Source organism: Streptomyces sp. NPDC059909 (assembly GCF_042730885.1).
GTDB lineage: Bacteria > Actinomycetota > Actinomycetes > Streptomycetales > Streptomycetaceae > Streptomyces.
In genome coordinates this window covers 2714-58535 of sequence record NZ_JBHWKX010000039.1, presented here as the reverse complement: position 1 = coordinate 58535, position 55822 = coordinate 2714, and the positions used below count along the sequence as shown (strand labels likewise).

Sequence of the window (55822 nt, the reverse complement as noted above, 5' to 3'; positions counted from 1 at the left end):
CGTCGCAAGGCACCGCAGGGCTTCGAGCCCGGCACACGGTTCGCTCTCGGACCCGCCCTCGCGACTCCCTCGTCCCCGACGTTAGGTACTGCCTTGTCTCGCTCGCTCATCAACCGCTTCGCCGCCCGCAACAAGTCCGTTGTCGCCGGCACCGCCGTGGTCCTCGGTGCGGCCGGTGCGGTGCTGGGGACGACCTCGACGGCCTCGGCCGCCACGTCCTCCCCGCAGGAGATCGCGAAGCAGATGATGCCTGCCGCCCAGTTCCAGTGCTTCGACAACATCGTGAAGCACGAGTCCAACTGGGACCACACGGCGACCAACGCCTCCTCCGGCGCCTACGGCCTGGTCCAGGCCCTGCCGGGCGGCAAGATGGCCTCTGCCGGCGCCGACTGGAAGACCAACCCGAAGACCCAGATCAAGTGGGGTCTGCAGTACATGAACGAGCGCTACGGCAGCCCGTGTGGCGCCTGGAACTTCTGGCAGGCCAACCACTGGTACTGAGCCGCAGGCAGGCAACGCAGCACCCCGAGGGCACACAAGGCCCCGAAGCGGACTCCGCTTCGGGGCCTTGCGCCGTGTACGGGGCCGGCTCCCCCACCGCACCCGACCCCGTCCGCCGCCCTGGCCCTCCCCTACCGCATCGAGCCAGCCAACGATCGAATTGATCGGAACCGATCGAATTGATTGCGGCGTTACAGTGACGTGCACGGACTTACTCTCCGTGTTTTCCGTCCGGCCATCGCGAGCAGGGGGAGCCCATGCGGCTGCACGTCGACCAGCGCCACGAGCGGGTGCTCGAACTCGTCCGGGAGCGCGGCAGCCTCCGGGTCGCCGAGCTCGCGGCCGAACTCGGTGTCTCCGCCGTGACGTTGCGCCGCGACGTGGAGACGCTGGCCGCCCAGGGCAAGGTACGGCGCATGCACGGCGCGGTCGTCCGGCCGGGCGGCGCCCCCGCAGAGGACCGTGCGGGCGTGCCCGGCGCGGGGGCGCCGTGATCGGAATGATCGTTCCCACCGCCCCGACAGCCGCCGTCCCGGAAGGCACCGGCGTGGACGACGCCCTGCTCGCCCCGGCCCCGCGCCGTCCGCACACCCTGCTCGCCATGGGCGCCGAGGCCCACGCCCATCTGCTCGCCGAGGGCGCGCTCGACCGGCTGCCGCACGTCGCGGACGTGGACGTCACCGAGCACGTCGGCGACTTCGAGGACGTCGCCGACGCCGACCTCGCCACCGTCGAGGTGCTCTTCACGCACTGGGGTGCCCCGGTGCTCACGGCGGAGGCGCTGGACCGGATGCCGCGGCTGCGAGCCGTCGTCCATGCGGCGGGATCGGTCAAGCACCATGTCACCGAGGCCGTCTGGGAGCGCGGGATCGCGGTCTCCACCGCCGCGGCGGCCAACGCGCTGCCGGTCGCCGAATTCACCCTGGCCGCGATCCTGTTCGCCAACAAGCGGGTGCTGGCAAGTGCCAGGCACTACCGGGAGGTACGCGCGGACGTGCCCGTGCTTCCGTACCTCGCGGGCCACGGCAACTACCACCGGACCGTCGGCATCGTCGGCGCCTCGCGCATCGGACGCCGTGTCCTGGAGCTGCTGCGGCCGCTGGACCTGGACGTCCTGCTGCACGACCCGTACCTGGACGCGGCCGAGGCCGCCCGGCTCGGGGCCGAGCTCGTCGGGCTCGACGAGCTCGTTCGGCGCAGCCATGTGGTGTCCGTCCATGCGCCCCAGCTCCCCGAGACCCGGCACATGTTCGACGCCCGGCGCATCGCGCTGCTGCGGGACGGCGCCACCCTCGTCAACACCGCACGAGGCTCCCTCGTCGACACCGACGCCCTCACCGAGGAGCTGGTCGGCGGCCGGATCCACGCCGTCCTCGACGTCACGGAGCCCGAGGTGCTGCCCGCCGACTCCCCGCTGTACGCGCTGCCCAACGTGCTGCTCACACCGCACATCGCCGGCTCGCTCGGCAACGAGCTGGGCCGCATGGCGGACTGGGCGATCGACGAGGTCGAGCGGTACGCCAAGGACCTGCCCTTCGCCCACGCGGTCGGCGCGGACGAACTCACCCGCTCCGCCTGAGGGGACGCCCGCATGACGGACCGCACGACGGACCGCCCGGCGGACCGCCCGGCGGACGGCACGACGGACTCGCCGCAGGCCGCGCACGTCGACTGATCGGAGAAGGCCCCTCCATCCCGGCCACATGGGCCGGGCGGAGGGGCCCCGACGTCTCTGAGCCCAGGCGGACCCGGACCTGGTGGGTGGCGCCGTAACTGCCGCTGAGGTCACCGAAGGTGAGCGTGAGCGAGGAGCCCGGCCGGGCCGCGGTGGCCGTGGCCGCCTTGCTGACCACGGAGGTGACGCGCCGCTGCCGGACGAGGGTCGGACCGCCTTGTGTGCGACAGCGGGCCTCGGCGTCGCCTCAGAGCCGCTGGATGATCGTCCCCGTCGCCAGCGCCCCGCCCGCGCACATCGTCACCAGCGCGAACTCCTTGTCCCTGCGCTCCAGCTCGTGCAGCGCCGTCGTGATGAGCCGCGCTCCCGTCGCCCCCACCGGATGACCGAGCGCGATGGCCCCGCCGTTGACGTTGACCTTCTCCAGGTCCTGCTCGAAGACCTGGGCCCAGCTCAGCACCACCGAGGCGAACGCCTCGTTGATCTCGACGAGATCGATGTCCCGGAGCGACATCCCCGCTTTCCCCAGCACCGCCCGCGTCGCGTCGATCGGCCCGTCCAGGTGGTAGTGCGGGTCCGCCCCGACGAGCGCCTGCGCGACGATGCGGGCCCGCGGCTTCAGCTTCAGCGCCCGCGCCATCCGCTTCGACGCCCACATGATCGCCGCGGCCCCGTCCGAGATCTGCGACGAGTTGCCGGCCGTGTGGACCGCGGTGGGCATGACCGGCTTCAGCCTGGCCAGCGCCTCCATCGACGTGTCCCGCAGCCCCTCGTCACGGTCGACGAGCCGCCACATGCCCTGCCCGGCGTGCTGCTCCTCCTCCGTCGTGGGCACCTGGACGGCGAAGGTCTCCCGTTTGAAGCGCTCCTCGTACCAGGCGACGGCGGCCCGCTCCTGCGACAGCAGCCCGAGCGAGTCGACCCGCTCCCGCGTCAGTCCGCGATGGCGCGCTATGCGCTCGGCGGCCTCGAACTGGTTCGGGAGATCGACGTTCCACTCGTCCGGCCACGGCTTGCCCGGCCCGTGCTTGGACCCGCTGCCCAGCGGTACGCGCGACATGGACTCGACCCCGCAGCTGATGCCCACGTCGATGACGCCGGCCGCGATCATGTTCGCGGTCATATGGCTCGCCTGCTGCGACGAACCGCACTGGCAGTCCACCGTCGTCGCGGCGGTCTCGTACGGAAGCCCCATCGCGAGCCAGGCGTTGCGCGCGGGGTTCATGGACTGCTCGCCGGCGTGGGTCACGGTGCCGCCGACGACCTGTTCGACGCAGTCGGCATGGATGCCGGTGCGGCCGAGGAGTTCACGGTAGGTCTCGCCCAGCAGATAGGCGGGATGCAGATTGGCGAGCGCGCCGCCGCGCTTGCCGATGGGTGTGCGTACGGCTTCGACGATGACGGGTTCCGCGGCCATGAGCTCGTCCTCTCTTCGCACAGCCGGCGTACATCGACGGGGCGTCCCGGCGCCCCGCGCGGCGTACGGCGAAGAACTAGTACGCGTTCTAGTTCTCTCAGCAGTCTTATGAGGCTTACCCCCGGTACGCAAGGGTCGTGCACGCACCTTGCGCGCACCTTGCACGCAACAGATCCCGCCATGACCCTTGCCAGTTGTAGAACCCGTTACTACCTTGCGGGCAATTCTGATGGGCCGTCAGACAATGGAGTTGCCCCATGCCCTGTCCAGCGCTGCCCGAAGGGTTCGACGCCACCGACCCCGACCTCCTCCAGAGCCGCATACCCTTCCCGGAGTTCGCTCAGCTGCGGCAGACCGCGCCGGTCTGGTGGTGCCCGCAGCCCCGCGGCGTCGCCGGCTTCGACGACGAGGGCTACTGGGTCGTCACACGGCACGCGGACGTCAAGTACGTCTCCACGCACCCGGAGGTGTACTCGTCCTACGAGAACACGGCCGTCATCCGCTTCAACGAGCACATCAGCCGCGACCAGATCGAGGTCCAGCGCCTGATCATGCTCAACATGGACCCGCCCGAGCACACCCGCGTCCGCGGGATCGTCCAGCGCGGCTTCACCCCGCGGGCGATCCGCGGCCTCGAGGCCGCACTCCGCGACCGCGCCCGGAAGATCGTCGCTGAGGCCAAGGGGAGCGCGGCCGCCGACGGCAGCTTCGACTTCGTCACGAAGATCGCGGTGGAGCTGCCGCTCCAGGCGATAGCCGAGCTCATCGGCATCCCCCAGCAGGACCGGGCCCGGATCTTCGACTGGTCGAACAAGATGGTCGCGTACGACGACCCCGAGTACGCCATCACCGAGGAGATCGGCGCCGAGGCAGCCATGGAGCTCATCGGCTACTCCATGAACATGGCCGCCGACCGCAAGCAGTGCCCGGCGAAGGACATCGTCTCGCAGCTCGTCGCGGCGGAAGGCGAAGGCAACCTGTCCTCCGACGAGTTCGGCTTCTTCGTGCTGCTGCTCGCGGTCGCGGGCAACGAGACGACCCGCAACGCCATCAGCCACGGCATGCACGCGTTCCTCACCCACCCCGAGCAGTGGGAACTCTACAAGCGGGAGCGCCCGGCGACGGCCGCCGAGGAGATCGTGCGGTGGGCGACGCCCGTCGTCTCGTTCCAGCGCACGGCGACGCAGGACACCGAGCTGGGCGGCCAGAAGATCAAGAAGGGTGACCGGATCGGGCTGTTCTACTCCTCGGCCAACAACGACCCCGAGGTCTTCGACCGGCCCGAGCTCTTCGACATCACCCGCGACCCCAACCCCCACCTCGGCTTCGGCGGCGGAGGCCCCCACTTCTGCCTCGGCAAGTCCCTCGCCATCCAGGAGATCGACCTCATCTTCAACGCCGTCGCCGACGCCCTCCCGGACCTGCGGCTCGCGGGCGACCCGCGCAGGCTGCGGGCGGCCTGGCTCAACGGCATCAAGGAACTCCAGGTCGCCGTGGGCACCTGAGATCCGGGCGCACCCGAGAGCCGGGCGCCGCACCCGGCCCATGGGAGGCGGGGGCCATCCCCCCTACGCCCCGCCCCCGTCTCCCGCCGGAGCCCCCGAAACGGAAGTCCACGGCGGTATTCCGTTGTATTCTTCGCGCATGGCCGACACCACAATAAAGATCACCGAAGAAGTGCGCGACCGAGTCCGCGCCCTCGCCGAGGAGCGTGGCCTCAGCACCCGCGCGTACATCGAGCGGTTGATCACAGCGCTCCCAACGGCTGACGAGCGCGCTGAGCGCACCACCAGAGCGATCGCCTACGTGCGGGCCAATTTCGGCGTGGACCTCAGCGAGAGCGATCTGCGCGAGGGAGAGGAGTGGCGCGAGGCAATCGTGACCGGGCAGGTGGGCAGCCGCAGGTGATCATCCTTGACCACACCGCGGTCCTCGCCCTGTGCCGTGGTCATCGACTGCTGTCCCGTATTGCCGTCGTCGAAGTCGACGATCCGGTACGGCGTGCCCATATCCCGTCACTCTGCCTGGTAGCCGCAGGTCTGGAGCTGCCAGGCGTCGCCGCCCACGTGGGAGCGCTGCCCGGTTTGGAGTTCCTGCCACTCGACTTCGCGGGGGCCTCGACCGTCGAGGAGGTTGTCGCCGCCGGCGTCGAGTGGCCGTATGCGCACGCGGTCTACGCCGCCGTCTCGAGCGCGGTCGAGGGCCAGGTGCTGACGGCGACGCCGGAGGCCTACGACGGTACTGGCGTGTGGGTCGTCGACATCGGCAAGCCCTGACCCACTCCCGGCGGCCCTCGCCGAGCACAAACGCCGCGCCGCCTCACCCTCCTCGACGGTCCGGCGCACGGCTCGTCGAGGAGCAGGATCCCGCTCTCCCGGGAGCCGCGGTCATGGCAGCTGAACCGTGCCGTCCCGTCAACACGCGGTGTCGCTGATCACGACGCGCGCCACCCGGTCACGCGCGGCGGCCAGTTCGGCGGCGATCGCATGGGCCCTCTCCTCGTCGTACCGGACCGCCGCCTGCCACTGCTCGCCCTCGCTCACGCGCCGCCGTCGCAGGTGCGTCGGCGGATGCGTCGCGTCGGCGGAGTGCCCGCGCAGGACGCTGACGCGTCGCAGCCGCTCATACTCCCGCTCCGACACGGACTCCACGCGTGCGGCGAGCCGCTCCCACAGCCCCTGCTCCGTCTCGCGTCGCGTCCCCGCGCCGCCTTTGGTCTGCGCGATGACGGATTCGCGCTGCAGTGCGACCTCGACCGAGTCGAGGACGAGCATCCGGTCCATCAGCTCGGCTGCCGCATCGGTGGATCCCACGCGGGCAGAGGCCTCGTCGGCCAGGTACTCGGCGCGCTGGGTGGAACGCAGGGTCAGTTGGTCGAGGAGGTGGAGAAGCCCGTACACCGCCCATCTCGGTGGGGTCATCACCCAGTTGGTGATGCGCTCCACCAGGTCGGGCTCGGGCACAGGGGCCAGGAAGTAATGCCACAGCGCGAGAGAGTGCAGGGCGTTCCAGATGACGGCGGTTCGGCGGGTGTCGCCGTTGGCGAAATGCCCGAGCTCATGGCCGAGGAGCGCGATGCGCTGCTGCGGGGTCAGGATCTCCCAGTACCCGAGGCCGATGTGCAGCATGCGTCGCTGCCGTATGCCGTACGTGGTGACGGACGCGTTGGCGTCGGCGGCGACCACGACGGCGTCCACCCCGGTGGTCCCTGCCACGGCCGCGACCTCGTCGATCAGCGCGAACAGCTGTGGTGCCTCGGCCCGGCGCAGGACGGGAGTGTCGTCGGGCAGTCTCCCGAAACGGGGCCTCAGGACGACCGCGAAGCCGAGCAGCAGGCCACCGATGACGGGCAGCGCGCCCTGGCCCCAGCCGAGCACGACGAGCAGCAGCCCTGCCACCACCAGGGCCACCGTCACCCCGTGGACGAGAAGCGCGAGCACGTAGGCGAGAACACCCGCGAGATCGCGCCGTGGGCCCAGCGCGCCCTCGGCGAAGAGCCGCTCCCCGTGCCGCTGCGCGAGCCGGCGGCGCAGCACCTCGATCCGGCCCGGTTCGGGATCCGGCTCACCTGGATCCACGTTCCAGTCACATGCGGAGCACCAGGTGACGAACCGCGTCGCCTCGACCGGCACATCCGCACCGCACTCCGGGCATGTCCGCGTCTGCGGCCCTGTCCCTGCCTGCGTCTGTCTCTGTCCCGCTGTCTGCGTCTGTCCGACGGCAGCGCGCTGCGCTCCCATGACCCCTCCGCACCCCTCGGCGCACCCGCGCCGAGGCTGCACCGTACTACGGGGCGGAGCGCCGCTGACCAGGGCCGTCAGCGCATCAGCGCATCAGCCCAGCGAGTCGACGAAGACGCTGAAGACGGCCGGGGTTAGCCGGAGCTGCGGGCCGTCGGGGACCTTGGAGTCGCGGACGGCGACGAGGTGGGGGGCTTCGGCGATCTCGACGCAATCGCCGCCCTGGTCGCTGCTGTAGCTGGACTTACGCCAGGCGGCGCCGCCGAGGGGGGCGCATTCGACACAGGAGCCGCCCGTATCGCCGCTGTAGCTGGACTTACGCCACAGGGCGCCGGTCAGATGCGAGTTGCTGCCCATAGCGTTCCTCCATCACATGCCGGATCAGTTCCGCCGAGTCCTTGACGGACAGGGCCGCGGCCTGCAGATGATCGTAACGGAGCGAACGAGACTCCACAGCGTCAGGATTGGCGGTTGAGTGCCCCGTCTCGTAGTCCTCGTTGTAGACGATGGCCGGGTCGCTGGCGAAGCGGAAGAGGTCGAACGACCCCATCAGCCCCGCATGCACTCCCGCCGTGAACGGCAGCACCTGGATGTTCACGCGCGGGTTCCTCTCGTACGACAACAAACGGAGCAGTTGACTCCGCGTGACCTCCCGGCCGCCGATCTCCTGGTAGAGCACCGCCTCGCCGAACACCGCCCAGAACACCGGCGGCTTCGCCTTCTCCAGGATGCGCTGGCGTGCCAGACGTGCGGTGGTGCGGTTCTCCAGGTCGCTGTCGTCCACTGCGGCGAGCACGGCCTTCGCGTACTCCTCCGTCTGCAACAGTCCGTGCACCAACTGCGGCTGAAACACGTAGATCTGGGTCGCCCGCGCCTCCAACTCGGCCACCTGTTGGAACCACGCGGGCAGTTGGCTGCGCAGCACCAGCCCCACGAGCCGGGACAGCAGTCCACCCGTCCCCAGCGCCGCGTCGGCCCGCTCGCTGAACGCCTCCGTCGGCAGCTTCCGCGCCGTCTCGATCTGCCCGACCAGCGACCCCGTGTAGTTGATGATCGCGCCCAGCTGCTTCTGGGTGAGCCCGGCGGCTTCGCGGTAGCGACGGAGCTCGTAGCCGTAGTAGTCGAGCGGCGAGGCGCTCGGGTCCAGGACGTTGATGTGGGTCACGCCGCTATCCCCTCTTACGCAACTCCGTCCACTCCAGGACGGGTTGTATTCGTTCCGTAGCCGAGAGTAGCCGCCCGCCGTCATTCTCGTGCCGTGAACGAAGACATCGCACCCGCCGCCCAGTACGCCATGCGCTTCACCGTCGGAGACCACTCCGCCCGCCATGTACGCCGCATCCTCCGCCACTACCTGGTCCAGTGGGGCATGCCGGATCTGGCCGACGACGCCGGGCTCGCGCTCACCGAGCTCCTCGCCAACGTCCACCACCATGTGCCCGACCGGCGCTGCGCTCTCCTCATCGAACGCAGCCCGTCCGGCCTCCGCGTGGAGGTCCGCGACGGCTCCCCCGCACTCCCCTCCCTGCGCCGCGCGGCTCCCGACGACGTGCGGGGCCGGGGGCTGGCGCTGCTGGATGCGGTGGTCCACAAGTGGGGTGTGGAGGAGAGCGGGTCGTCCGGAAAGACGATCTGGTTCGAGTGTCAGGTGTGATCGTGCATGGGGGTCGGCTCAGCCGAAGTCCGAGCTCGTCGGCATCACCACGATGTCGCGCACGCAGATGCGCTGCGGCTGCTTCCAGCAGAACAGGATGATGTCGGCGAGTTCCTCGGCGGTGATGAAGTCCGGGTGGCCGAGGCGCTCGACGTACTCCTCGAAACTGATCCCCATCTCGGCGTGGATGTTGGTCCTGACGAAGCCCGGCGCGACATTGATGACGCGGATGTTGCTCTTGGCCTCGCCCTTCTGCAGGGAGCCCGCCAGTGACCGCAGTGCTGCCTTGCAGGCGTGGTAGACCTCTCCGTCGGGGCCAGGCGCGCGGTCGCCGACCGAGCTCACGTTGATGATCGTGCCGCTGTTGCGCGCCTTCATGTCGCCCAGCACCGCGCGGATGCCGTTGAGTACGCCTTTGAGCAGCACGTCGACCTCGTAGGACATGTCGGCCGGGTCCCGGGTCTCCAAGCCGCCGATCCGGAGGAATCCCGCACAGTTGACGAGGCATTCGGTCGGCCCGTACAGGTCCTCCGCCGCACGGATCGCGGCTTCGAGCGCCGCGTAGTCCGAGACGTCGACCGCCGCGGAGACGACCTGTTCCGGGGGCAGCGCTTCGAGTGCTGCGGGGTGCCGCGACATGAGGAGCAGAGGATGCTCCTCCGCCGCGAAGGCCTTCGCCACGGCCCTGCCGATGCCATGGCTCGCCCCGGTGACCACGATGAGTGGATTGGTCATGAAGCGCAGTCTCGCGCCGGGCGGATCTCCGCGCCGCATCACACGCCGCGTCCGGCCCTGCCCTCACGCCCGTGAAAATGCCCGGCTCGGCCAACCGGGTGCCGTCCGGGAGCCGGTGGCCGGTCCCCCGCCCCCGAGGCGGTTCGAGTCGGTATGAGTGACTCGCGGGCGCTGCATCACCGCCGTCGGGTGTGCCTGCCTCCCGTTTCCAGAACTTCCTCGGTGTCGGAAACACTGCAGTCCTCACCGCTTCCGACATGGCTCGGGCGATGACCACCCCGGTCCTGAACTGAGCAAGTGGCGGAACCGCCTCCGCGGGCGGATCCTGGCTGGAACGCGACGATCCACCCGAGGGGGCGTCCGCCAGGTGTTCCCTCGGGTTCCCCTAGGTTCCCTCAGGTTCCCTCGGGCCGGGTCTGCCGGCATGGAACCGAACACTCCACCCCGCCGTCCGAAGAAGCATGCGGGGGATGCACAGGGTGTGGCTGGTGGTGTACGCGCTGTTCGCGCTGCAGCTCGGGTCGCTGATCGCGCCGGCTTACGCGTGCGGCTGCGGGGCGATGATCCCGGACGGGAAGTCCCGCATGGCCGTCGAACGGGAGACGTCGGCGGTGCACTGGGACGGCAGTACGGAGCAGATCGTCATGCGCTTCACGGTGGGCGGAAACGCGCCGCGCGCCGCCTGGATCATGCCGGTGCCGAGCCGGGCCACGGTCGAGCTCGGTGACGCGGCGCTCTTCGACGAGCTGTGGGACCTCACCGAGCCCGAACACCGGACGCGGCACTACTTCTGGCCACGCGGCGGCGACTGGCCGTTCGACGCGGCGGACGGCGCCGCGGGGGCTGCGCCGCCGCCCCGCCCGTCGGGGTCGTCGGCCGCGAGCGCCTCGGCGACTTCGACGTCGCCCGGCTGACGGCCACCGACCCGGACGCACTGCGCGACTGGCTCGACGACAACGGCTTCGAGTTCCCGGACCGGCTCGCGCCCGAACTCCAGCCGTACGTCGACCAGAGGTGGGAGTACGTCGCCGTCAGGCTCGCCCCGGACCGCAAGGGCTCCGTGCTGGGCGGCACGCTCGACCCCCTCCGTATCCGCTTCGCCAGCGACGGGCTCGTCTACCCGATGCGACTGTCGCGCCTCGCCCGGACCCCGCAGTCGCTCGACCTGTACGTGCTCGCCGCGCACCGGATGGAGCCGCGCGGGGCGATCGGGGGCGCGGCGCCCGAGGTGACGTACGCGGGGAAGGTGCCGGCCGAGGGGGCGCTCGGCGAACTGACGGGAGGCACCGCGGCGTTCCTCACCGCGATCGAGCAGGACTTCCCGGAGCCGTCGCGGATCGACGGTGACCACGAACTGCGGGCGTCCGCGGCCGACACCCCGTACCGGCGCGTGGTGTGGGAGGACGAGCTGCTGACGGTGGCGGGCGGCGTGCCCGCGTGGCTGCTGACGGTCGGCGGGGCGCTCGCCGCGGCCGCGGTGACGACGGTGGCCGTCGTGATTCTCCGGGCACGGGCCCGTACGCGCGAGGTACGTTTCCGGCATGTCCAATGACCGATGGAACGCCGTAGACACGTACTTCAACGAGCAGCTCGCTCCGGCCGACGAGGCCCTGTCCGCCGCTGTCGCCGCGAGTGACGCGGCCGGGCTGCCGCAGATCGCCGTCGCCGCCAACCAGGGCAAGCTGCTGCACCTGCTCGCCCTCGCCCAGGGCGCGAGGAAGATCCTGGAGATCGGCACCCTCGGCGGCTACAGCACGATCTGGCTGGCCCGCGCCCTGCCCGCCGACGGGCAGCTGATCTCGCTGGAGTACGACCCCGCACACGCGGACGTCGCCCGCGCCAACGTGGCCCGTGCCGGTCTCGACAAGACCGTCGAGGTACGGGTGGGCGCGGCCCTCGACACCCTGGCGCAGCTGGAGGCCGAGGACGCGGGCCCGTTCGACTTCTTCTTCATCGACGCGGACAAGGTGAACAACCCCAACTACGTGGAGTGGGCGGTGGAACTGTCCCGCCCGGGAAGCCTCATCGTCGTCGACAACGTCGTCCGCGACGGCACGGTGGCCGATGCGACGAGCGAGGACCCGTCGGTCCTGGCCACCCGCCGCATGATCGAGCTGGTCGGGGAGCACCCGAGGCTCAGCGCGACGGCGGTCCAGACGGTGGGGCTGCGGGGCTACGACGGATTCCTCCTGGCCCGGGTGCAGGACTGACGCCTGGCGGGGGACCCGGCGGGGGCGGTACGGGCGGAAACGGCGGCGGGAGCAGGCCCTCGTGCCCGGCCGCCCCGGCGATCGGTTCACCTGCCGGGGCTGTCGCCTGCCAGGCGGCGAACAGCGGCACTTCCCCGGTCCCGTCGAGGACCACGATGCCGAAGGGCCGGTCGTAGGCGATGCGCAGCACGCGTTGCGGGCGGGGCGGCCCACTGCCCGGGCGGGCCAGCACCACCGTCACGGCCGCCGCCTCGACACCGAGTTCGGCGACCTTGATCACCGCCTCCTGGACCACGTGGGAGATGCCGAGCTCCTCGGGCGACAGGCCGGAGAAATCGGCGGCCGGGGAAGTGGCCTCGTGGATGCCGAGCGCGGGCAGCTGGGGCGTGACGTCCACGGTCGTACGGAGCGCGAGCCGCGGCAGGGCGAGGCTGACGACCTCCGCGTCGACGGGCCGGCACACCTCGCGCGGCGCCCAGGCCTCAGGCAGCACGTCCGCGGGCCCCGCACCCGGCGCTCCGAGCACGAAGCGCACCCTCGCCGGTGCCCCGCCGCCCGGCGCGGGGGCGCAGGACAACTCGACGACCGTGACCGTCCCCGCCGTCCATGCCTCGCCCGGCCGCAGCGGGCGGTGCATGGTCGGCACCCGGTGCACGGCGCCCGCGGCGTCGGTGAAGGGCGCGAGGCGGGTGCTGTGCGACTCGAAGGGGGTCGCCCAACCTGCCTTCAGGGCCAGGGCGTTGACGAGCGCGAGCAGGGTGTCGGCCTGGATCCGTACGGGCAGCTTCTCGATCTGTCCGCCCGTCGCCTCCTTCACCCAGGCGTCGATCTCGTCCTGGCCCTCCTGGCCCAGGTGCCCGAAGCCGATGTCGGGCAGCGCCTCCCGGTACGCCCGGTAGACGGGCACCCGGCTCCACACCCGCGTCGCCACCGCCACCGAGTCGGTCCCGGCGATCGCCCGCGCGGCCCCCGTCACGGCTGCGGCGGCCTCCTCCCCGGCCACCCCGAGCAACTCCCGCAACTCCGCTGCGGTCCCGCCCCGCGCCCCGGCCGCCACGGCCCCGAGCGCAAGCCACAGCCCGGCGGGCGAACAGACGAAGTCCTCGTCGTCACCCCGCTCCAGCAGCCGGACCCACCGTTCCCCCAGTTCGCGCACCGCCGGTGCGTGTCCGACCAGTCCTGCTCTCTCCACCCCAACCACCCCCATATCCTGCCCCCATGAGCATCGTGAAGATCAATGTACTGACGGTCCCCGCCGACCGCCGCGAGGTCCTGGAACAGCGCTTCGCCTCCCGCGCGGGCGCCGTGGAGTCCTCGGACGGCTTCGAGTGGTTCGAGCTCCTGCGCCCCGTCGAAGGCACGGACAACTACCTCGTCTACACGCGCTGGCGCGACGAGGAGTCCTTCCAGGCCTGGATGGAGGGCCCGATGAAGGCGGCCCACCAGGGAGGCGGCGCCGAGGGCGGCGAGCGCCCGAAGCCCGCGGCCGCCGACTCCACCCTGTGGTCCTTCGAGGTCGTGCAGCAGGCGGCGCCCAAGCAGGCCTGACGTTCGCGGTAATGGGTGATGACGCGCCTCCGGCTCAGCAGCGCCGGGGGCGCGTTGCTGTCCGCCCGCGGACGGACGACGACGGAGGCCGATGGGAGCCGATGGGGTACTCGACTCGTCCGTATGGCCCTCACTCACGGGCTTTGAGCAGGCACGGGCTGATCGCGGCGCTTAGCGTCGGCTGCGGCGATCATCATCGCCGCGGCGATCCCGGACGTCCACGACAGGGCATCGATCGCCGCCTCCATCCGGAGCACTGGAACGCACTTCGGTGCGTGCACAGCAGGAGGTATTGATGTCGGGTATCGCAATATCGGGGGCGCCGAGGCGGAGGAGTACGCGGCGCAGTCCCGGGAGTGGCGGTTTGTGGTGGGTGGCGCTGCGGGCCTGGATGGCGGGAGTGGCGGTCCTGGCCGGCCTGACCGTCCCGCTCGCCATGGCCACGCCCGCCGCCGCGCAAACCGGAACCTTCGCCTACGTCGCCAACTCCGAGTCGGACAACGTGTCGGTGATCAACACTGCCAACAACACCGTCATCGGGGACCCCGTCCCCGTCGGCGACAGGCCCCTCGGCCTGGCGATCACCCCGGACGGCTCCACCGTCTACGTCGCCAACAGCGCCTCGGGAGACGTGTCGGTCATCGAGACCGCCAACAACACCGTCCTCACCACCATTCCCGTCGGAGACGGACCGAACGGCGTGGCGATCACCCCCGACGGCAACTTCGCCTACGTCACCAACAGCGCCTCGAACGAAGTGTCGGTGATCAACACCGCCAACAACACCGTCCTCACCACCATCAGCAACGTCGGCACACCGTTCGACGTGGCGATCACCCCCGACGGCAACTTCGCCTACGTCACCAACTTCAGCTCGAACGAAGTGTCGGTCATCGACACCGCCAACAACACCGTCCTCACCACCATCGACGTCGGCGACGAACCTTTTAGCGTGGCGATCACCCCCGACGGCAACTTCGCCTACGTCACCAACCCCGTGTCGGACCGCGTGACGGTGATCGACACCGCCAACAACACCGTCCTCACCACCATCAGCAACGTCGGCGACGGACCGGGCGGCGTGGCGATCACCCCGGACGGGGCCCGCGCCTACGTCACCAATCGCGACTCGAACAACGTGTCAGTGATCAACACCGCCGACAACACCGTCATCGGGGACCCCGTCCCCGTCGGCAACGGCCCCGTTGGAGTGGCGATCGGGACCGTCACCACGGAGCGCACCCCGACCACCCTGACCCTGAAGGTGCAAAAGAAGAAGAAAGGGAAGGACGACCTGGACGCCCTGGGCGGCAACCACGGCCTCACCCTGAAGGCCAAGCTGACCGCCGAGGGCCAGCCCCTGGAAGGCAAGGAGATCGAGTTCACCACCGACTCCACCGAACTGTGCACCGACACGACCGACAGCAAGGGCAAGGCCACCTGCAAGGTCGACGGCAAGAAGGACAAGGAGACCTGCTACACCGCAACCTTCGCCGGCGATGACACCTACGAGCCGTCCACCGTCACCGTCTGCAAGAAGGACGACAACCACAAGCCCGACACCGGGTCAGGACTGATCGACCAGAGCGATGTCCGCGACCTGGTGCAGTCCGCCATGGCCTCGGCCGGCTCGGCAGGCTTGCAGGGCTGAGACCGCCTCGTTCGAGGTCGTGCAGCAGTCGGCACCCAAGCAGGCCTGACCTCCGCGGTCATCACGCGCCTCCGGCCATCAGCGCCGGGGGCGCGTTGCCGTCCACCCGAGGGCCGGCGGGCGACGGAGACCGCATGGGGTACTCAACTCGTCCGTACGGCCCCCATTGACGGGGTTCGACCAGGCACGGACTGATCACCGCACTTAGCGTCGACTGCGGCGATCATCATCGCCGCGGCGATCCCGGACGTCCACGACAGGGCATCGATCGCCGCCTCCATCCGGAGCACTGGAACGCACTTCGGTGCGTGCACAGCAGGAGGTCTTGATGTCGGGTATCGCAGTACGGGGGGCGTCGGAGCAAGGAAGTACGGGGCGAAGTCGCGGGGGCGGGGGTTCGTGGTGGGTGGCGCTGCGGGCCTGGGTGGCGGGACTGGCGGTCCTGGCCGGCCTGACCGTCCCGCTCGCCATGGCCACGCCCGCCGCCGCGCAGACCACAACCCTCGCCTACGTCGCCAACTTCAGCTCGGACAACGTGTCGGTGATCGACACCACCACCAACACCGTCACCACCACCATCCCCGTCGGCGACGGCCCCTTCAGCGTGGCGGTCACCTCGGACGGCACCCGCGCCTACGTCACCAACCGCGACTCGGACAACGTCTCGGTGATCGACACCACCACCAACACCGTCATCGCCACCGTCCCCGTCGGCGATCAGCCCAATGACGTGGCGGTCACCCCGGACGGCACCCGCGCCTACGTCACCAACCTCGGCTCGGACAACGTCTCGGTGATCGACACCACCACCAACACCGTCATCGCCACCGTCCCCGTCAGCTTCGAACCGACTGGTGTAGCGATCACCCCGGACGGCACCCGCGCCTACGTCGTCAACCAAATCGTGAGCGAAGTGTCAGTGATCGACACCGCCACCAACACCGTCACCACCACCATCCCCCTCCCCCTCAGCAGCCTGGCCCGTGACGTGGCAATCACCCCGGACGGCACCCGAGCCTACGTCGTCAACTTGGGCTCGGACGACGTGACGGTGATCGACACCACCACCAACACCGTCATCGGGGGCCCCATCCCCGTCGGCGACCAACCCATTGCTGTGGCGATCACCCCGGATGGCACCCTCGCCTACGTCACCAACAGACTTGACGACAACGTGTCAGTGATCGATACCTCCACCAACACCGTCACCACCACCATCACGGTCGGCAACCTCCCCCAGGGCGTTGCGGTCACCCCGGACGGCACCCGCGCCTACGTCACCAACGCCGGCTCGGACAACGTCTCGGTGATCGACACCTCCACCAACACCGTCACCACCACCATCCCCGTTGGTAACGTCCCCTTTGGTGTGGCGATCGGGAACGTCACCACGGAGCGCACCCCGACCACCCTGACCCTGAAGGTGCAGAAGAAGAAGGGGAAGGGGAAGGACACCCTGGACGCCCTGGGCGGCAACCACGGCCTCACCCTGAAGGCCAAGCTGACCGCCGAGGACCAGCCCCTGGAAGGCAAGGAGATCGAGTTCACCACCGACTCCACCGAGCTGTGCACCGACACGACCGACAGCAAGGGCAAGGCCACCTGCAAGGTCGACGGCAAGAAGGACAAGGAGACCTGCTACACCGCCACCTTCGCCGGTGACGACACCTACGAGCCCTCCACCGTCACTGTCTGCAAGAAGGACGACCACGACAAGCCCCACCCCTCGTCAGGACTGATCGACCAGAGCGACGTCCATGACCTGGTGCAGTCCGCCATGGCCTCGGCGGGCCTGCAGGGCTCAGCCAGCCGGTAATCGTTCGCCCGACGGCGTACGGATCAGGTACAGAGAGTCGCATGACGACCTGGTCCGTACGCCCCGAGCGCTTCGACACCCCCGACGCCACCGCCCTGCGCCGTGACTACTACGACGAGGTCGCGAGCCGCTACTGGAAGCGGCCCGCGACCCGGGCGGAGATCGACGACGGACTCGCCGGTGACGGGGTGGAGAAACTCTCCGCCCCCACCGGGGAGTTCGTCGTCGGGCGTCACGACGGGAAGGCCGGGGCCTGCGGCGGGGTGCTCATGCTGGAGGCGGGGACCGCGGAGTTGACGCGGGTGTACGTGCGGCCGGGCTTTCGTGGCACGGGCGGCGGGGGTGTGCTGCTCGGCGCGCTCGAAGAGGCGGCGCGGGGGCTCGAGGCGCGGCGGATGGTGCTCAACACCCGGCTCGATCTCGTCGAGGCGCGGGCGCTGTACGTGCGGAGCGGCTACGCGGAGATCCCGGCGTACTGCGAAGGTCCGTACATGGAGATCTGGTACGGCAAGGACCTGTAGGTCGGACGCATGGGGCCGCACACCCCCACCCCGGCGGTGTGCGGCCCCGTCCGTGCGGGTCAGTCGTCGACGCTGTCCATGACGTCGCCCAGGTCCACGAACTTGAAGCCGGTCGCCTCGCGTTCGCCGTCTCCCGGGGTGTCGTGGCCGTCCTGGACGACGAGGAGACCGTCCGGGTACCGCCTGCCGAGGGGCGCGTTGAGCACGGCGGCTCCGTCGCACTCCTCGGAGCCGTCGGGGCCCGCGGTGGCGGCGGTGACACGGAAGCCGCCCTCGTACTCGTTGGCGTCCGAGATCTCGCGGTCGTAGAGGGCGAAGGTGTCGTCACCCTGGCTGGAGGCGAGGAGGTAGCCGTCGCCGTCGCGTTCGGTGAGGAGGGTCAGTCCTTCGACATCGGCCGCGAGGCGCTTGCCGCCGTAGCCGGGGTCGGCGCCCGGGGTGCACTCCTCGGTCTGTTCGTCGTACGTCCCGGGAACGCCGTACTCACGGACCTTGTCGAGGAGCTTGGGCGTGCCGGAGAGGTCGGCACGGATGCGCCAGATGCCGACGTCCTCCTGGCCCGCGTAGAGCGTGCCGTTGGCCGGGTCGACCACCATGCCCTCGACCTGCGGCAGTTCGCCCGGTTCGGCGCACGGGGTCCAGGAGGTGCCGTTGGGGAGGCGGAATGCGGAGGGCAGTTCGATGGTGCGGATCTTGCGGTAGGTGACCGTACCGGCGGGCGTCGGGATCAGTTCCAGCAGCGCGATGCCGGTGCGGTTGCGGCGGCTGGCGAGGGCGTACGCGCGGCCGCTCTTCGGGTCGGTCCAGGTGGCGAGGCCGTAGGCGGTGGCCTGCTCGTTGATCTCGTCCTGGTCCGCGGAGAAGACCGGCGGTGCGGCCGGGTCGGTGATCTCGGTGAGCGGCCCGCCACGGCGGCCCGGGGCGATGCGGTACACGCGCAGCCGGTCGTGGCCCCGGTCGGTGACGACGGCCAGGTCGGCGCGCCCGCCGGCCACCTTCAGCCCGTTGACCAGGTCGACGTTGTTGAAGCGCCCGGGCGCGTCCTCCGGACCGGGTGCGGGAGGCGCGGGGATCGACTGCACCTGCCGGGCGTCGAGGTCGTAGACCCGCAGTCCGCCCTCCTTCGCCGTGGCGATCACCAGACTCCGGTCCGGGTCGGCGGCGTTGCGCCAGATCGCCGGGTCGTCGGCGTTGGCGTTGCCGCCCGCCTCGTCGTCGTAGAGCGTGGGCGCCTCCGCCCTGGGCGTCACTTCCGGAAGCTCGCGGGAGGAGGAGGCCTGCGCTCCTGCGGGCACGGCCGCCGCGGTGAGTGCGGCAAGTGCCGTACCGAGCACCAGCGCGGCGGGACGGACGGGGCGAAGCCGTCTCATGAAATCTCCTCACGGTCGGGAACACTGTCGAGAGCAACCGAGCGCACTACCGAGTGCACTGTCGGAAACACGGCGATTGCCGAGCGTGAGCGTCGACCGACAGGATGGCGGCGCGGCGTCCGGCGAAGGATGGGCACATGTGCCGTTGGTGAACGGACCGCGCGGGGCAACTCACCGACAGATCAGGGAAGTTCGAGAAGCGGCTCCCTCGCGTCGTTGCCGTTGTGGTCATGGCCGCCGGCCGGGTCCACCGCCGCCGGAGCCGGGGCGGCGGGGCCGTCGCGCCCCCGCCGCCCTTCACCGCCTCAGCGGGTGCTTCTGGTGCCACGCCTCGTGGTCGCGGTGCGGCTCGCCGCTGTACGGGCGTTCGCCGTCCGAGCCGCACAGTTCGGCGGTGAGCTCCTTCACCAGCTTGCTCAGGTCCGTCGGCCGGTCGGGGCCCCACCAGTCGCCGAGCAGCTCGGCCAGGGAGTCCTCCCGCGCCGCCGCCAGTTTCGCCGCCGCCTCGGCCCCCTTGTCGGTGAGGATCAGCGACAGCCCCTCGCGCCGGGCCAGCCCCCGCTCCTCGATCTGCCGGGACGCCTGCGTGATCGTCTTCAGCGGTACGGGGGTGACGTCCGCGAGCCGGGACGGTTCGACCATGCCGTGCCGTCTGATGCGCAGGAGCAGCCAGCTCGCGGCCGGGAGCAGATCGAGCCCGGCCTTCGCGGTGATCTTGTCGTAGATCGCCTTGCGGCCCTCGCGCGACCCCAGCACCGACAGCGCACGGGCGCACTCGTCGTACGAGGAGCGCTGGACGGGGTTGGAGGCGAGCGTCTCGCTGACCTCGGGCGCGGTGACGGAGCCGCGCAGCTTGTCCTCCTTCAGGTACCAGGCGGCGATGAACGCGACAAGGACGACCGGGGCCGCATACAGGAAGACGTCCGTGATGGACGTGGAGAACGCCTGCAGGACGTTCGCCCGCAGCCCTGGCGGAAGTTCGGCGATGGTCCGCGGGTCGGCGGCGATCTGATCGGGGCCGGTGCCCGACGGGATCGGCCGCCTGGCGAAGGTTTCTGCAAGGTTGTCCCTCAGCCGGCTGGTGAAGAGGGTGCCGAAGATCGCGACACCGAACGACGCTCCGATGGAGCGGAAGAAGGTCGCCCCGGAGGTCGCGACGCCGAGGTCCTCGTAACGGACGGCATTCTGCACGGCCAGCACGAGCACCTGCATCACGAGGCCGAGCCCGGCGCCGAAGACGAAGAAGTAGACGCCCATCTCCCAGACCGGCGTGTTCACCTGCAGCTGGTGCAGCAGGAGCAGCCCGATCGCGGTGACGGCGGTACCGGCGATCGGGAAGATCTTCCACCGTCCCGTACGGCTGATGATCTGGCCGGATGCGGTGGAGGTGAGCAGCAGTCCGAACACCATCGGCAGCAGGTGCACACCGGACAAGGTGGGGCTCACACCCTGGACGACCTGCAGGAAGGTCGGCAGAAAGGTCAACGCGCTGAACATCGCGAAGCCGACGACGAAACTGATGACCGCGACGAGCGTGAAGGTGCGGTTCCGGAAGAGCTTCAGCGGCAGTACGGGCTCGGCCGCGCGTCGCTCGGCGTACACGAACGCGACGAGCAGCACGACCCCGAGGACGGCGAGGCCGATGATCTGTGCCGAGCCCCAGGCCCAGGTGGTGCCACCGAGGGAGGCGACGAGGACCAGGCAGGTGGCGACCGACGCGATCAGGAACGTCCCGAGGTAGTCGATGGTGTGCCGGGTCTCGCGCGCCGGGATGTGCAGCACGGCGGCGATGACGAAGAGGGCGACGATGCCGATGGGAATGTTGATGTAGAACACCCAGCGCCAGCTGAGGTGCTGGGTGAACAGCCCGCCGAGCAGCGGTCCGAGCACGCTCGTCGCGCCGAAGACCGCGCCGAACAGTCCCTGGTACCGGCCGCGCTCGCGCGGCGTGACGATGTCGCCGACGATCGCCATCGACAGCACGAGGAGTCCGCCGCCGCCGAGGCCCTGGAGGGCGCGGAAGACGATGAGCTGGAGCATGTCCTGCGCGATTCCGCAGAGGGCGGAGCCGATGAGGAAGATGACGATCGCGGCCTGGAAGAGTTTCTTGCGGCCGTACTGGTCCCCGAGCTTGCCCCAGAGCGGCGTGGCGGCGGTGGAGGCCAGGATGTAGGCGGTGACGACCCAGGACAGATGCTCCAGGCCGCCGAGCTCGCTGGCGATCGTCGGCAGCGCGGTGGAGACGATGTTCTGGTCGAGCGCCGCCAGCAGCAGGCCGAGCAGCAGTGCGCCGATGGCGACGAGGATGGTCCGGCGGCTGCGTCCTGTGCCGGGTCCGGATATCGGGCCGGGGCCCACGTCCGGGCTGCTCGCATCCTGCGCCATGTGCACTCCTCGGGTCCGGTGCGCCAGGTCCCTCACCCCCGCCAGGTCCGTTATGCCCCCTACGCCCCTTTCCTCACACCCTCTTCCATGTCGGCCCTCATCCCTCCTCGCGCGCCTTCCCTCACCCCTCCCCTCGCGCCTTCTCTCATGCCTCCTCTCACGCCTTCTCTCATCCTGGGCGTTACGTCCCGTTATGGCCCGCCGAAGCGGGATGCAGCGGGGGACGCGGCGTCGCCGGGCTGCACACGGGCTGCATAATCGGCGGCAGCTCAAGGGGAGGGAACCCACCATGACAGGACCTGTATGTCCTGAATGCGGTACGCCGCCGCCGGAGGTGTGCGGCTGCGCGGTGCGGGCCGAGCGCACGGCTGGACGCTCCGCGGAGATCGCGGAGGCGGAGGACTTCGATCCGCTGCGCATCAGGCCGTACGTGACACTGCCGTCCCCGCCGGAGGTGGCGGGCCCGCCACCCGAGGCGCTCGCCGCGGGGCACTCCGGCACGGACGGGGACACGGGCCCGGACACGCAGGAGATGTCGTACGAGTACGAGATCAGGGCGTCGGCAGCGGACGCCGTACCCGACCGTCCCGTACGGCGGCGCGGCCCCGGTGCGCTCATCGCCGCCGCGGCCGTCGTGGCCGTGCTCGGGACCGCCGCGTTCGCGGGTGGGCTGCTCGGCACCGACGAGGGGGACCGGGACCGGGCGCTGCCGGACATCGAGACGATGGAGCCGTTCCTGAGCGCCGCACCGGACGCACCCTCGTCGGCGTCCGCCGAGGCCTCGGCATCGAAGAAGCCGGGCACGTCGGCGTCCGCCTCCGCCTCGGCCTCGCCTTCGGGTACGGCCTCGGCGTCGGGCACCACTGTCGCCGGCGCGCCCGCCTCACCGTCCGCCACGACCCGCGCGACCGGCCAGGTGGCGCAGGGCCCGGCCACCTCCGCCGCGCCGCTCACGCTCCGCCCGGGCGACGACGGCGCCGAGGTCGTCGAGCTCCAGGAGCGCCTCGACCAGGTGTGGCTGTACGACGGACCGCCCCACGGCCACTACGACGGCCGCGTCGAGGACGCCGTCGCCACGTACCAGGAGTACCGGGGCATCGAAGGCGACCCGGAGGGCGTCTACGGCCCGGAGACGCGTCGGGCCCTCGAGGCCGAGACGGAGTACCCGCACGACGGCGGCGGCGACTGGGACGACGACAACAACGGCGGCGGCAAGGGCGGCCGGGGCTAGCCGGGCGAACGCGCCCGCGGCCTGTGCGGGCGCGCGGCCTGTGCCGCGCAGCCTGTGCGGGCGGCGCGCGGCCGCGCACCCGCACAGGCCGCACCGCCTGCTGACCACCTTCATGCAAGGGCTTCGCGTCATGGGCAAGGCGCGGGCCCGCCGGGAGTTCGCCGAGTCGGCCATCGACGCCGCCATGCGCAGTCTCGACCGACGCCTGCGCCGACCCCTCATTGCGCCCGGACGGCCACCGGCGGGCCCGCACGCGATTCCCGACGACACCATCACCTCACTTGACCTGCGAGGATACGCATTTATCGACCAATTCTTGGTCAATCAATCCAGAATTTGCTAACCTTCGAGAGTCGGCCCACCGCCGACGTCTTCCCCAATACTGTATCGATCAATCCAGATTTCCTTGATTGGACACCCCATGGCACACCTGCTGCACATAGACTCCAGCGCCCGCAGCTCCGGCTCCGCCACCCGCCGCCTTTCCGCCCAGTACGCCGAGGCCTGGCAGGCCCGGAACCCGGGTGGCACGGTGACCTACCGCGATGTCACCGCGGACGTACCGAATCTCGTCGACGAGCACTGGGTTCGTGGCGTCTTCGGCCCGTCCGAGATCCACGACACCGAGTCGAGGGCCGCCGTCACCGCCTCGGAGGAGCTGATCGCCGAGGTCGAGGCGGCCGACGTCCTCGCCCTGGGTGTCCCCGTCTACAACTTCAGCGTGCCGGCCGCGTTCAAGGCGTGGATCGACAAGATCTGCATGGCGGGCCGCACCTTCAGCTACACCAGCGAGGGCGTACGGGGCCTGCTGGGCGGCAAGAAGGTCGTCGTCCTGCGCTCCTCCGGCAGCGACTTCAGCGACCCGCGCTTCGCGTCGCTGGAGTTCCACGAGCCCTACATCCGCGGCGTCCTCGGCTTCCTCGGTATCACCGACGTCGAGTTCATCTCGGTCAACGGGCAGACCGAGGAGCAGCTCGCGCCCCACTTCGAGAAGGCGACCGCCGCCATCACCAACTCAGTCGGCGCCATCGCCTGAGCCCCCCGCCCCCACGGAGGGCGCGCGGACGGGACCCGGGGCTGCGCCCCGGGGAGGCGTCAGCCTCGGCGGTCAGGCAGAGATGAAGGTCAGGGCGCCGGTCCCGTCCGCCGCCACACGAAGGCGGGCGAGGTCCCGCACATGGGCGTCCGGGCCGAAGGCGGCCGCGCGCGGACCGACGCCGACGACGCGCATACCAGCGGCGCGGGCGGCCGTGATGCCGGCCTCGGAGTCCTCGAAGACCACGCAGTCCGCCGGGTCGAAGCCCAGCTCCGCCGCGCCCTTGAGGAAGCCCTCCGGGTCCGGCTTGCTGGCGCCGACGCTCTCCGCGGTCACCCGGACCTCCGGCATGCGCAGCCCGGCGGCGTGCATACGGGCGCGGGCGAGGGCCGCGTCCGCGGAGGTGACGAGGGCGTGCGGCAGGCCGGCGATGGCGTCCATGAACGCGGGGGCGCCGGCGATCGGGACGACGCCGTCCAGGTCGGCGGTCTCCTGGGCCAGCAGCAGCCGGTTCTCGGCGTAGTTCTCCTCCACCGGCCGGTCCGGCAGCAGGGCGGCCATCGTGGCGTAGCCCTGGCGGCCGTGGACGACCTTGAGCGTCTCGTCCGGGTCGAGTCCGTGCTTGGCGGCCCAGCCGCGCCAGACCCGCTCCACAGCGGCGTCCGAGTTGACGAGCGTGCCGTCCATGTCGAGGAGCAGCGCCTTGAAGGCGCCGATGACCTCCGGGCCGGTGGTCTCCAAGCTGGTGCCCACCAGGCGGGTGGTCTCTGCGCGGGTCGTCTCTGAGCTGGGCGTCTCTGAGCTGGGCGTCTCTGAGCTGGGCGTCTCTGAGCTGGGCAACGGGGCCGTCCTAGGAGTGCGGTGCCGGTGGCGGACTGCTTTGTTTTTCAACCATACAAAACAGAGTGGCCTCCGCCCGCCGGTCAGGGAGTGCGAGCGAAGACCACTTTGTTTCTCTACGATACAAACCAATCGGCCTCGGCGCCACCCCACCGGGTGGCCGGCCGGCAAAGACGGCCGGAGCAGTGCCCCGGTCAGCCCGTGATCGCCTCGTACAGGCTGAAGCCCGCCAGTGCCAGCATCAGCGCTGCCGCCACCTTGGTGATCAGGCGCAGCGGCACGTACTTCATCAGCGTCCTGCCGCCCACGATGCCGAGTCCGGCCACCGCCCACAGCGCCAGCACCGCGCCGAGGCCGACGGAGAGCGGGTTGTCGTAACGGGCGGCCAGATTCGCGGTCATGATCTGCGTGAGGTCGCCGAATTCCGCGACCAGGATCAGCATGAAGCCCGCCCCTGAGACCTTCCAGAAGGACTGGTCGGCCGGCGCCTTGATCTTCTCGTCGTCATCGTCGTCCTTCTTCAGCAGCAGCATCACCGCTCCGGCGAGGAAGAGGACGCCGACGACCGCCTGCACGAGCCGGTGCGGCAGCAGCGTCAGCACACTGCCCGCCGCGATCGCGAGCGCGACATGCACGGCGAAGGCCGCCGCGACCCCGGCGAAGACGTACGAGGCCCGGTAGCGCGTGCCGAGCATCAGCCCGGCCAGGGCCGTCTTGTCGGGGAGTTCGGCGAGGAAGACGACGCCGAAGGTGATCGCCATGATCGTGAAACTGAGCACGGGAAGGAGTTCCTCAATCGGTCGGGCCCTGCCGCACCGAGAGACCTGAGAGCCGTTTCAGGGGTCGCTTCGGCGCGGCAGCGGCCATGAATGGTCATGGTCACTGCTGGCCGAAGGTCTCGCTGGCGGGCTGCGCGATGTCCGCGCGGCAGCCGCCTCCGGGCGCCGGCCGAGGCGAGCTCGGCAGTATGTCGACGTTCCGGCGAAGAGCTACTCCCCTTCTGCTCCCCACAGGGTACGCGAGGCCCGGGCCGTCCCGTCAGGGACCTTGGTCCCGGGCCGCGCCGGAACCGGCCTCCCGGTGCAGCCGCCCCCGCGCCACCAGCTCCAGCACCAGCGCCACCGCGACCGCCTGCACCGCCATCAGCCCCACCAGCACGAACAGCTGCACGGCCCCCGCCTCCAGCGGTGACGCGCCGCCCAGCAGCATGCCCACGAACGCGCCCGGGAGTGTGACCAGACCCACGGTCCTGGTCTGGTCGAGGCCCGGCAGCAGCGCGTCGGACGCCGCGTCCCGCGCCACCTCCATCCGGGCGTCCCGGTCGGGCAGCCCGAGCGCCATCCCCGCCTCCACCTCGCCGTGCCGTGACGCGAGCTCGTCGAGCGCCCGCCGCCCGCCGAGGACCGTCGCGGTGAGCGCCCCGCCGATGAGGATCCCGGTGACCGGGATGAGCGCGATGCCCTTGACCGGTACGAGCCCGGTGAGCAGCAGCGCACCGACGACCGGGGCGACGCCCGCGCCGATCGGCAGGGCCGTGCGCCACCAGGTGCCGTTCGGGGTGATGCGGCGCCCGGCGGTGCGTACGGCGACGGCGTACATCAGCAGCAGGAAGGCGAGCAGCAGCGGTAGGGAGTGCACCACCCAGCCGATGACGAGGGAGACGGCGGCGAGCTGGACCGCGGCGCGCACCCCCGCGACGGCGATGTCGCGGGAGCGGCCCGGGCCGAGGTGGGCGACGGCGGCGACGGTGGCCGCGGCGGCCAGCAGTACGGCGAGGACGACCCCGAGCGTGACATTGACCGGCAGCAGCACGCGCCAACCCTAAGCGCGGTATGCGGATGTGCCGGGGCGTCAGCACCGTGGTGCGGGTTTCGGACAGGGCGTCACACCTCTTGATGTGTCGTGTCCATGTCGTCACTCTGTTACCTGGCGCCCATCTCCAGGAAACCTGGCGCCGCCACGATGGCCCGGGCCCTGCAGCAGGGTTCACAACCGGCCAACGCCCCCCACCCTCAAGGGAGTTCGCATGTCTGGTGTCTACGCGCGTCGACTGCCGCGCACCGCCGTGCTCGCCGCCTCCGCGGCGCTCGCCTGCGCCACCACACTGCTCAGCGCGCCTGCCGCCAACGCCGCCCCGCCCGCCCCGGTCAGCGCCGCCGCCGCCCGCACCTACCTGAGCTCGCTCACCGTCAAGGCGGAAGGTTCCTCCACCGGCTACAGCCGCGACCTGTTCCCCCACTGGATCACCCAGTCGGGCGCCTGCAACACGCGTGAGGTCGTCCTCAAGCGCGACGGCTCGAACGTGGTCCAGGACTCCAGCTGCGCGGCCGTGAGCGGCAGTTGGTACTCCCCCTACGACGGCGCCACCTGGTACGCCGCGTCCGACGTCGACATCGACCACATCGTCCCGCTCGCCGAGGCCTGGCGCTCGGGCGCCAACTCCTGGTCCACGTCCACGCGCCAGTCCTTCGCCAACGACCTGACCCGCCCGCAGCTCATAGCCGTCACCGACAACGTGAACCAGGCCAAGGGCGACCAGGACCCGGCCGAGTGGATGCCGTCGCGCACCTCCTACCACTGCTACTACGCCCGCATGTGGGTGCACACGAAGTACTACTGGAACCTCTCGGTGGACTCCGCCGAGAAGTCCGCCCTGCAGTCGGTCCTCAACGGCTGCTGACCTGTTACGTCTGTCAGGAACCGCGCTACCCTCCCCCGTCGTTCCGTACCGTGCGGGAGCGACGCGAACGCGGGCGACCCGTACGCGGGCGACGGAGGAGGGCACATGGCAGCCGGGCTGCGCCTGGGACCACTGCTGCGGTACGTCGACTGGGAAACCGGCGACCGCGCGACCGTATGGATCGAGGCCGACCGGCCCTGCACGGCCGAGGTGCGCTGCGCCACGGCCGGGGCCGGCGGCTCGGTGCGTACGTTCCAGATCGAGGGCCACCACTACGCCCTGATCCCGGTGACCGGCCTGACCCCGGGATCGTCGACGGCGTACGAGGTGCTGCTGGACGGCCGCCGTGTCTGGCCGCTCGAGGGCTCCGGCTTCCCCGAGAGCACGATCCGCACCCCGGCGGTTCCCGCCGACGGGGTGCGGATCACCTTCGGCTCCTGCCGCTGGGCGGCGCCGCCCGCCGACGAGCACGACCCGATCGGACCCGACGCGCTGGACGCCGTCGCCGCCCGGCTTGCCGCCGACCCGGCCGCCGAGCGCCCCGACGTACTGCTCCTGCTCGGCGACCAGGTGTACGCGGACGCGACGTCCAAGGCCACCCAGCGCTGGCTGGCCGCCCGGCGCGATCTGCGCGAGCCGCCGGGCGCCGAGGTCGCGGACTACGAGGAGTACACCCGGCTGTACGACGAGTCCTGGCTGGACCCCGAGGTCCGCTGGCTGCTCTCCACCGTCCCCAGCTGCATGATCTTCGACGACCACGACGTGATCGACGACTGGAACACCAGCGCGTCCTGGCTGGCCGAGAGGCGGGCCACGCCGTGGTGGCAGGAGCGGGTGCTCAGCGGCCTGATGTCGTACTCGGTCTATCAGCACCTGGGCAATCTCTCCCCGTCCGAGCTGGACGCGGACCCGGTCTACGCGGCGGTGCGGGACACCCCGGACGGCACCGATGTGCTGCGGCGCTTCGCGGCGGGGGCCGCTGCCGACCCGGCGGCCGTCCGGTGGAGCTACCGGCGCGACTTCGGCAGGACCCGGCTGCTGATGACCGACACCCGGGCCGCCCGCGTCCTGGACGAGGACAAGCGGGCGATGCTCGACGAGGACGAGGCGCGCTGGCTCCGCGACCAGGCACTGGAGGCGCCCGGGTCGTACGACCACCTCCTCATCGGCAGCTCGCTGCCCTGGCTGCTGCCGCCCCTCATCCACGACGCGGAGAGCTGGAACGCGGCGCTGTGCCGGGGCGAGCGGGGTCCGCGGTGGGCGCGCTTCGGCGAGGACGTGCGCAGACGGGCCGACCTGGAGCACTGGGCGGCGTTCCCGGCGTCGTTCGAGAAGCTGACCCGGCTGATCGCGGAGGCGGGCAGCGGGCCGGATGCGCCGGCGACGGTGTGCGTCCTGTCCGGGGACGTCCACCACGCGTACGTGGCGGAGCCCGAGTGGCCGGACGGGGCGCCGGACGCGCGGGTGCTGCAGCTGACCTGCTCCCCCGTGCACAACGCGATCCACTCGTCGGTGCGGCTCGGCTTCCGGTTCGGCTGGAGCCGGGCGGGGCGGCGGCTCGGCCATGCCCTGGCCCGGCACGGGCGGGCGGGACGGCCGGTCATCGACTGGCGGCGGACCGGCGGGCCCTGGTTCGGGAACCAGCTGATGACGCTGGTCCTGCACCGGCGTTCGGCGCAGCTGCGGCTCGACCAGGCCCGGGCGAACGGCAAGCGGGCGGGTGGCAAGGGGCCCGGCGGCGACGGGGTGGGCGGCCCGGGAACGGCCGGCCTTGGGGCGGATCATGCGCATACGCGCCTCGTGACCGTGGACGAGCGGAACCTGACGAATGGTCCGTGACTCTGCCCACAGCGGGGGTTGATCCTCGCCCTGGCCCTTCGGCTCCCGCCGGGGCAACGGCATGATGATGCGGACGATCCACTTCCCGCACCTGCACACACCCCCCCACATTGCCCCGGGAGTCACCGTTTTGTCCGCAGTTCGGCACGCCATAGCACTGGTCGGCGCAGGTCCCCGCGGTACCTCGGTCCTCGAAAGACTCTGCGCCTCCGTGCCCGAACTGGCCCCGGACACCCCGCTGACCGTGCATGTCATCGACGCGGCGCCCGCCGGTCCCGGCCAGGTCTGGCGCACGGACCAGCCCGCCGACCTGCTGATGAACACGGTGGCGTCGCAGGTGACCCTCTTCACCGACGAGAGCGTCGACTGCGAGGGCCCGATACGCCCGGGGCCGAGCCTGTACGAGTGGGCCGCGGGGCGGGCGGACGAGGAGGGGCTCGGCCCCGACGACTACCCGACGCGGGCCTGCTACGGCCGCTACCTGGAGTGGGCGTTCCGCAGGACCGCGGCGCGGGCGCCGGAGACGGTCCGGGTGGAGGTGCACCGCGCGCGGGCGGTACGGCTCGACGACGCCGAGGACGGCTCGCAGCGCGTGGCGCTGGACGACGGCACGGTCCTGACCGGTCTGGGCGCGGTGGTGCTGGCGCAGGGCCATCTGCCGGTCACGCCCGGCGCCACGTCCGCCCGGCTGGGCGACTACGCGGCCCGGCACGGGCTGCGGTACTTCGCGCCCGCCAACCCGGCGGACCTGGACCTCTCCGCGATCGCCCCGGGTGAAACGGTCCTGCTGCGCGGGCTCGGCCTGAACTTCTTCGACCACATGGCTCTGCTGACGACGGGCCGCGGCGGCGTGTTCGTCCGCGAGGGAGACCGTGTGGCGTACCGGCCGTCGGGGCGCGAGCCGCGCCTGTACGCGGGCTCGCGGCGCGGCATCCCGTACCAGGCGCGCGGGGACAACGCGAAGGGCGCGTCGGGCCGCCACCAGCCGCTCGTGCTGACGCCGGACGTGATCGCCGTCTTCCGCAAGCGCGCGGACGCGGGCGATCCGCCGGACTTCCTGGGCGAGATATGGCCGCTGGTCGCCAAGGAGGTGGAGATGGTCTACTACGAGGCGCTGCTCGCGCCGGAGTCCGGGACGGGGGCGGGATCGCCGGAGTCCGGGACGCAGGCGGGATCGCCGGAGTTCGCGACCGGGGCGGGGACCGGCTCGTCGGAGTTTGCGACAGGGGCCGGGACCGGCTCGTCGGAGTTTGCGACAGGGGCCGGGACCGGAGCCGGGGCCGGGGCAGGGTGCGGGGCCGGGAACGCGACGGGGGCCGGGACCGGAGCCGGGGCCGGGGCAGGGTGCGGGGCCAGGACCGCGACGGGGGCCGGGACCGGCTCGCGGCTGCCGGGCTTCCGGGCACGCTTCCTGGACGCGCCCCACGGCAGCCCCGAGGAGGCCGCGGTCCTGGACGCGTACGGCTGCCCCGAGACCGACCGCTGGTCCTGGGAGCGGGTCTCGTACCCGCACAGGGGTGAGGACTTCGCCGGCCCCGCGGCCTTCCGCGACTGGCTCCTCGCCCATCTGCGTCAGGATGCCGAGCACGCGGCGCTCGGCAATGTGGCGGGCCCGGTCAAGGCGGCGCTCGACGTCCTGCGCGACGTACGCAACGAAGTACGGCAGATCGTGGACCACGCCGGGCTGTCCGGAACCTCGCGGCGCGACCACCTCGACCGTTGGTACACGCCGCTGAACGCGTTCCTCTCCATCGGTCCGCCACGCCGCCGCATCGAGGAGATGGCCGCGCTGATCGAGGCCGGGGTGCTGGAGGTGGTCGGCCCGCGGATGACCGTACGGCCGGAGGACGGGCTCTTCACGGCCGGGTCCCCCGATGTGCCCGGGTCCGAGGTGTCGGCGACGACGCTGATCGAGGCCCGGCTTCCGGAGCCCGACCTGCGGCGCAGCCGCGACGAACTGCTCGCGCGGCTGCTGCGGACGGGCCAGTGCCGGCCGCACGCGGTCGGCGGTTACGAGACGGGTGGCCTGGACGTGACGGAGCGGCCCTACCGTCTCGTCGACCGTCAGGGGCGGGCGCATCCGCGCCGGTTCGCCGTCGGTGTGCCCACGGAGGGGGTGCACTGGGTGACCGCGGCCGGGGCGCGGCCGGGGGTGGACTCGGTGACGCTCGCGGACGCGGACGCGGTCGCGAGGGCGGTGCTGCGGGTCATGTCTCCCCGGTGTGAAAACCCGATGAAAAACGACCGCCCGCTAAATGTTGAACTTGCAAGCATTGATTAGGTCTGCCCAACTTAAGGGCTCGTCGGTTTCACGTCCCCAGACCGAAGGAGTCCCCCCATGGCCTCTCAGGGCCTTTCCTCGCGGCTCGACCGGGCCCAGCCGTACGCGCTGGGCCTCTTCCGGATCGTCGTCGGCCTGCTCTTCGCCTGCCACGGCGCCGCCTCGCTCTTCGGCGTCCTCGGCGGCGCGATGGGCGGCGGCACCGTCCCCACGGGCAGCTGGCCCGGCTGGTACGCGGCCGTGATCCAGCTCGTCGGCGGCGGCCTGGTGCTGATCGGCCTCGGCACGCGCGCGGCGGCGTTCGCCGCCTCCGGCTCGATGGCGTACGCGTACTTCAAGGTGCACCAGCCCGAGGCGCTGTTCCCGCTGCAGAACGGCGGCGAGGCGTCCGCGATCTTCTGCTGGGCCTTCCTGCTGCTGGTCTTCACCGGCCCGGGCGCGCTGGCGCTGCACCGGCTGTTCGCCTCGCGTGGTGCGACGACGGAGAAGAAGAAGCAGCAGCACGACGAGCCCGCGACGGCTTTCGCGGCGTGAGGCTCATGCGCTGAGCCTTTCCGGCATGGCTGCTCGGGGTCGTCCGGAGTTTCTCCGAGGACAGGCCTGCTCCGGCTGGTCCCGGCGAAGTTGGCCTCGACCCGTCCGGAGCGGCCGCGCAGGGTTGTCCGGGCCACCCTCTCGGACCGCCCGAAGGCCCGCTCCTGGGGCCCGGCCCGAGGCGCGGTCCTGGGGCCCGGGCAGAGCGGCCGGCGCCGAAGCCGGTCCTGAGCGGCCGCTCGGAGCGTGCCGCGAGCAGCACGCTCCCGCACGATCCCCGTCGCCGCGGGCCCGGGCCGGTGTCGTCCGGTCCGGGCTCGCGGTGTTCTTTCCGGACCTGCCCGGGTTCACCCCCACCCTCCCGATCCGGCCGCAGCACGCAGGCGTACGCTGTACAGCTGTCATGCCGCCCCTGCCGCTCCCCTGCGACGTCGCGGCGTTCTTTCGCGGGATCGGGGAGTTCAGGTGCTCGACAGCGTGGGGATGCTGACCGGAAGTCCCTGGATCTACGCCGTGGTGGCCCTCTCCGTACTTCTGGACGTCTTTCTGCCGGTGCTGCCGAGCGGCGTGCTGGTGATCACGGCGGCCACCGCCGCCGCAGCGGGATCCACAGCCGCCGCCGGATCGGCGGTCGCGGCCGCCGACCAGATGCCACCGCAGGAAGTGCCCTCGCTCCTGGCCCTGCTGCTCTGCGCGACCACCGCCTCCGTGCTGGGCGACCTCGTCGCGTACCACCTCGCCTGGCGCGGCGGCGCACGGCTTGACCGGGCGATCGCCAGGTCGCGCCGCCTCACCACCGCGCAGGAACGTCTCGGCGCCGCACTGGGCCGATGCGGCGGCCTGCTCGTGGTCATCGCCCGGTTCGCCCCGGGCGGCCGCTCGGTCGTCTCCCTCGGCGCGGGCGCGGCGCACCGCAGGGTGAAGGACTTCCTGCCCTGGTCCGCCCTCGCGGCCGTGGCCTGGGCGGGCTACAGCGTCGGCCTCGGCTACTTCGGCGGCCAGTGGATGGGCACGACCTGGGTGGGCGTGGCGGTGTCGGTCCTCGCCCTCTTCGCGGCCGGCTCGCTCGCGGCGTACGTCATCCGGCGTCCGCGGGCTCGGGAACGCGCGTAGCCCCGCCGCCCCCGCGCACCTCCAGCCCGTCGAGCAGCGCGCGCGTCGCCTCCGCTATCTCGTCGACGGCCCGCTCGAACACCTCCCTGTTGTGCGCGGCGGGCGCCCTGAAGCCGGACACCTTGCGTACGAACTGCAGGGCGGCGGCCCTGACGTCGTCCTCGGTAGCCTCGTGCGGGAGAGCGGGCGGGCGGAGGGTCTTGATGCTTCGGCACATGCCTCCAGTGTGGGCCACGCCACTGACAACGCACCGCTCGCCCGCACCCGATCGCGGGGCCGATCAGCACCTTTCCTGCGCGCGTCGTCGTGCCGACAGCGTCCAGGACATCCAGCGACACGGTCCCGGGCGTGGCGTTGACGACGACGTCCCGATCACTCCGGTCCGCCTTCTTCGCCTACGGCGACGCTCACCATGGCCCCGCAGCCCGAGTCGTAAAGAGGAACCAGGACCTGCGAGGTGTGCGCTTCACGGCATCACGCGGTCACAACGGTCATGCGGTCATGCCGCGTCCGCGACACCGGGCCCCACGGCACCGGCACCGGCGCACGGCCCCGGCCCGGCACCCGCGTCGGCCTCGACGGCCGCGGCCCACTCCACCAGCAGCCTCTGGTAGCGCGCCTCGTCCACAGCGGACAGCCCGCCGCCGGAACGGGCCCACAGCGCACGGATCTCCGCATTCACCAGGGCAGCGGACCGCACGGAACCAGGCTTGCGAGGGTTGGGGGACATGGGCACAAGGCTACGGCTCCCCACTGACAACCGGCACCCGTAGTGTGGGTGCGGTGACGGAGACCATAGTTTTCGACATCGGCGGCACGCTCGTCCGTGACGACCGCTACTGGGCCTCGTGGGCCGACTGGCTCGATGTCCCCCGGCACACCCTGGCCGCGCTCGTCGGCGCCGTCACCGCCCAGGGCCGCGACAGCGCGGACGCCCTGCGGCTGCTGCGGCCCGGTATCGACATCGGCGCCGAGTACCGCGCCCGTGAGGCCGCCGGCCTCGGCGAGCAGCTCACCGAGGAGGACCTCTACGCCGACGTACGCCCGGCGCTCACCGCCATCCGCGCCAGCGGCATCCGCGTCGTCGTCGCCGGGAACCAGACCGCGAAGGCGGGCCGGCTCCTGCGCGGCCTGGACATCCCCGCGGACCTGGTGGCCACGTCCGACGAATGGGGCGTCGCCAAGCCCGCCCCCGAGTTCTTCGCCCACGTCCTCACGGTCTCCCGCGCGGCCCCGCACGAGACCGTCTACGTCGGCGACCACCCGGTCAACGACGTGTTCCCCGCCAAACGCGCGGGCCTGCGCACCGCACACCTCCGTCGTGGCGTATGGGGACACCTGTGGGCCGACGACCCGGACGTGATCGCGGCGGCGGACTGGCGCATCGACTCACTGACCGACCTCACGAAACTCGTCGACCGACACGACCGACACGACTGACACGCGACTGACACGACCGGCACGACGTCCGGACGGTCAGGACGGTCAGGACGGTCAGGACGCGAAGAGCGCCGCGGGCTGCGGCTGCTGACCATGCGTATCCGTCCGTGACCGGATGGGACCACCTGACGGTGTCGCGGCTCACTATGTTGGGGCTCGTGACCGAGCCCTGGAACCCCGCCGAACCCGGCGTCCTCCGACTCCCCTCCGGCCGCCTCGTCCGCGGCCGCGCCCTCCGGCGGCCCCTCCCGCCCGGTCCCCCGCCCACGTACGCCCTGCACCTGTACGGCAAGCGGCTCCCGGAGGTCCCCTGGGAGGCCCACTGGCTCCGCTGGCCGGACTTCCGTCTGCCCAGCGACCCCCCGCACGCCCGGGCGCTCCTCCACGAAGCGTGGACGCGCGCCGGCACCGAGCGCGTCGAGGTCGCCTGCGGCGGCGGCCGGGGCCGCACCGGCACCGCCCTGGCCTGTCTCGCGGTCCTCGACGGCGTTCCGGCCACCGAGGCGGTCGCGTTCGTCCGGCGCCACTACGACCGCCGGGCCGTCGAGACGCCCTGGCAGCGGCGGTACGTCCGGCGTTTCGAAGGTCAGCCGCGACCCTCGTAGGTGCTCCGCCTGGGCCACCGACGTGAAATTCCGCAGGGCGTCCGCGTGCTCTGTGGATGACCTCGACGTATGCGGACCGTCGCGATCTCCGCACGCTTTCCGCCTGTTGACGGGAACGCACCGTCGCTTCGGTCGCGAAAGCCGATGACAGGGATCGCCGTCGCACGAGCGTTCGGCACCGAAGCGCTCGGCACCGGAGCGCTCCCCGCCCCAGGTCTCAGGTGCCACCCGTCAGACGCTCGGCATGTGCTGCCTCGGCGGCCGTCACGTCACCGCGCCGACTGCTGTGCAGCCGCCAGCGGTTGACCGTTCCGTCCGGCCCCCGCATCTCGCCGGCGGAGAGAGCGAGATCGATGCGGTCGCGCACCACGTGCTCGGTGGCGGGTTCCGTGGCGAAGAGTGTGCGCAGCAGCACCCGGTTCCCGACCCGTTCCGCACGGGTGTGGTGTGCGGCGAGCGGACACGGCGGCGGGTGTTCCCAGTGTCCGCACAGCGCGACGGTGATCGCCGCCCCTGGCGCCTGCAGGTCCGCGTCCTGCTGTATGACGAGGACCGCCTCGTGCACGTAGGTACGCCGCATCGGGCCAGTATGCCGGTCTCCGGTCTTCACGACCGCCTCTTGGTGCCCGGGGCCGTCTCTCGCCTGCCGGCCGCCTCTCGCCTGCCGGCCGTCATCTCGCCTGCCTGGCCGCCTCTCGTGTGCCGACGACCTCTCGCCTGTCGGCGACCTCTCGTGTGCGCGGCCGCCGTTGACGCTCTTGTGCCCGGCTCCGGACTGCCCGATACTCCAGCGCAGCGCTTGTCGGGGACACGTCACCACGTCCCCGACTGCGCCTCACGGGCCCCTCACCCCCCGGGCCCCTCCCATCCCCAGGAGGAGATCTGTGAGGAACGAGCGCACCACCCCACGTAGCGGCACCGCGAGACGCATCCGGATGCTCGCTGTCGCCCTCGGTCTGGCAGCCGCCACCGCGGTCGCCCTGCCGAACGCCAATGCGGCCGCCCCGCAGACGTACAGCGCCTCCCAACTCGGCCGGGTCAGCGCCGCCGTGGAGAAGGCTGGAGTCGGCGGCACCGCCTGGTATGTCGACAGCGCGTCCGGCCGCGTCGTCGTGACCGCCGACAGCACCGTCTCCAGCGCAGGGATCGCCAGGATCAGGAAGGCGGCGGGCGCAGATGCGGGCGCCGTCAAGGTCGAGCGGGCCTCCGGCGTCTTCACGCCGCTGCTCTCCGCGGGCGACGCCATCTACGGTGGCGGCTACCGCTGTTCGCTCGGGTTCAACGTCGTCAGCGGCAGCACGTACTACTTCCTCACCGCCGGCCACTGCGGTGACGTCGCCAACACCTGGTACACCAATTCCGGCCTGACCACGCTCATCGGCCCGACCGTCGGCTCCAGCTTCCCGGGCAACGACTACGCCCTCGTCCGCTACGACAACACCTCGCTCAGCCACCCGGGCGGTTTCACCGCGGCGAACGCCTTCGTCGGTGAGCCGGTCAAGCGCACCGGTTCCACCACCGGCACCCACAGCGGCACCGTCACCGCGCTGAACGTCACCGTCCACTACAGCGGCGGCGGCACGGTCCGCGGCATGATCCAGACCAACGTCTGCGCCGAGCCCGGCGACTCCGGCGGAGCGCTCTACGACGGCACCAAGGCGCTCGGCATCACCTCCGGCGGCAGCGGGAACTGCTCCTCCGGCGGCACGACGTTCTACCAGCCCGTTCCCGAGGCGCTGAACAAGTACAACGTCAGCCTCTACTAGCGCGGCACGTACCGGCGCACCCCAGCGCTCGTGACACTGCACGTACCGCCGCCCGCGACGGCAGCACCAGGCGAAGTCCCCCACGGGTCTCTTCCGTGGGGGACTTCGCGCGGACAGCGCGCTGCGTCCGGGGCGCCGAATTCCGTTGCCGGTCGTGGCGACGGGTTGGGATCCTCTCGCGCATGGCTGACTGGGCAACCTTCGTCGTCGTGTCCGAGGACGGCGACCACGAGATGTACGAGTCCCGCTTCGGAGCGGTCGGCATCGACCTCGACCTGCTCGCCGGCCCCGACGTGGTGCTGCCGTTCATCCGCGCCCATGCCGCCGCGGACGGCCACTGGCGCGACGACGTCTGGTGCCAGGGAGCGGCGCTGGTGGACCTCGGCCGCAAGGTGCTGCTGATGTTCGCCTGGGAAGGGCCGACCGCCCGTATGCGCCACCGCGCCGCCGCCTGGGAACTGCTGCGCCACGCCTGGCCCGGCTGGGAGCTGCGCTGGACCTTCGACGGCCCGGCCGACCTGCGCGCGTATCTGGGGCTGGACCCGGAAACGGTCCGCGACCAGGACCGGCAGGTGTGCGCCGGCATCGAGATCGAGCCCGACGACGTGGATCCGGCGGAGGCCGATCCGCTCTTCGCCGTCGTGACGCTCGGCGCGGACCGCTGCTGCCTGGTCTGGAACGGCGAGGACCACCCGATCGCCGAGGGCCCCGGCCTCCTCGACCGCCTCGCCGCCGTACCCGACCACGGCACCTGCACCCTCGCCGTCCAGTCCGGCATCCATGTCGATCCGGAACGCCGCCGGGTGGGGTGGTGGCTGCTCGACGCCCAGGCCGAGGCGTACGAGATGGCGTCCCGGTGGCCCGGCTGGAGGGTCGAGTTCTGGCAGGACCGCTGGGACGAGCACGTCCGTGCGTCGAACGGCCGCTTCACGCCACCGCCGATCGAGCGGACCCTTGCCCTCGACGAGGTGCGGGAGGAGGCCCGGCAGCACTGGTCCGGCCGACGCGGCTCGGGCCTGCTCGAACTCGTGGAAGCCCTCAAGACCGCCGACCCCGGCACCCGGTTCGGCAGCGGCTTCGTCCCCGACATCCCCGCCGACCTCACCCGGCCCGCCCTGCTCGCCATCGACGCGGCCTGGCGGGACGCGGCGCGCCCGGTGGCCTGACCGGTCCGCGGAGGCGCCACGGGAGGCATGAGCCCGGGCATTCACCTCGTACGGTCACAGGAGGCTGCGGTCTCGTCCCGCCGTTCGGGCAGGCCAGTGTTCCCACACAGGATCGACGAACAGCGCGTCGGGACGTCACAGCCCCAGGACGTCACAGCCCCAGGGAGATGGCCAGTCGGGTGAGCTCGGCCGTGCTGTTGATGTTGAGCTTGGCCCGGATACGGCGGAGATAGGCGTCGACCGTGTGCTTGGAGAGCCCCATGTGGCGGGCCGTCTGCAGGTAGGTGCGCCCGGCGGCGATGTGTCGCAGCGTCTCCTGCTCACGCGGGGCCAGGGCGGGTGCGGCGGTTTCGGTGTTCGGCGTGGCGAGTGCGAGGCTCATGGGATTTCCTCCGACGGATCGGATCGGATCGGTCGTCGTCACTGCTCGCACCGTCGGAAGCAGGGGGCGTATGTCCGAATAGAGTCTTTTGTCCCCTGTTCAAAAGCCTGCCGCCGCGACTTCATGACGGTGTCCCCCGACTGTCACAGGCGCGTCACAGGGCACGCCCCGCGGGCGCGTCGCGGTGCGATCACGGACAAGAGCCGGCCGGCTGCAGAGACGGCTTGCCGCCCCTCCAGCGGAATCAGTTGCTTCACCTTCTTGGGCCTCAACAAGACGGTTCACCGTGAAGTCGGGAACGACCGCCTTCAGCGGTCCCCCATGGAACGGCGTGACCAACTGACGTACCGCATATGCCCAGTTCATGCGACCGAGGGTCTCGGCGGCATCAATCGATACAGGCCGGAGCGTACGTGCCCACACCTGCGCCGCGCCGCGCCTCGGACATCGTGCCCGAGACCCTGCACGACCTGATCAGCCCGACATCTGCGGCGCCTCCTGACAGAGGGTGCACCGCGCTTCACCGACTGGACAGCTGCGCGACTGCGGGGTCGGCCACCTGCGCGAAGGGGCCAGGTGGCGACCGGTCGCCGCGCGAACCCGCGCAGCTGTGTGTGCGTCCCGGGCCAGGTCCTTCCGCGTATCGATCTTTGGTCCGGGTCGTGAGTCACGGGAGGAAGGGGGGCTCCGTCCCCATCAACCTGAACCAGTCACCGTCGAGGACCTGCCGCTTCCAGGCGTCGACCTCGTCCTCCGAGACCTTGTACTTCTTGGCGACCTCGGCGCTCTTCACGTCCCCGTACAGCATGACCATCACGATGCGCATCTTGTCCGCCACCGAGAATTCTCCCTTCGGCTTGTCCGGCAGATCGCTGAACCGGAGGCAGCCGCCCGTGCCGCCGTCACCGCCACGACCGCCGGTACCGCCGAAGAAGCCGTCACCGCCACGGCCACCGTCACCGCCACGGCCACCGATCCCGGACTTGCCAGGCTCACCAGGCTTACCGGGATCACCCGGCTCGCCGAGCAGGCCGCCACGGCCGCCGTCACCGCCACGACCGCCGGTACCGCCGAAGAAAGCGTCACCGCCGCGACCGCCGTCGCCGCCACGACCACCGATCCCCGGCTTGCCCGGCTCACCGGGCTTTCCGGGCTTTCCGGGCTCACCGAGCAGGCCGCCACGGCCGCCGTCACCGCCACGGCCACCGTCACCGCCGCGGCAGCCGTCCGAACTCTCGCCGACGCGGTTGTCGGCACTGGCGGGGTGGTCTCTGCCTGCATTGCTCTGCGCCGGTGCGGCGCATGCGGTGCCGACGGCGAGGGCCACTGCGGCCGCCGCCAGGATGATTGGACGCTGCCAAAGATTTCTGGACATGGGGACTCCGTTCCACGACATGGATGTTCACCTGCAGGTGCTGTGCGCCAGGACGCCATCCGTGACGGCCGGGCGCTCTCCGCGTTGCCGATTCGGCGGGGGCACGGGGGAGGTCGTGAAGACCTCCCCCGGTCCGGGTGGGCCGCCGACGGCCCGGACGTGGACCGTCCGGGCCGTCGCCGGGTGACGGTCAGAAGAAGCCGTTACCGCCCTGGCCACCGGTGCCACCGAAGAAACCGTCACCGCCACGGCCACCAGTGCCACCGAAGAAACCGTCTCCACCACCGCCGCCCTTACCGCCGAAGAAGCCGTCACCGCCACGGCCACCGGTACCGCTGAAGAAGCCGTCACCGCCACGGCCACCAGTGCCACCGAAGAAACCGTCTCCACCACGGCCACCAGTGCCACCGAAGAAACCGTCACCGCCACGGCCACCCTCACCGGTCTGGATGCCGGTTTGGTGATCGGCGAGGCTCACCACCGGCGCAGCGGGCTTCGGGGCCGCCATCGCGGTAGCCGGAAAGATGACGCCTCCACCGATCACGGCGGCCGAGGCGAGAACCGTCGCGAGGCGAAAACGTCGGCGATTCGGGCGGGCATAGTCGTTGGTGTGAACATTACGGGTCATGGGTTTTTCTCCTCGATTCAGTGGATTCTTGAACGTTCCCACGAATTAGGGGCGGCGAATCGGTTTCCATCGGGATGAACCGGTGGTTCGGTGAGAAGGATTCCTCGGTGAGGAATTCCGCTCCACCGTGCTGCCGCGTTTCCTTTTCCGTGAGGACACTTCCAGTAGGCCTGAGGGGCGCAGTATGGTCACGTCCCGGAAAATCGGGGCTTGACCATGCCGCAGGCGTCAGGTAAAAGCCCGATAAGGAAGCACCGCCCCAGGGCCCGCACCGGGAGCCGGGTCGGTCGCGATGCCCGAACTGTCAGCTTCCGCGTGGCACGCCACCGAGGTGGGGTAGGACCGCCGAGCTCCAACAGCCGCCCGTGGTCGCAGACTTCAAGTCGACCTCTCGGAATCAGGCCGCCCTGACATATCATCAACTTTGCTGATCACGGGGGCCGTTGACGCGACGGGCGGCCGGAAGCCGCGAACAGGTCCGGACATCGGGCGACCGTGCGAGCACAGCTTGCGTCGCCCCCGCGGCCGGACGACCGTCAGCACAAATGCCGCCCGCCATTTGCAGACGGCAGCCTTGGGACGGAGATCCGCGTCGGGTGCACGAGAGGGTGAGGGACTGCCAGGCCCCTCACCTTCAAGTACGGCATCTTCGCCCGCTGCTTCACCGGCAGCGGGCCCAAGATGCCCTGCATCGCCTCGGCAGGGAGTCGGCGAGGCCATGGGGGATCTGCTGCCGGGACAGCGATGACCCTTCACGCCGTCGTTCGTCCTCGGCACACCGACCGGTCACCCTCGTGCGAGCCGCAGGGAGGCACTCGTGCCCGATATTTCTGCGGCCCCGGACTCGGCGACGCACTGGCAGGGGTGCCGAACGGGCACCGGCCCCAGGTGGACAGCAGCGCCGAAGGTGCGGTGGCCGGCGCACGGACCCCGGCAGACGGAACCGGCACGCGTCCCGGGTGTGCCGAACGACCGGGCCGAACTCAGCACATCGGCCGCCCCGGAGGACGGCCTGCCCGCATTCGTCTTCCGTCGCGCGCCGTGCTGGAACAGGCAGAAGCCTCCATCCCCTCGAGGTCGTGCGGGCGCTCCAGCGGACGCGACCGCGTCGAAAGCACAGCGCGGGATATGCGCATACACCGTTTCCCGCGGGACACGCACGAGCCCGGCCGGGTGGCGCGTCCCCCGACGCTGCCACCCGGCCGGGCTGTGTTCTTACCGGCGCTGGACCGGTCCGCCCATTCAGCGGGTGTTGACGGTGCCATTGTTGATCGGCACGGTATTGCCGTTGCCGATGATGACGACAACATTCCCCCTCCCACCGCCTCCGTTCCTGCCCCCGCCGTCGCGGTCGCGGTCACCGTCACGCCAACGGTCGCCACGGCGCCCGTGGTCGCCGTCGCCGTGGCGCCAGTTGTCGCCATGAGCGGCTGCCTTCGCAGTCACCGCGTGCGCCGGTGCGGGGGCCGCGAACGCGTTGGCGGGCAGCAGCGCGCCTCCTGCGGCCAGAGCGGTCGAAGCAGTCAGCATGACAAAGCGACGGGTGCGGTAAGTGCGAGCCATGGGAATTCTCCTTCGCGAGAAAAAGAGGGTGAAAGAACTGCCGGACGCCCCTGTGGATTCACGGGCCCTTCGACAGCGGGACAGTGTGTCCCGTCAAGCGCCGTCAGGATTGTTTATGACGATGCGGGCGGGCCACCTGCTCTGCGTGAACCCATGCCTCAATTAAGCCCGGGATAAGCAGCTCCGTCATGCCGCTGCATTTCGGGACTTGACAGACCGACGACGGTCAAGTTAAAGCAACCCGTAGAGGCAGTGGCTGAATGATCTGCCAAGACGCCTTGCCCATGACACCGACAGCAGCCGATCATTCGAGCATGAGACCCGAAGTGCAGGCGTTCGTCGCCGACGGCCCACTCCCCGACTGGGACGCGAGCGAAGAAGAGATCGAAAGGCGCGACAAGCAGCTTCGGGCAATCTCCCGACCGGTTACAGCGGAGGAAGCACTGGCGCTGGCCGCGTGTTTTGGACCCGACGACTGCTACGGCGTCGCCTGGACGCTGGTGCACCTCATCGAGACGAGCCCTGGACCGGTGCCCACAGTGGCTCGTCCGGCTCCCGACGCCGACTACTGGCGCCACACCCTGTGGGGGCGGTGGGGGGACGAATAGTTCGGCGAGTACAACGTGACGAGTTAGCACCGTGAGGTGTCTCAAGCACCACCCCGATGCGGTACCGGTGACTGCTGACTCTGCGCCCTAGGGACAGGGGAACGTCGTGATGGATCACCTGAGCCCAAGGCGGGAGGCAGTGCTGGCCTGTATCCGGGAGTGGGTCGCCCAGACCGGTGCGGGGCCCACCGTCCGGGAGATCGGGCAGCGCGTCGGGCTGTCCAGCCCGTCGTCGGTCGCCTATCAGCTCGGGCGGCTGGAAGAGCACGGTGTCATCGCGCGCAGCGGCCGACGCCGGCGTTCCTGCCGTCCGGCCTGAGCGATCGGCCCGCCATGTCCACCTCTCCTGATCTGCCGCCCGACCTGGAGCGTCTTCGCGTGCTGGAGACCTTCCTGCTCATCACGCTGGCCCGGGTCCACGAGCTGATCGCCCACCGCGAGCAGCAGGCCGTCATCCACCAAAGGGCGCAGCGGCGGAAGCGGCCGGCGGAGTGGACGATGGAGATCAGCAGCAACGGGCGCACGCCGATCGGCGTGCACGCCGGGGAACGCCGGATGGGCGGCACGCAGACCCGCACGAAGGCGATCACCAGGGAGCAGGCGGTGCGGGCGCTGGCCGAGGGAGTCGAGGCCTGCCGGTTCTGCCGCCCGGACTCGGAACTGGGCCTGCTGGACTGAAGCTTGAAGTGCTTGTTTCTGAACCTGCCGATGTCCCCGATGGGCCTGGCTGGCAGGATGTCGCGGACAGGGCGAGTCAGGGACAGGCATGACCGAGTGGGATTTTCACGAGTGGCAGGCAGCGCTTGGCGCTGTCGATCCTCAGGCAGCGGCCTTGGTCGGGCTGGCAGCAGCTGAGCGCATCTCTGGATGCCTTGACGATGAACGATTCCGGCGCCATGGCAGTTCGGGTGCAGAAGTGGTCAGGGATCTGCTCCAGGCGTGCTGGACCAACGCCCGCGCCGGGGACGGGTCCTCACTCTCCCGGCTTCGGGAGCTTGCCGATCAGTTGGCCGATTGGTCCAGCGAGTACTTGACCCTGTCGCTGACCGATCTGTTCCACTCGTACGAGACACTGCCTGAGGACGGTCCCGAAGGCGACGAGGGACCTGATGGCGGAGCCGCTGACCTGGACGAGTTCCTGGAGGAGGCTGAACCCGAGGGGGCAGTGATGATGCATCTCGACGCCCTGACGGCCGTGTCAGAAGCAGCATCTGCCTGCACTGGTGGGCCTTGGGATGGGGCCCTTCGTTGCCTCCAGATCACTGCGATCGCTGCGAGTCGGCGCGATCCTCTGCTTCCTGGACCGGGCATCGAGTTGCAGCGGCAGCGCGAGGATCTTGCATTGCTCGGGGCGGCAGCGAGCACCGAGCCGAGCCGTGTGGCTGCTGATCTGCAGGCTCGCGCCCAAGCTGATGCTCGGGGGTGGAAGCAGGCCACTGAGCAGATCGATCTCCTGCACGGCTGAATCCCGGACCAAGATGTCCTGGCGTTTAGGCGCTGCGGGACTTGCGGCCTGACGTCCTCTCAGCCGGGGCCTTTTCGCGGCCTTCGCCGTCTTCTTGGCCGCGGTCTTCTTCGCCGTGGCCTCTTCTTCGGCATCTCGTGCACCGTCGCGTCGCCGCGCCGCTCCACCAGGGTGGTCGACACACCGAGGCGCGGCAGCAGGTTCAGCAGCACCGAGCCCGTGCCGCCGTAGGTGGACTTCTGCCCGATGACGTGGTCACCGGCGGACACCAGGGCGAGCACGGCGGTGGTGAGCGCGGCCATCCCGGACGCGGTGACCATGGCCGCCTCGGTGCCCTCCAGCTCCGCGACGACGGCCGCGACCTGTGCGTGGTTCGGGTTGCCGAAGCGGGTGTAGAAGTCCTTGCCCCGCGGTTCGACGGCGCCCTGCGCGAACGTATCCCCGTCCTCGGCCCAGAACGTCGCCGTCTGATAGATGGGCAGTGCCACGGCGCGACTGGGATGGATTTCACGATCGGCGTGAACGGTGATGGTGCTGTTGCCTGGCATGGCTGCCCTTCCGTGGACCGTCGGTCTGACGCCATGAAGCGTGACCGACCATCGCTCCGATGTGGGCGGATCTTGGCAACTTTGGCGTACATCGGTAGTGGTCCAGGAAGCCGCTTGCAGCCGGCTACCGCAGGCGCTTGCGCCCGCGGTAGCCACGAGGTGGACCCGACACCCGCCACGTCCCTCTTACCGCGTGCCGGTGGGTGCGACCAGGAGGCCGCCGACGAAGGTGTGGGTGGGGTTGAGGTCGCGCAGGGTGTCGTCGGGGCACTGGGCGGGGCCCCGGTCCCAGACGGTGAGGTCCGCCGCGGTTGTCACGCAGCTGGACACTCAGCCGCGTTGGTCGAGCGTTCCGCCAACAGGTCGCGCTGATCGACCAACGCCGCAGCTATCCGGTTGCCCACGAGTGTCGGCCCGCTTTGATCACCGCCATGACAGCTGATGCCGCAGCTAACCTCGCTGACTATCAGATCCTCGCCAACCAGATCATCCTCGGCATCAAGATGCTTATGGAGTAAGGCGGTTACTCGCCGCACGAGACCTTGGATACCTTCGTTGCCAGGTATGAGGTGCTACGTGTTGAGCGGCCGGATCAGCAGGCCCCCACATACGGCCCGGTCCAGCATACGGAGGCTTTCGCCGGCCTGGTCAGGACTGGCCGTGGCGGCGCAGCAGCCCGCGCAGACGCGCGAGCGGCGAAGGCCCGTCCCTGCGCGAGTAACGCGGGCCGCCCTCCGCCCGCAGATCATCCGCCACGTCGTACCGCTTCCCGTACTCACCGAGGAATGCCTGCAACGTGGCCACAGCAGGAATGGCGATGAGGGTGCCGGCCGCACCGAGCAGCGCGGTGCCGGCGACCACGGAACCGAAGGCCACCGCCGGATGGATGTCCACGGTCTTGGACGTGAGCTTCGGCTGAATCAGGTAGTTCTCGACCTGCTGATAGACCACGACGAACACCAGCACCCACACCGCGTACCAGGGATCGACGGTGAACGCGACCAGCATGGGCACGGCCCCGGCGAGATAGGTGCCGATGACCGGGATGAACTGCGAGACCACGCCCACCCATAGGGCGAGCACGGGGGCGTACGGCACGCCCAGCACTGCCAGCATGATGTAGTGGGCGACCGCGGAGGTCAGGGCCATCAGCCCCCGGGAGTAGAGGTAGCCGGCCGTCTTGTCGACCGCGATCTCGAAGGCCCTGAGTACCTTCGTCTGTTTGGCCGGTGGCAGCAGCGAGCACAGCGCGCGGCGCAGCCGGGGGCCGTCCGCAGCGAGGTAGAACGTGAACAGGAAGATCATCAGCAGCCGGAACAGACCGCCCAGCACGGAAGCCGAGAAATCGAACACCCCGCCCGCATGCTTCTGTACGTACGTCCGGAGCCAGTCGGAGCGCAACAATCGGCCCGGGACATCGACCCGCGACAGATCCGTGTGGAACGTCCTGTTGATCCAGCCGATGACCGAGTCAAAGTACCCCGGGAAGTTCTCGACGATGCCGCTGATCTGACCCGCCAGCATCGAACCGAACAGCACGAAGAACCCCGCCGCCCCCAGGGTCACGGCGAGACACACCAGGAACGCGGCCAGGCTCCGGCGGATCCCTCGGGACGTCATCCGGTCGACGCCCGGCTCGATCCCCAGCGCCAGGAAGAACGCAATCAGAATGCTGACCAGCAGAAAGGTGAGCCTCTGGAACGCCCAGCTGCCAAGCTGGAAGGCGGCCACCATGGCGAGCGCAAGCACCATGGCACGCGGCAGCCACCTGGGTATCCGGGCGGTACCCCCCACTCCGCTGGGTGACGGGGATTCGGACGGCCGTGGCTCCTGGCCAGGGTCCGGCTGCGTCATCGACCGTGGACACAGACTGTGCTAGCGGATGCCGAGCGCCACGCGCACTGTTCGCCGGGCATCCTTGATCGCACCGGGCAGAGAAAATCCCGCCTGGAGCGTCTGCGTGACCACTCGCACATGGGCTCGCGAGCAGACGCAACGACCATTCGCCTGCCGTGGGACCTCGGCTCACGAGCCCACACGGTCATCCGACGCAAGCGCACACGTATAGCAGTCAAGGACCACTGTTCAGCACAGATCACATAGTTCAGGAGGAATCCCGATATTATCCGGCCTGTCGCTCTCACACTTCTTGTCTACCCTCTGCTATGCCTCCGCGCAGCCCCACCGGCCATCCGGCATGACACGTGCTCGATAAGGGCATCGCCCACACCTACAGCAGCAGGGACCCGCCATTCCGGTGATCGCACAGGCCGTTCCCATGCTGGTCGCGTTCCTGGAAGATCTCACCACCGCCCGCAGCGAACCGGCCACCGAGACCCAGCCCCTGTTCGCACCGCGTAACCGCGCGGCAGTGGCTCCCACCTGTTGGCCAGAGCTTCGGCCTCCGCACGTGCCGGCAACGCGTCCAGTGAGGCAGATTCCGCCTCCAGGATCGCGGCAGCGGCGTAGTCGATCGCGAACGACGCGTAGTGCTCCGCATCGTCCGCGTTGTGCTCGGCGCTTCCGCCTCCCGCTGAGCCTGTTCGACCGCAGCCGACAGCTGCTCCCGGTTCCTGGCGACGCGGGGGGTGGGAGACCTCGGTCGGCCGTCGACGTCCGCTGCTGTTGGCGTACGGGTTGGCGTACGCCAACAGCGGTCCCCGACCCGCCGCGCACGGTGCGGCTTGCTCGGCGCGCGGGCCGCGCGCTGCCGGTCGACCCTCTCCAGCAGCATGAGCTGACCCGAGCGCCCCGCGCGCTTTCCGGGCGAGCGCATTTCGGTGCCGGGCAGCCGGTGTCAGGGTTCGGTCGCCGTCGGTGACGCCCCGAGCAGCCTCGGTCGGATCACCCGAATGGCGGTTGCGGAGCGCGCTTGCGGGTGCGCTTGAACACGTAGCGTGCTCCGATCGTACCGGCGGGGGGCTCTGTTCTGTTCGTCGAAAGGCTGGAATCCCATGTCCATGTCGACCGACCGCATGGCGGCGCTCTCGGAGAAGGCGCACGAAGCGCAGGAGAAGGTACAGCACGCAATCTCCGAGGACAGGAAACAACTGTCGGACTCGGTCACCAAGGCCAAGCAGGACTCGATACAGAGGGCGGACAAGCTCCAGCGCGAGGTGGCGGCGAAGAAGGCCGAGGCCTCCGCCTCGCTGGCGGATGTGGGCACCAAGTGGCAGGAGCACGTCCAGTCCGTGAAGTCCCACATCGAGGAGCGGAAGGCGGAACTCGACATGAAGCGTGCCGATCGGTTGGCGGACGATGCGGAGTCCTACGCGTTGGACGCGATCAGCTTCGCCTCCGCCGCGATCGAGGAGGCCGAGTACGCCACGCTCGACGCGGTGCTTGCCCGTTCGGATGCCGACGCCAAACACACGGGGTGATCCGGAACATCAAGATGCCCCCTCCGAGAACCCTCGAAGGGGGCGTTTTCCCTTTTCAGGGGCGGTGGCTGGGGCCGGGGTCGAACCGGCGATCTTCCCTCCGCGGCGTGAACGGTTGCCGGCACGACCGTGCATTGCTGTTCGCCGACGCCGAAGAGTTCGGCCCGCTGCGCCTCTTTGTGGAAAGGAGCCGGGCGCCCTGTAGTACGGCGGTCCCAGCCATGCGCAACCCGCTGCAGAGAGGGCCTCGGCCCCGCTGACCTCGCGGGTGCGGACCCGGCAGCGCGAACTCGGCGTGCTGGAAGCATGCGAGTGGCTGGCCGAGGCGGCGCCGACGCTGCGTGCCGGCATCGAAGCAGCCGGTCTCCCTGTCGCTGAACGCCCGCTGATGGCTCGGGATCCGCACCACCGGCCTCTCAAGCCGGTGGTCCCCTCGAAAGGAGGCTGATGGGCTCGTTCGGTCCGGCGGGAATTACTGGTCGTCTGCCATGAGCGACGTGATCAGGGGTGCCAAGGCGGGTCCGAGGAGAGTGGCGACGGCGATGGCGCCGAGGGTGATGCCCCAGGCGATGGGGCCGAGGGGGGTGCAGCCGAAGAACTGGCTGACGCCGGGGGTTTGGATGATGGCGATGAGGACGGCTGCTGAGCCGAGTCCTGCGGTGAGGACGTTGCGGTCGAGGCCGCCGGTGGTGAGCGTCTGGACGAGCTGGGTACCGACGACGGCGGCGAGGGCGACGGTGCTTGCCCGGCGTCCGCGACCGGTCAGGCGGGCTGCTGCCCAGGCCAGGGCTGCGCCGAGGGCGGTGACGGTGCCGCGCAGGAGCATTTCGTGGGTGAGGGCGGTTCCCAGGGAACGGTGGGGGCCTTCTTTGAGGAGGCGTTCGCCGGTCTGGCCTGAGGGTTCGCGTACGGCGATGGCGAGGGAGGGGGCCAGGTCGGTGAGGAGGTTGACGAGCATGATCTGACGGGCGTTGAGCGGAGTGGTGCCCGTGAGTACGGAGGCGAGGACGCTGAAGGTGACTTCGCCGAGGTTGCCGCCGATGAGGATGGCGAGTGCCGCACGAACCGAGGCCCACATGGCGCGCCCTTCCATGAGGGCGGAGACGATGGTTTCCAGTCGGTCGTCTGTGACGACGAGGTCGGCCGCGGCGGTTGCGGCGGGTGTGCCCCGGCGGCCGAGTGCGATGCCGACGTCGGCGAGCCGGATGGCGGGGGCGTCGTTGGCGCCGTCGCCGGTCATCGCGACGACGCGGCCGAGCCGCTGGTAGGCCTGGACGATACGGACCTTGTGGCTGGGGCTGCAGCGGGCGATGACGTCGACCGTGGGCAGCAGTTCGTCGAGGGCGTCGTCGTCGAGCTCGTCGAGCTCTGGGCCGGTGCAGACTTTTGGGTCGGTGACATCGCTGATGGTGGAGGCGATGGCGTCGGCTGTGGCGGGATGGTCGCCGGTGAGCATGACGGTTTGCACGCCGGCTTCCCGCAGCTGGGCGGTGGCCGGGGCGGCGCTGGTGCGCACGGGGTCGGCGAGAGTGATGAAGCCGAGGAAGACCAGGTCCCGTACGGCTTCGTCGGTGAGGTCTTCGCCTGGGTTCATGCGGCGTTCGGCCACGGCCAGGACCCTTCGCCCAGCTGCTGCGAGTTCCTCGGCTGCTGCAGCAAGGGCTCTCTTGGCAGTGTCGTCAAGGGAGGCGGCGCCGTGCGGCTGCCGTCGTCGGTTGCATCGGGTGATGACGTTCTCGGGCGCTCCCTTGACGCTGAGCAGGGTGCCGCCGCTGGTGTGGCCGGCGGTTGCGTGGTAGGCCCGGCGCGGCTCGAAGGGGAGGGTGTCCGTGCGGGTCCAGCGGGGCGCACCTTCACGTGGAGCGACGTTCGCCCGGCGGGCGCCGGCGATGACTGCCCGGTCGGTCTGGTGGGCCATTGGTTCGGCCTGCCGCGTGGGCGGGGTGGCGCGCAGTGCTGCGGCGAGGATTTCCTTGAGGCGGGTGTCGAGCCTGTCCACGGGCGCTGCGCTGTCACCGTCGCTGATGTCGGCAAGCTCCAGTGTGCCTTCGGTGAGGGTGCCGGTCTTGTCGAAGCAGAGTACGTCGGCGCGGCCGAGTGCCTCGATGGTGCGGGGGTTGCGTACGAGCGCGCCCACGTCGGCCAGGCGGCGTGCGGCGGCCAGTTGGGCGGCGTTGACCAGGAATGGCAGGCCCTCGGGGACGGAGGCGACGGCGAGGTTGACTGCGGAGGCGAGATTGTCGGAAAGGGTGCGGCCGTGCAGGAGGCCGGAAAGGCTCACCGCGGCGGCGGAGCCGAGAGCGATCGGAATGCTGTAACGCGTGAGGGAGGACAGTCGGGCCTCCACACCGGTCTCGGGTGCGGCCTGGCGGGCGGTGGCGAGGTTGCGTCCGGCTTCCGTAGCCGCTCCGGTGGCTACGACGACGGCAGCGGCCCGTCCGGCGGAGACCGTGGTGCCCTCGTAAAGCATCGAACTGCGACCGGTGATGTGTGAGGCGACCACGGGAGCCGGGTCCTTGCCCACGGCGAGGGACTCGCCGGTGAGTGAGGACTCGTCGACTTCGAGGCCTTCGGCTTCCAGCAGACGGCAGTCCGCCGGCACGACGTCCTCGGGTCCCAGGACGATGATGTCGCCGGGCACCAGATCTCCGGCGGCCACCAGCCGCTCCCTGCCGGCCCGGCGTACGCGGGCACCGATCGCGGAACGGGCGAAGAGTCCTGCCAGTGCCCGCTCGGTCCGCACTCGCTGAAAGCCGCCCACCAGCGCGGACGTTGCGGTGATCGCGGCGACCAGTGCGGCGTCCGTTCGGGAGCCCACGGCCGCGGCCAGTGCCGCCCCGGCGGCGAGGATCGGGGTGAGCGGATTGGACAGTTCTTCGATGAAGGCGTGAGGCAGGCTGAGCTTCGCGGGCTCACCCGTGTGCGCCTCGCTGCTGCGGGCGGCCACCTCTTGCGCGGACAGGCCCTCCAGGCGCGTGCGCAGACGCAGCAGGACACGGTCGGCGGGCATGAGGTGCCAGGGGATGCTGCTCACCGGTGGTGCGAGCGGGCGGCTCAGCAGCTGCCGGGCGCGCCAGGCGCCCAGGCAGAACGCTGCACTGCCGGCCGTGTTGCTCACCGCCAGGACCCGCGCGGTCGCGCGCCAGGCGGGGGCCTGAAGTGCTGCGACCGCGCCGACCCCGCTGCCGCCGGCGGCCAGGTAGTGGCTGTCGCGGTCCACCTGGGCGGCTGACCCGACGGCGTCGACGATCAAGCCCGCAGCTTCCAGGTCCGTACCGACCAGCACATGGGCCCCCCAGGGAGTGCACTCCTCCCCGCGGTGCACACCGATCGCGCAGTCGGCCCCGCCCAGCGCCTGGCGATTGCCGGAGATCAGCAGCACGACGGCACCGTCGGCCTGCAACCGGCGCACCGAAGCCACCAGACGGCTGCCCGCCGGTACCACGGCGTCGGCGAACGAGGGGCCCGGGGTTTCCCGATCGGAGGCCACCACCACACGTGCCCCGGCCCGTCGTGCAGCTGCCGCCACGGCCTCGGCGCCGGGCATCGACTGCGTCCCAAGGCCCACCACCGCCTGGAGCCGGCGCTCGTGTGCCAGACCCAGGACTTTCTCGCTACCGCGGCGCCGGAGCCGTTTCGCGGCCTTGCGGCCGGTGGGACCGTCAAGATCGAGATCGTCCAGCGGCCCGAGCGTCCAGTCGTCGGCGCGGCTGATGGCCAGCGGGGTATCGGAGTCGAAGAGGCTGAAGAGCCGCTCGGATGCCTGCTCAGGATCGGTGCTCTCGAGCAGCTCCAGATCGACCGGCTCATACCGGTCGCCCCGCAGAGCCTCTTCCTCAAGGAGGATCGTGTCCACCTGTCCCAGGCGCCTCAGGGCGGTGCGGTCCATCGTGACCACACCGCGCAGCGCCAGATGCCGTCCCAGGCTGGTGGCGAAGCCCTCACGGCCGGCGTTGGGCGCCTTCGGCACAGAGGCGATGGCGATGGCGAGCGCCTTGCGGATGCCGGCGAACGGCAATGTGCTGGCACCGGCGGCCGTACCGGCCGCCATCGACCGCTCCGCATAGCGGTCGGCGCCGTCCTTGGGTGGACTGGCCCGGCCGACCGGCACCGCGTCGGCCGAGGCCTCCTCGGGGCCGCGGACGAGCCGTGGCTCGCCCTCCCGCCACGCCCTGCGTTCGGCGCTCGCCTCTCGCCACACCGCCAGGCGCTGCAGCACGTCCAGGGCGAGCCCTCCGCCGCCCGTCGCCACACCCTGCAGCAAGGCGCCGACCACGGGCAGCAGCGAGTCGGCCTGCTCACCCCCGCTGAAGTCCTCGACCAGATGCCGCAGCCGTGGATGGTAGCGAAGGGCATCGACGACTCCGGCCACCTCCGGGGGCAGTCCCACCCACGGAGCGAGCCGCCGCAGCGTCACGACAGTCAGTCCCAGCGTGTCCGCCACCAGGGCCGGCACCGACGGGAAAGGCGGGCCTTCCGCCGGGTGATGCGGTTCCGGCTGCCATTCGTCGAACGCCTCCGCATCCGCGGCATGGTCGCCCTCCGCCTGCTCCACCAGTGCGACCAGCTCGTTCTCGGGCGGAGGCGGCGAATCGACCGCCACGACCACTCGTTCCATGGGCGCATTGACCCGGGCCCACAGCACTCCCGGATGCTGTTCCAGCGCCCGCTCCACACGACGGGCAACGGCCACGCCCCCGGCCCCGTGCACACCGGACACCGTGATGTAACAGCGCCCGGACGTCCACCACACCTCGCGGCGAGGCTCCTCAAGAAGACTCTCCGCCAGCCCCCAGGCAGCCCGCGCACCTGCCGCCACGTGAGAAGCAACGCCCGACACGATCGGCCCGAGGAAGGGAAGCACCCCCACATTCGAGACGGCATCCGGTGACATGAACCGTGCCTCCTCGATGTAAAGCGGTCACGCGAACTCTAGGAAGCAGTCTGGGTGAAACCCATGAAACCAGCGAGACGGGATAGACCACCAGTAAGGGGCCCAAATAGCTCATGATCGAATAGGCGAGGCGATACCCATGCCCCCCACGTCCCGAAGTCACTTCCCTTCCAGTACCGGAACCGCTGCCCCAGGCGAGCGCCTGGCCCAGCCCCCTCCCGAAGACACCCCACCGTCAGCCAAGCGGCGCACGATCACGTTGACCGTGCCCTCCACCGACCAGATCACGACCGGAGCCCTGAACGCCGCCCTGCTCCCCGTCACCGTCGCCCGGCAGGTCCTCCCCGCCAAACGAGGCCTCCCGCTCTACCTGGGCCTGGGCGTCCTCGGAGCCGCAGACGTCCTGGAATGGCCAGTCGCCATCGGCATCGGCATCGGCTACGCCGTCCTGCGCCACGGCGGCATACTCTCCGGCCGGCCAAGCTCCACCCCGGCTGCCCAGCCGTCTGCAAAAACCGAGGAGGAGAAGAACACCATGACCACCGCACGCGAGATCATGACCCCGGACGCGACCTGCATCGGAGCCAAGGAAACCATCCTGGACGCGGCAAGGAAGATGACCGAACTCGGTGTCGGAGCACTGCCCATATGCGGCATCGACGAAAGGCTCAAAGGAATGCTCACTGACCGCGACATAGTCGTGAAGGTCCTCGGCGCCGGCAACGACCCCGCGCAGGTGAAGGCCGGTGACCTCGCCCAAGGCGAAGTGGTGACCATCGGCGCCGACGACGATGCAAGCGAGATCCTGCGCACGATGTCCTCCCACAAGGTCCGTCGGCTGCCGGTCATCGACGGCCACATCCTCGTCGGCATCGTCGCCCTGGCCGACGTGGCCCGCGCCCTGCCGGACACCAAGGTGGGCGACCTACTCGAGACACTCTCGATGGACTAGAACCCCTCCACCCGCCCTCAAGGCGATGTCGACCGGCAGTTCACCTAATGCGTGAGCACGCGCACGGCCCCGGCAACCCCGGTGCGGCATTGACCTGCGCCGTTCTCCTGATGCCAAGGGGACCACGACCGGTTGATGATGTCGTCGCCCATGCTGCCTGGACGCCGGTCATGCGAGCCTGGCATTGGCAGGGGCGCGGGCGCGGTCAGTAGAGGTAAGGCGCGACAGGGCGCCTATCACGAGGAGCTCGACTCGATCGGGGACGGTCTGGTGGAGATGGCGCGGCTGGCCGACTCGGCGATGGGCCGGGCCCCCAGCGCGCTGCTCGATGCCGGCCTCAGCTGGCTGAGAACGTCATCTCGGCCGACGACCGGGTCGATGACCTGCAGCGCGATCTGGAGAGCAGGGCGATTGCCCTGCTGGCGTGTTAGCAGCCGGTTGCCACGGACCTGCGGATCGTTGTGACCTGACCGCGGACCCTCACGCTAGGAGCCTCAAACTGCCTTCGACGCACCCATAGGTACCGCCGCGCCTGAGCGATCTGCACTGAGAGGGCCCACCCGTGCCATATGAGCCACAGCTGACGTCACGCAAGCCGGCGGTGTAGTGCGCGCGGCGGACGTCGGCTCGCCCTTACGTTTCGTTGGTCTTGCCAGAACCGGCTACTTCTTCCGAACGCTCCTTCGCTTCTTCCTTCGCCTTGCCGCGTACGACCCACGTGGCTCCGCCGACGGCGAGCGCGATCGGCCACTCGAGAGCACCCGCGACGGTGAGCGCGCCCAGACCGCCGTAGAAGAGCAGGTCCTTCCTCCGCACCGCGGGCAGTCGTGAGGTCATCTGCTGCACGTTTGCCTTCAGATCTTGCGGGGTGAAGTAAGGAAGGGGCACCTCACGATGGGCGGTGTGCATGTGCAGAACCTGTCCCTCGTGCTCGGTCTTCTTGTGTTCCTCTTCCTGCGCCGCGGCCGACGGCGCCGTTTCAGCTGCACTGGCCATCTCGACCACTCATTTCGACTCAAGAGGATGAAGTGGTTCGTTTCCATTCTGCCGTCTCTGCAGCCCGGACGATACGAAGAGCCGTCGCGGGACTCGCCCCGGGAACGGGCATGAAGGCCGCCGCTGCAAGCCTGCGGAGGACGGCGCTGCTGAGGCGCGTCCCTACCGCGGGGTCGGCCCCGTTATCGGTAGGTCGATCCCGTGTCGCCGGTTTCACGGGTTTCACTCAGAGACGGGGCGCGCCGCGTGGGCCTGCGGGCAGCATGGCTGCTACGCAGCGCACCCGCCTACCCGAGCGTGATGACCGCCCCCACTCACACAGCGCACGACCTGCGGGACCTGGTCGGCAAGCTCACCCCGGCACAGTGACCTCAGGACCTGCCGGGAGCACAGCGGCGATGCCGCTGCCGAGGACGAGCGTGACCATGTCCTCCCTGGCAGTTGGACTGGTCCGGTGAAACGCTGTCCGAAGACAGCAGCCGCCGGTGCGGCGCTTCTTCGTGCCCGCCCGGCCGGGAGCAGGGAGGCGCAGGCGATGCAGGGTGACCCCGAGGTCGTGGAGTTCCGCAACGAGCAGCTGACTGCCGAGCTGACCGCGATCAATCAAGCGAAGGAACGAAGTCGAGCGAAGGATCAACGCGTTGAACAACTCCCGGGCCGTGGCCACGAGGTTCGACATGCGGGCCTACGTCTTCCACCGGAACAATCGCCGTCGCAGCGATTCTCCTACGGCTTCCTATCCGACCCGATTCGCCGACGGCAATCCAATAAGGCAACTGCATTGGCACCTCCCAGGCCCCCAGGGCCTGGAGGCGCGTCGCTGGGCCCCAGAAGATCCGCCGAACAGGTCCTAGCTGGGAAGACTCGTCGTCCGAGCGCTCGTGCAGTTGACCGAGCACTTGGGAGAGGTCCGCGGAGGACGGCTTGGGGCGCGGCCGGCGGGCGTCGGCGCGGGTCTGGGCGGCATAGGGGCCGTAGTGCCGGACGCCGCGAGGGTCGACCGTGCCGTTGCGGCGGATCTCCCGGCTGATCGTGGACAGGCTGCGGCCCAACTCGGCGGCGATCGCCCGCACGGTGGCCTTCTCCCGAAGCCGGTCAGCGATATGGATCCGGTCTGCCTCGCGCAGGTAGCGGGAGTGAGCGGGCGGGGGGGACAACACCGCCCCCCCCCCCCCCCCCCACCACCCCCCCCCCCCCCCCCCCCCCCCCCCCCCCCCCCCCCCCCCCCCCCCCCCTCTCCCCCCCCCCCCCCCCCCCCCCCCCCCCCCCCCCCCCCG

Annotated in this window: 52 protein-coding genes and 5 pseudogenes; 33 read left to right on the top strand and 24 right to left on the bottom strand. The window is 70.4% G+C overall.

What is annotated here, in order from left to right; all coding sequences use genetic code 11:
* Positions 1-93 precede the first annotated feature (93 nt).
* The 3 genes and pseudogenes from ACFV9O_RS25060 (at position 94) to ACFV9O_RS25050 (ending at position 2080) form a co-directional block, all read left to right on the top strand.
* On the top strand, positions 94-501 hold the full coding sequence (locus ACFV9O_RS25060) for a transglycosylase SLT domain-containing protein (RefSeq protein WP_385421346.1): 408 nt from the start codon (positions 94-96) through the stop codon (positions 499-501).
* A 257-nt stretch (positions 502-758) separates the two neighbouring features.
* Positions 759-1015 (top strand): annotated as a pseudogene (locus ACFV9O_RS25055) (DeoR family transcriptional regulator); the annotation flags it as partial.
* A gap of 87 nt (positions 1016-1102) precedes the next feature.
* Positions 1103-2080, top strand: coding sequence for a hydroxyacid dehydrogenase (locus ACFV9O_RS25050; RefSeq protein WP_385421372.1), 978 nt, complete (start codon positions 1103-1105; stop codon positions 2078-2080).
* A gap of 343 nt (positions 2081-2423) precedes the next feature.
* Here the strand turns inward: ACFV9O_RS25050 and ACFV9O_RS25045 are convergent, their stop codons facing one another.
* Entirely contained in the window at positions 2424-3593 is a 1170-nt protein-coding gene (locus tag ACFV9O_RS25045) for a steroid 3-ketoacyl-CoA thiolase (RefSeq protein ID WP_385421344.1), read from the bottom strand.
* Positions 3594-3850: 257 nt separating this feature from the next.
* On the opposite strand from ACFV9O_RS25045, the gene ACFV9O_RS25040 reads away from it, so the two are divergent.
* From ACFV9O_RS25040 to ACFV9O_RS25030, 3 genes are all read left to right on the top strand, one after another.
* Complete coding sequence (locus tag ACFV9O_RS25040) at positions 3851-5098, top strand: cytochrome P450 (protein WP_385421342.1); 1248 nt, start codon at positions 3851-3853, stop codon at positions 5096-5098.
* 139 nt (positions 5099-5237) lie between these two features.
* Positions 5238-5501: a hypothetical protein gene (locus tag ACFV9O_RS25035; protein ID WP_385421340.1), complete on the top strand. Its 264-nt coding sequence runs from the start codon at positions 5238-5240 to the stop codon at positions 5499-5501.
* Positions 5498-5869 (top strand): hypothetical protein, encoded by a 372-nt coding sequence (locus tag ACFV9O_RS25030; protein ID WP_385421339.1) that lies wholly within the window; start codon positions 5498-5500, stop codon positions 5867-5869. Before ACFV9O_RS25035 ends, ACFV9O_RS25030 begins: the two co-directional genes overlap by 4 nt.
* A gap of 138 nt (positions 5870-6007) precedes the next feature.
* On the opposite strand, the gene ACFV9O_RS25025 is transcribed toward ACFV9O_RS25030, so the two are convergent.
* The 3 genes from ACFV9O_RS25025 to ACFV9O_RS25015 form a co-directional block, all read right to left on the bottom strand.
* Positions 6008-7171, bottom strand: a complete 1164-nt coding sequence (locus ACFV9O_RS25025; RefSeq protein ID WP_385421337.1) for a M48 family metallopeptidase — start codon at positions 7169-7171, stop codon at positions 6008-6010.
* A gap of 255 nt (positions 7172-7426) precedes the next feature.
* Positions 7427-7690, bottom strand: coding sequence for a DUF397 domain-containing protein (locus ACFV9O_RS25020; RefSeq protein WP_385421335.1), 264 nt, complete (start codon positions 7688-7690; stop codon positions 7427-7429).
* Entirely contained in the window at positions 7650-8498 is an 849-nt protein-coding gene (locus tag ACFV9O_RS25015) for a helix-turn-helix domain-containing protein (protein WP_385421333.1), read from the bottom strand. Before ACFV9O_RS25015 ends, ACFV9O_RS25020 begins: the two co-directional genes overlap by 41 nt.
* A gap of 129 nt (positions 8499-8627) precedes the next feature.
* Here ACFV9O_RS25015 and ACFV9O_RS25010 point away from each other — a divergent pair, with 129 nt between their 5' ends.
* Positions 8628-8987: an ATP-binding protein gene (locus tag ACFV9O_RS25010; protein ID WP_385421370.1), complete on the top strand. Its 360-nt coding sequence runs from the start codon at positions 8628-8630 to the stop codon at positions 8985-8987.
* Between the two features lie 18 nt (positions 8988-9005).
* Here the strand turns inward: ACFV9O_RS25010 and ACFV9O_RS25005 are convergent, their stop codons facing one another.
* The gene (locus ACFV9O_RS25005; protein ID WP_385421331.1) at positions 9006-9722 is read right to left on the bottom strand and encodes an SDR family oxidoreductase; all 717 of its coding nucleotides are present in this window, start codon (positions 9720-9722) and stop codon (positions 9006-9008) included.
* 461 nt (positions 9723-10183) lie between these two features.
* Here ACFV9O_RS25005 and ACFV9O_RS25000 point away from each other — a divergent pair.
* A pseudogene (locus ACFV9O_RS25000) lies at positions 10184-11274 on the top strand (DUF2330 domain-containing protein).
* Positions 11264-11932 carry an O-methyltransferase gene (locus ACFV9O_RS24995; protein WP_385421330.1) on the top strand — a complete coding sequence of 223 codons (669 nt, stop codon included), beginning with the start codon at positions 11264-11266 and terminating at the stop codon, positions 11930-11932. The pseudogene ACFV9O_RS25000 and the gene ACFV9O_RS24995 overlap by 11 nt, the downstream one beginning before the upstream one ends.
* Here the strand turns inward: ACFV9O_RS24995 and ACFV9O_RS24990 are convergent.
* Positions 11859-13124: a serpin family protein gene (locus ACFV9O_RS24990; protein ID WP_385421328.1), complete on the bottom strand. Its 1266-nt coding sequence runs from the start codon at positions 13122-13124 to the stop codon at positions 11859-11861. The genes ACFV9O_RS24995 and ACFV9O_RS24990 overlap by 74 nt on opposite strands.
* Positions 13125-13150: 26 nt before the next feature.
* Here ACFV9O_RS24990 and ACFV9O_RS24985 point away from each other — a divergent pair, with 26 nt between their 5' ends.
* The 4 genes from ACFV9O_RS24985 to ACFV9O_RS24970 all read left to right on the top strand — a co-directional run bounded on the left by ACFV9O_RS24985 (position 13151) and on the right by ACFV9O_RS24970 (position 17468).
* Positions 13151-13480, top strand: a complete 330-nt coding sequence (locus ACFV9O_RS24985) for an antibiotic biosynthesis monooxygenase family protein (protein ID WP_385421326.1) — start codon at positions 13151-13153, stop codon at positions 13478-13480.
* A 373-nt stretch (positions 13481-13853) separates the two neighbouring features.
* A complete protein-coding gene (locus ACFV9O_RS24980) occupies positions 13854-15131 on the top strand; it encodes a beta-propeller fold lactonase family protein (protein ID WP_385421368.1) in 1278 nt (425 codons plus the stop codon).
* Positions 15132-15459: 328 nt separating this feature from the next.
* The gene (locus ACFV9O_RS24975) at positions 15460-16947 is read left to right on the top strand and encodes a beta-propeller fold lactonase family protein (RefSeq protein ID WP_385421325.1); all 1488 of its coding nucleotides are present in this window, start codon (positions 15460-15462) and stop codon (positions 16945-16947) included.
* 41 nt (positions 16948-16988) lie between these two features.
* Complete coding sequence (locus tag ACFV9O_RS24970) at positions 16989-17468, top strand: GNAT family N-acetyltransferase (protein WP_385421323.1); 480 nt, start codon at positions 16989-16991, stop codon at positions 17466-17468.
* Positions 17469-17527: 59 nt separating this feature from the next.
* Here the strand turns inward: ACFV9O_RS24970 and ACFV9O_RS24965 are convergent, their stop codons facing one another.
* Entirely contained in the window at positions 17528-18838 is a 1311-nt protein-coding gene (locus ACFV9O_RS24965) for a phytase (protein ID WP_385421321.1), read from the bottom strand.
* Between the two features lie 297 nt (positions 18839-19135).
* On the bottom strand, positions 19136-21223 hold the full coding sequence (locus ACFV9O_RS24960; protein WP_385421319.1) for a DHA2 family efflux MFS transporter permease subunit: 2088 nt from the start codon (positions 21221-21223) through the stop codon (positions 19136-19138).
* Between the two features lie 289 nt (positions 21224-21512).
* On the opposite strand from ACFV9O_RS24960, the gene ACFV9O_RS24955 reads away from it, so the two are divergent.
* Together ACFV9O_RS24955 and ACFV9O_RS24950 are read left to right on the top strand one after the other, a co-directional pair.
* The gene (locus tag ACFV9O_RS24955) at positions 21513-22454 is read left to right on the top strand and encodes a peptidoglycan-binding domain-containing protein (RefSeq protein WP_385421317.1); all 942 of its coding nucleotides are present in this window, start codon (positions 21513-21515) and stop codon (positions 22452-22454) included.
* A 421-nt stretch (positions 22455-22875) separates the two neighbouring features.
* Positions 22876-23490, top strand: coding sequence for an FMN-dependent NADH-azoreductase (locus tag ACFV9O_RS24950; RefSeq protein WP_385421316.1), 615 nt, complete (start codon positions 22876-22878; stop codon positions 23488-23490).
* A 72-nt stretch (positions 23491-23562) separates the two neighbouring features.
* Here ACFV9O_RS24950 and ACFV9O_RS24945 read toward each other — a convergent pair whose 3' ends face one another.
* The 3 genes from ACFV9O_RS24945 to ACFV9O_RS24935 form a co-directional block, all read right to left on the bottom strand.
* The gene (locus ACFV9O_RS24945; protein ID WP_385421315.1) at positions 23563-24243 is read right to left on the bottom strand and encodes an HAD-IA family hydrolase; all 681 of its coding nucleotides are present in this window, start codon (positions 24241-24243) and stop codon (positions 23563-23565) included.
* 281 nt (positions 24244-24524) lie between these two features.
* Positions 24525-25109, bottom strand: a complete 585-nt coding sequence (locus ACFV9O_RS24940; protein ID WP_385421313.1) for a TMEM165/GDT1 family protein — start codon at positions 25107-25109, stop codon at positions 24525-24527.
* 259 nt (positions 25110-25368) lie between these two features.
* Positions 25369-26142, bottom strand: coding sequence for an ABC transporter permease (locus ACFV9O_RS24935; protein ID WP_385421311.1), 774 nt, complete (start codon positions 26140-26142; stop codon positions 25369-25371).
* 214 nt (positions 26143-26356) lie between these two features.
* Between ACFV9O_RS24935 and ACFV9O_RS24930 the strand changes: the two genes are divergently transcribed.
* From ACFV9O_RS24930 to ACFV9O_RS24910, 5 genes are all read left to right on the top strand, one after another.
* On the top strand, positions 26357-27010 hold the full coding sequence (locus tag ACFV9O_RS24930) for an HNH endonuclease family protein (RefSeq protein WP_385421309.1): 654 nt from the start codon (positions 26357-26359) through the stop codon (positions 27008-27010).
* A 105-nt stretch (positions 27011-27115) separates the two neighbouring features.
* Positions 27116-28849, top strand: coding sequence for an alkaline phosphatase D family protein (locus tag ACFV9O_RS24925; RefSeq protein ID WP_385421307.1), 1734 nt, complete (start codon positions 27116-27118; stop codon positions 28847-28849).
* A gap of 67 nt (positions 28850-28916) precedes the next feature.
* On the top strand, positions 28917-31130 hold the full coding sequence (locus ACFV9O_RS24920; protein ID WP_385421366.1) for an FAD/NAD(P)-binding protein: 2214 nt from the start codon (positions 28917-28919) through the stop codon (positions 31128-31130).
* A gap of 57 nt (positions 31131-31187) precedes the next feature.
* The gene (locus ACFV9O_RS24915; protein WP_385421306.1) at positions 31188-31664 is read left to right on the top strand and encodes a DoxX family protein; all 477 of its coding nucleotides are present in this window, start codon (positions 31188-31190) and stop codon (positions 31662-31664) included.
* A gap of 465 nt (positions 31665-32129) precedes the next feature.
* Positions 32130-32777, top strand: coding sequence for a DedA family protein (locus tag ACFV9O_RS24910; protein WP_385421304.1), 648 nt, complete (start codon positions 32130-32132; stop codon positions 32775-32777).
* Here the strand turns inward: ACFV9O_RS24910 and ACFV9O_RS24905 are convergent.
* Entirely contained in the window at positions 32743-32994 is a 252-nt protein-coding gene (locus ACFV9O_RS24905; RefSeq protein ID WP_385421302.1) for a DUF2277 domain-containing protein, read from the bottom strand. The genes ACFV9O_RS24910 and ACFV9O_RS24905 overlap by 35 nt on opposite strands.
* Positions 32995-33276: 282 nt before the next feature.
* A complete protein-coding gene (locus tag ACFV9O_RS24900; protein ID WP_385421301.1) occupies positions 33277-33507 on the bottom strand; it encodes a hypothetical protein in 231 nt (76 codons plus the stop codon).
* A 53-nt stretch (positions 33508-33560) separates the two neighbouring features.
* Between ACFV9O_RS24900 and ACFV9O_RS24895 the strand changes: the two genes are divergently transcribed.
* Both ACFV9O_RS24895 and ACFV9O_RS24890 read left to right on the top strand, forming a co-directional pair.
* Positions 33561-34217: an HAD family hydrolase gene (locus ACFV9O_RS24895; protein WP_385421300.1), complete on the top strand. Its 657-nt coding sequence runs from the start codon at positions 33561-33563 to the stop codon at positions 34215-34217.
* A gap of 146 nt (positions 34218-34363) precedes the next feature.
* Positions 34364-34822 (top strand): protein-tyrosine phosphatase family protein, encoded by a 459-nt coding sequence (locus tag ACFV9O_RS24890; protein WP_385421298.1) that lies wholly within the window; start codon positions 34364-34366, stop codon positions 34820-34822.
* A 217-nt stretch (positions 34823-35039) separates the two neighbouring features.
* On the opposite strand, the gene ACFV9O_RS24885 is transcribed toward ACFV9O_RS24890, so the two are convergent.
* Positions 35040-35402, bottom strand: coding sequence for a hypothetical protein (locus ACFV9O_RS24885; protein WP_385421296.1), 363 nt, complete (start codon positions 35400-35402; stop codon positions 35040-35042).
* Positions 35403-35706: 304 nt separating this feature from the next.
* Between ACFV9O_RS24885 and ACFV9O_RS24880 the strand changes: the two genes are divergently transcribed.
* Complete coding sequence (locus ACFV9O_RS24880; RefSeq protein ID WP_385421294.1) at positions 35707-36588, top strand: S1 family peptidase; 882 nt, start codon at positions 35707-35709, stop codon at positions 36586-36588.
* Positions 36589-36770: 182 nt separating this feature from the next.
* Positions 36771-37754 carry a hypothetical protein gene (locus ACFV9O_RS24875; RefSeq protein ID WP_385421292.1) on the top strand — a complete coding sequence of 328 codons (984 nt, stop codon included), beginning with the start codon at positions 36771-36773 and terminating at the stop codon, positions 37752-37754.
* A 151-nt stretch (positions 37755-37905) separates the two neighbouring features.
* Here ACFV9O_RS24875 and ACFV9O_RS24870 read toward each other — a convergent pair whose 3' ends face one another.
* The 4 genes from ACFV9O_RS24870 to ACFV9O_RS24855 all read right to left on the bottom strand — a co-directional run bounded on the left by ACFV9O_RS24870 (position 37906) and on the right by ACFV9O_RS24855 (position 41702).
* A complete protein-coding gene (locus tag ACFV9O_RS24870; RefSeq protein ID WP_385412734.1) occupies positions 37906-38136 on the bottom strand; it encodes a response regulator transcription factor in 231 nt (76 codons plus the stop codon).
* Between the two features lie 667 nt (positions 38137-38803).
* Entirely contained in the window at positions 38804-39511 is a 708-nt protein-coding gene (locus ACFV9O_RS24865) for a DUF1153 domain-containing protein (protein ID WP_385421291.1), read from the bottom strand.
* Between the two features lie 190 nt (positions 39512-39701).
* Positions 39702-40181 carry a hypothetical protein gene (locus ACFV9O_RS24860; protein ID WP_385421289.1) on the bottom strand — a complete coding sequence of 160 codons (480 nt, stop codon included), beginning with the start codon at positions 40179-40181 and terminating at the stop codon, positions 39702-39704.
* A 1200-nt stretch (positions 40182-41381) separates the two neighbouring features.
* Entirely contained in the window at positions 41382-41702 is a 321-nt protein-coding gene (locus tag ACFV9O_RS24855; protein WP_385421288.1) for a hypothetical protein, read from the bottom strand.
* 314 nt (positions 41703-42016) lie between these two features.
* Here ACFV9O_RS24855 and ACFV9O_RS24850 point away from each other — a divergent pair, with 314 nt between their 5' ends.
* From ACFV9O_RS24850 to ACFV9O_RS24835, 4 genes are all read left to right on the top strand, one after another.
* The gene (locus ACFV9O_RS24850) at positions 42017-42310 is read left to right on the top strand and encodes a hypothetical protein (protein WP_385421286.1); all 294 of its coding nucleotides are present in this window, start codon (positions 42017-42019) and stop codon (positions 42308-42310) included.
* Between the two features lie 109 nt (positions 42311-42419).
* Positions 42420-42629 carry a hypothetical protein gene (locus ACFV9O_RS24845; protein ID WP_385421285.1) on the top strand — a complete coding sequence of 70 codons (210 nt, stop codon included), beginning with the start codon at positions 42420-42422 and terminating at the stop codon, positions 42627-42629.
* Between the two features lie 14 nt (positions 42630-42643).
* Positions 42644-42988 carry a DUF6233 domain-containing protein gene (locus ACFV9O_RS24840; protein ID WP_385421283.1) on the top strand — a complete coding sequence of 115 codons (345 nt, stop codon included), beginning with the start codon at positions 42644-42646 and terminating at the stop codon, positions 42986-42988.
* A gap of 88 nt (positions 42989-43076) precedes the next feature.
* Entirely contained in the window at positions 43077-43775 is a 699-nt protein-coding gene (locus tag ACFV9O_RS24835) for a hypothetical protein (RefSeq protein WP_385421282.1), read from the top strand.
* Between the two features lie 59 nt (positions 43776-43834).
* Here ACFV9O_RS24835 and ACFV9O_RS24830 read toward each other — a convergent pair whose 3' ends face one another.
* Both ACFV9O_RS24830 and ACFV9O_RS24825 read right to left on the bottom strand, forming a co-directional pair.
* Entirely contained in the window at positions 43835-44323 is a 489-nt protein-coding gene (locus ACFV9O_RS24830; protein WP_385421281.1) for a PLP-dependent transferase, read from the bottom strand.
* Positions 44324-44509: 186 nt separating this feature from the next.
* Positions 44510-44641, bottom strand: coding sequence for a hypothetical protein (locus ACFV9O_RS24825; RefSeq protein WP_385421279.1), 132 nt, complete (start codon positions 44639-44641; stop codon positions 44510-44512).
* Here ACFV9O_RS24825 and ACFV9O_RS24820 point away from each other — a divergent pair.
* The gene (locus tag ACFV9O_RS24820; protein WP_385421278.1) at positions 44635-44841 is read left to right on the top strand and encodes a hypothetical protein; all 207 of its coding nucleotides are present in this window, start codon (positions 44635-44637) and stop codon (positions 44839-44841) included. The two genes, ACFV9O_RS24825 and ACFV9O_RS24820, sit on opposite strands and share 7 nt — an antisense overlap.
* A gap of 130 nt (positions 44842-44971) precedes the next feature.
* Here the strand turns inward: ACFV9O_RS24820 and ACFV9O_RS24815 are convergent, their stop codons facing one another.
* Positions 44972-46075, bottom strand: coding sequence for an AI-2E family transporter (locus ACFV9O_RS24815; RefSeq protein WP_385421276.1), 1104 nt, complete (start codon positions 46073-46075; stop codon positions 44972-44974).
* Between the two features lie 1202 nt (positions 46076-47277).
* On the opposite strand from ACFV9O_RS24815, the gene ACFV9O_RS24810 reads away from it, so the two are divergent.
* Positions 47278-47703 carry a hypothetical protein gene (locus tag ACFV9O_RS24810; RefSeq protein WP_385421275.1) on the top strand — a complete coding sequence of 142 codons (426 nt, stop codon included), beginning with the start codon at positions 47278-47280 and terminating at the stop codon, positions 47701-47703.
* A gap of 472 nt (positions 47704-48175) precedes the next feature.
* On the opposite strand, the gene ACFV9O_RS24805 is transcribed toward ACFV9O_RS24810, so the two are convergent.
* Complete coding sequence (locus tag ACFV9O_RS24805; RefSeq protein WP_385421273.1) at positions 48176-52321, bottom strand: cation-translocating P-type ATPase; 4146 nt, start codon at positions 52319-52321, stop codon at positions 48176-48178.
* Between the two features lie 811 nt (positions 52322-53132).
* Between ACFV9O_RS24805 and ACFV9O_RS24800 the strand changes: the two genes are divergently transcribed.
* Both ACFV9O_RS24800 and ACFV9O_RS24795 read left to right on the top strand, forming a co-directional pair.
* Positions 53133-53549 carry a CBS domain-containing protein gene (locus tag ACFV9O_RS24800; RefSeq protein ID WP_385421364.1) on the top strand — a complete coding sequence of 139 codons (417 nt, stop codon included), beginning with the start codon at positions 53133-53135 and terminating at the stop codon, positions 53547-53549.
* Positions 53550-53825: 276 nt separating this feature from the next.
* Positions 53826-53977 (top strand): annotated as a pseudogene (locus ACFV9O_RS24795) (PhoU domain-containing protein); the annotation flags it as partial.
* 205 nt (positions 53978-54182) lie between these two features.
* On the opposite strand, the gene ACFV9O_RS24790 reads toward ACFV9O_RS24795, so the two are convergent.
* Positions 54183-54554 (bottom strand): hypothetical protein, encoded by a 372-nt coding sequence (locus ACFV9O_RS24790; RefSeq protein WP_385421271.1) that lies wholly within the window; start codon positions 54552-54554, stop codon positions 54183-54185.
* A gap of 526 nt (positions 54555-55080) precedes the next feature.
* Here ACFV9O_RS24790 and ACFV9O_RS24785 point away from each other — a divergent pair.
* Positions 55081-55185: pseudogene (locus tag ACFV9O_RS24785) on the top strand (bacterioferritin); the annotation flags it as partial.
* A 280-nt stretch (positions 55186-55465) separates the two neighbouring features.
* On the opposite strand, the pseudogene ACFV9O_RS24780 reads toward ACFV9O_RS24785, so the two are convergent.
* Positions 55466-55681 (bottom strand): annotated as a pseudogene (locus ACFV9O_RS24780) (helix-turn-helix domain-containing protein); the annotation flags it as partial.
* Positions 55682-55822 lie beyond the last annotated feature (141 nt).

Bases quoted from the DNA above. Each gene is read 5' to 3' on its own strand.
- ACFV9O_RS24975 (WP_385421325.1), top strand. From the start codon at position 15,460: ATGTCGGGTATCGCAGTACGGGGGGCGTCGGAGCAAGGAAGTACGGGG.
- ACFV9O_RS24985 (WP_385421326.1), top strand. From the start codon at position 13,151: ATGAGCATCGTGAAGATCAATGTACTGACGGTCCCCGCCGACCGCCGC.
- ACFV9O_RS24925 (WP_385421307.1), top strand. From the start codon at position 27,116: ATGGCAGCCGGGCTGCGCCTGGGACCACTGCTGCGGTACGTCGACTGG.
- ACFV9O_RS24850 (WP_385421286.1), top strand. From the start codon at position 42,017: ATGAGACCCGAAGTGCAGGCGTTCGTCGCCGACGGCCCACTCCCCGAC.
- ACFV9O_RS24800 (WP_385421364.1), top strand. From the start codon at position 53,133: ATGACCACCGCACGCGAGATCATGACCCCGGACGCGACCTGCATCGGA.
- ACFV9O_RS24960 (WP_385421319.1), bottom strand. From the start codon at position 21,223: ATGGCGCAGGATGCGAGCAGCCCGGACGTGGGCCCCGGCCCGATATCC.
- ACFV9O_RS24810 (WP_385421275.1), top strand. From the start codon at position 47,278: ATGTCCATGTCGACCGACCGCATGGCGGCGCTCTCGGAGAAGGCGCAC.
- ACFV9O_RS24815 (WP_385421276.1), bottom strand. From the start codon at position 46,075: ATGGTGCTTGCGCTCGCCATGGTGGCCGCCTTCCAGCTTGGCAGCTGG.
- ACFV9O_RS24915 (WP_385421306.1), top strand. From the start codon at position 31,188: ATGGCCTCTCAGGGCCTTTCCTCGCGGCTCGACCGGGCCCAGCCGTAC.
- ACFV9O_RS25035 (WP_385421340.1), top strand. From the start codon at position 5,238: ATGGCCGACACCACAATAAAGATCACCGAAGAAGTGCGCGACCGAGTC.
- ACFV9O_RS25020 (WP_385421335.1), bottom strand. From the start codon at position 7,690: ATGGGCAGCAACTCGCATCTGACCGGCGCCCTGTGGCGTAAGTCCAGC.
- ACFV9O_RS25010 (WP_385421370.1), top strand. From the start codon at position 8,628: ATGCGCTTCACCGTCGGAGACCACTCCGCCCGCCATGTACGCCGCATC.
- ACFV9O_RS24865 (WP_385421291.1), bottom strand. From the start codon at position 39,511: ATGTCCAGAAATCTTTGGCAGCGTCCAATCATCCTGGCGGCGGCCGCA.
- ACFV9O_RS24870 (WP_385412734.1), bottom strand. From the start codon at position 38,136: ATGAGCCTCGCACTCGCCACGCCGAACACCGAAACCGCCGCACCCGCC.
- ACFV9O_RS24950 (WP_385421316.1), top strand. From the start codon at position 22,876: ATGGCACACCTGCTGCACATAGACTCCAGCGCCCGCAGCTCCGGCTCC.
- ACFV9O_RS24900 (WP_385421301.1), bottom strand. From the start codon at position 33,507: ATGTCCCCCAACCCTCGCAAGCCTGGTTCCGTGCGGTCCGCTGCCCTG.
- ACFV9O_RS24835 (WP_385421282.1), top strand. From the start codon at position 43,077: ATGACCGAGTGGGATTTTCACGAGTGGCAGGCAGCGCTTGGCGCTGTC.
- ACFV9O_RS25050 (WP_385421372.1), top strand. From the start codon at position 1,103: ATGGGCGCCGAGGCCCACGCCCATCTGCTCGCCGAGGGCGCGCTCGAC.
- ACFV9O_RS24905 (WP_385421302.1), bottom strand. From the start codon at position 32,994: ATGTGCCGAAGCATCAAGACCCTCCGCCCGCCCGCTCTCCCGCACGAG.
- ACFV9O_RS25005 (WP_385421331.1), bottom strand. From the start codon at position 9,722: ATGACCAATCCACTCATCGTGGTCACCGGGGCGAGCCATGGCATCGGC.
- ACFV9O_RS24930 (WP_385421309.1), top strand. From the start codon at position 26,357: ATGTCTGGTGTCTACGCGCGTCGACTGCCGCGCACCGCCGTGCTCGCC.
- ACFV9O_RS24970 (WP_385421323.1), top strand. From the start codon at position 16,989: ATGACGACCTGGTCCGTACGCCCCGAGCGCTTCGACACCCCCGACGCC.
- ACFV9O_RS24885 (WP_385421296.1), bottom strand. From the start codon at position 35,402: ATGCGGCGTACCTACGTGCACGAGGCGGTCCTCGTCATACAGCAGGAC.
- ACFV9O_RS24855 (WP_385421288.1), bottom strand. From the start codon at position 41,702: ATGGCTCGCACTTACCGCACCCGTCGCTTTGTCATGCTGACTGCTTCG.
- ACFV9O_RS24840 (WP_385421283.1), top strand. From the start codon at position 42,644: ATGTCCACCTCTCCTGATCTGCCGCCCGACCTGGAGCGTCTTCGCGTG.
- ACFV9O_RS24995 (WP_385421330.1), top strand. From the start codon at position 11,264: ATGTCCAATGACCGATGGAACGCCGTAGACACGTACTTCAACGAGCAG.
- ACFV9O_RS24955 (WP_385421317.1), top strand. From the start codon at position 21,513: ATGACAGGACCTGTATGTCCTGAATGCGGTACGCCGCCGCCGGAGGTG.
- ACFV9O_RS24965 (WP_385421321.1), bottom strand. From the start codon at position 18,838: ATGAGACGGCTTCGCCCCGTCCGTCCCGCCGCGCTGGTGCTCGGTACG.
- ACFV9O_RS25040 (WP_385421342.1), top strand. From the start codon at position 3,851: ATGCCCTGTCCAGCGCTGCCCGAAGGGTTCGACGCCACCGACCCCGAC.
- ACFV9O_RS24830 (WP_385421281.1), bottom strand. From the start codon at position 44,323: ATGCCAGGCAACAGCACCATCACCGTTCACGCCGATCGTGAAATCCAT.
- ACFV9O_RS24920 (WP_385421366.1), top strand. From the start codon at position 28,917: ATGCGGACGATCCACTTCCCGCACCTGCACACACCCCCCCACATTGCC.
- ACFV9O_RS24890 (WP_385421298.1), top strand. From the start codon at position 34,364: ATGTTGGGGCTCGTGACCGAGCCCTGGAACCCCGCCGAACCCGGCGTC.
- ACFV9O_RS24875 (WP_385421292.1), top strand. From the start codon at position 36,771: ATGGCTGACTGGGCAACCTTCGTCGTCGTGTCCGAGGACGGCGACCAC.
- ACFV9O_RS24805 (WP_385421273.1), bottom strand. From the start codon at position 52,321: ATGGAACGAGTGGTCGTGGCGGTCGATTCGCCGCCTCCGCCCGAGAAC.
- ACFV9O_RS25045 (WP_385421344.1), bottom strand. From the start codon at position 3,593: ATGGCCGCGGAACCCGTCATCGTCGAAGCCGTACGCACACCCATCGGC.
- ACFV9O_RS24845 (WP_385421285.1), top strand. From the start codon at position 42,420: ATGGATCACCTGAGCCCAAGGCGGGAGGCAGTGCTGGCCTGTATCCGG.